The sequence below is a fragment of the Sphingobium sp. genome (assembly GCF_033795625.1).
Classification (GTDB): domain Bacteria; phylum Pseudomonadota; class Alphaproteobacteria; order Sphingomonadales; family Sphingomonadaceae; genus Sphingobium.
The window spans coordinates 1-55,696 of sequence record NZ_JARYGI010000023.1 but is presented as its reverse complement, the minus strand read 5'-3'; the positions used below and the strand labels follow the sequence as shown (position 1 = coordinate 55,696).

Here is a 55,696-nt window from a genome sequence, read left to right as displayed (position 1 = left end):
ACCCATGGACCGATATTTGTAACCGCTCACGGAGCCTTTCATTATCCACAAATGTCTACGCGATCTTTGATGTCCATGAGGTGGCGGGCACGTGATGCTTGGCCTTGAGTCACAGCCGCCATCGCCTATGGGTGGGGCGCCGGTGTCATTTCTATCCGGCGCTGGCAGTTTCGATTTGAAGTTCGACACTTGAGGTGATGCGTGGCGTTCCATCCGGGGTGAGGTAGCCCAACATATGCGAGGCGTCCCATTGGAAAGATCGACACGGACTGGATTTTCCCTGTCCTGCAATTTGCCTGGCTAATCGGCCGGTCGCATTGCGCTGGCCCTTTGGCCTGCACGGGGGCTTCCTCGCATTTAGGGATGACCTCCAGATTCTTGCGGCGCATTTGAGCGGCAGCGGTAATGTCCTGCCTAGCGCAGGGATCTCCCGTTTGCATCAGGAGCGCGCCCGCTTCCCATAGTGTCGGCTCACCGGACAAAGATTGAAGACCTGCCGGTCCGGATCGTCTAACTTTTGCGCGAGTCAAGTGCACGCAAACAGTGAACTTGAGCGGTGATGCCGCTGGGCTGGCCGTCCTTTCGGTGTACCCAAACAACTTTCGGTGCGCTGCAATCCACGGAATCGCAGTCGTGGGGATCCTCGGCGATTCGGCACATATCGTGGTGGGTGAGAGCTAGGCCTGTTCATGTGGGACGGGCGCGATCGGATAAATCAATGATCGCGTGATCAGCGGAAACGCCTAGGTGCGGTTTTCATCGCGAGCGGGCTCAGCAACTTCCGCAAGACGATCGGCACGATGGCCTGATTTCACAGCCGAATGGGAAAGCGCGACCAGCAAAACGGAGGCGGTCGCGGTCCGGCAACCTGAGTGGCATAACTTGCCTGGACGACGATCGGTGAGGTACGCGAGCAGACCGTCGTTCGTTAACCAGCCACACATCCCTTGTACGCAACTCGAACCGGAAGACCCATCATGCCCATATCCGCGTCATATACCGATCGAACGTCGGGGAAAGAGACGATTTTTTGAGCTCACTGCGAGCAGATCCGGGCGATGGGAAGACGCGAATCCCTCAAAATCACCGACGATGCTTCGACCCGAACCTGCGTTGAGACCATTGTGGCGCGCGAGGGCCGGATCGACGTTCTGATGAACAACGCGGGCTATGGCTCCTACGGGCCTGTCGAGGACGTGCCCTCGAAGAGGCGCGGCCAGTTCGAAGTGAATATCTTTGGCCATGCGCGTGTGATCCACTGGTGCTGCGCGAAGGTGCGCGAGAACCGCTACGGCAAGGTCGTCAACATCACCTCGGTCGGCGAAAGGTCTAAGTCCCCTTTGGCGCCCGGTACGACGCCGCCAAACATGCGCTGGAGGGCTGGCCGGACGCGCTGCGGATCGAATCGGCGCCCTTCGACATTGACGTTGTGATTGTCGAGCCGGGTGGGATACGAACGCCGTGGGGCCGAATGCCGTCGATCGTCTTCGCGAGAGCTCGGGCTCTGGCGCGTACGCTGAGGCCGCGACCAAGGCCGCTGATGGCATGGCGAAGGCCTGCACCGGCCAGCAACTTTCGGATCCTTCAGTCATTGCGCAAACCGTCGTCAGGGCAGTGACCGCCGACAAGCCCCAAACTCGCTACGCCGCAGGCTATATGGCCAAGCCTATTCTTTTCCTGCGTTTGCCGCTGCCAGACCGCCTGTTCGATAGAATGATCGCGTCGGGATGAGCATCACCTCGACGACAAGCGGGTCTTGCATAAACTGGGATGCAAGGATCTGAGCATTCGAGGGCGAACCGAAGGTGACCCCGGTGAAACCCGCCGAGAAACCGCCAACCGTGGCGAAGAAACCAGGGGTAGCACCAGCGAAGGCGGCACCAGCGCCGCCCGAAAAATCCGGTCCTGACGCAATGGTTGGCGTCCGACGCCATCAATGCTTGGGCGAAGCTGCGACCGCCGATCAGCGGTCGATCTGCGTCCGTACCTCTTCGTTACGAAGGACAGGAAGGATTACCTCGCGGCCGCCCCGGCGCTGGGTCCGCTCGCCGCGGTCGTCGAACGGCTAATGGGACGTCGCATAGCGGTCTTGGGGATGGATGCCGAGCTGCGCGCGTTGGCGAAACCGGAAGCGTCGCTGGTGTCCGATTTTGTCCGACGTCGGATGCTCGCCGCAGGCGATTTCGTGCGCCCGCCCGCCGGAATCGATGGGGTTACGATCCTGGTTCGCACGCAACCGCATCTGCAGTCCGCGCTCATCGATATCCTGGGCATGCTGCCTGAAACCAGTGGGTCGTGGATCGTCACGGGCTGGACCAAGGTGTTGACCGAGGAGAGCGAGAAGCGCCGCTTCCAGAACCTGATCGAGCGATGGAGCAAGATCAGCGATAACCCGGCGCTTCAAGCGACCGCGACGGCTGCTCGACGGACGGGGGTCAAAGGCTGATAGGCGGCTCGTCATCCTTCGATGGACCGACGAACGATCGGCCACTCGTACCGACCTTCATCGATGATTCCGACCATGGAGACGCGGACGGGCACGACGATGGCGCCGACCAAGTGCGCGAGAAGGAAGCTGGCAACATCATCTACGCACTGGGCTAAGGCGCAATGGAAGACCACTTCACGATCATCGAAATGTACCATGATCAGTCAGCGATCGAAGCGCATCGTATTTCGGACCATTTCAGGGCGCTATTCCCACGCATCCTCGATTTGCTGGTCGAGCCGCCCATGATTGAATATGTGAATGTCTCGAACGGTGGCTTGTCCGCCGCATTCGGCTAAAGACATGAACTCTTCAAACTTGGCGGGTCTACAGTCGCTATCGCTGACATTGCGTCGCTCAGCCGCGCGCATGCCACACAAGACGGCTTTGATCTTTGAAGAACAGCAGTGGACTTTCGCGGAGTTCGATGCGCTGGTCGACGAATTGGCGCAGGGCCTTCTTGACCGCAGCGTTTCGAAGGGCGATCGCGTCGCCATTCTGGCGCGCAACAGCAATGCCTTTCTCGCCATTCGCTATGCAGTGGCACGGATCGCGGCGGTATTCGTGCCTATAAATGTGATGCTGGGCGAGGAAGATGTGGCTTACATCCTCGATCATTCCGGCGCATCCATTTCCATCATGCCCGTGGCGGTGATCGAGGAATTGATCGAGCGGATGCCGCACCTGCGCTTGTGGAACACCTATGGGCAGACCGAAATGTCGCCGTTAGCGACGGTGCTTCAGCCACAGGAGCACGTGGGGCGCCTCGGCTCGGCGGGACGGGCTGCGCTCCACGTCCAGACGCGCATTGTGGACGAGGGCATGAACGTCGTGATGCCCGGCGAAATCGGCGAGATCGTCCATCGCTCCCCCCACCTTCTCAGTGGGTATTGGCGACAGGAAGAAGCAAGTGCGCAGGCTTTTACCGGCGGCTGGTTTCATACCGGCGATCTCGGGACCATGGATGCCGAAGGGTTTCTCACAGTGGTCGATCGCAAGAAAGACATGATCAAGTCAGGCGGTGAGAATATTTCCTCTCGCGAAGTCGAGGAGACGATCTACGCGCATGGAAAGGTTGCGGAAGCGGCCGTCGTCGGACTGCCGCACCCGGTTTGGATCGAGGCAGTAACGGCCTTTATCGTCCTGAAGGATGGCGTCACCGCAACGCAGGCAGACATTCTACTGCACTGCAAAGACCGCCTCTCGGGCTTCAAGCTCCCAAAGGCGGTCATCTTCGTGCCGTCACTTCCCAAAAATGCAAGTGGCAAGATTGTGAAGCGAGATATCCGCGACCAATATACTGCCTCGAAGTAAGCAGACATTGGTTGAAAAGCGATAGCCGGAATGATGCGCGCCGGCAACGACCATGCTGCCTGATCCGGGTAACTTGTTCTCGACATGATCCGCACCGATCACACCGCACGAGCACTAGCGCCAGTGCATCCAACGGCTCCGATTCGAATACCCATAGCCCAGCGCCCGACGGCCGCAGGTCGTACATGTAAGACTTTGTGCTCTGGCCACTTTGGAGCGCGAAACTGCCGAAGCTGCCTTCACAATATTGACGCTGAAGGGCCTGTAACCTCCATGCCCGGCGCGGTGTTCAGGATCAACGGGAGCGAAAGTGATGCGGCTTCAGTCTTTTCCTGGATGACCAATACTTTGCCCGCATATTCAGATGGCTTGATGTTCTATGCCATTGCTCCTTCCGGCAGCTTTGGTCGGGAACGTCACGGCAACTGACACCTTCGCCGTTGATCTCAGCTCGAAATGCATTGGCGTAAAGCCTGAGCCCCATAGCCACCGCCAGTAGACACGTGTCGCGTCGCCTGAATATGCTTGCACCCTTCATGCTTTGGGTCGAAGCACGATGCCCATGGTCTGCCCCAGCAAGTCTCGCACTTAGGCGTAAAGCTGCTATTCGTCCCGACATGAGCGAGAAAGCACCGGTTTTATCTTCCCCAACCCCTTTTGGTGCCAAGATGCGCCTTAGTGAAGATATGAGCCCGCGAAAGATCCAGATCCTTGAGATCGCAGCGCAGCTTTTTGCGCGCAAAGGCTACCGGGGAACGTCAATGCGCGACATTGGGGAAAAAGCCGGCTTGCTCGGCGGCTCCCTATATCACCATATAAAGTCAAAAGATGCCCTGTTCGTCGAATTGCACAACTTCGCGCTCAATGTTGCGTCGGAAAAGATATCAGCGGCAATTGTCAGCGTTAGGGATCCTTGGCTTAAGCTAGAGGCGGCGTGCGTGGCATTGCTGACGATCCAAGTCGACGCAGATTCCCTCACATTTCCCCTGATGAACGATTTTCGAGAGGTTCCTCCTCAAGTCCGCCAGCAATTAGTCGCAAGCCGCGACAGATTCGAGGAGCTTTTCCGAACCCTTGTTAAGGCCTTGCCGCTTCCCGAGGACATCGACCGCTCGATCTACCGAAACTTGTTGCTCTCTCAGTTGAACACCGTTGCGCATTGGTATCGCCCGGGGCGCCTCACCATCGAGCAGTTGGCTCATCAGGTCGTCCGGATTTTCCAGCACTCAGATATCTAGTCTTTAACGTCCGTGCCTTCTGCCAAAAGTTCCCTGTTTGCTATCGTAACAATCGTTTGGTACAGCAGGTCTCTTCCAACAGGCGAGTGAGCAGGTCCCCTATGGAACTCTATGACCCACCGATTGCAGACTACCATTTCCTCTTGGCAGACGTGCTGGATTTCGATGCCCAGATGGCCGAGCTGAAGAAGGAAATAGATACGGATCTTGCATGCGCCGTGCTGAAGGAGGCAGGCAAGTTCTGTGCGCAAACCTTGCAGCCCTGGAATCGCAGCGGAGACGAAGAGGGGAGCAATCTTGTCGATGGCCAGGTAATAACGCCCCCTGGTTTCAAGGAAAGCTACCGCGAATTCACGGCTGGTGGCTGGACCTCTCTTTCTGCCAGTCCCGAATATGGCGGGCAGGGGCTACCCTTCATCCTTCAGCTCTGGCTCGATGAAATGCTTTCAGCCAGCAACATCTCCTTTCAGCTCGTCCCCGGCCTGTCGCGAGGCGCGGCCGAGGCAATAACGACGCACGCCAGCGATGCGCTGAAGGCCATTTATTTGCCCCGCCTGGTGAGTGGCGAATGGACCGGTGCGATGGCGCTGACCGAAAGCGGTGCGGGGACGGACCTGGCGCTCTTGAACACCAAGGCAACGCCAAAGGGTGATGGCAGCTACATGGTTTCCGGTCAGAAGATCTTCATCTCGACGGGCGATCATGATTTTGGTGGAAACGTTATCCATCTGGTACTGGCACGCCTGCCGGATGCACCCGAAGGGGTCAAAGGCATCAGCCTTTTTCTGGTGCCCAAGTTTCTCGTCAATGACGATGGCACCTTGGGCCAGCGCAATAGCATGTCTGTTGGCTCGCTCGAAGAGAAGATGGGCATCCATGCGCAGCCGACATGTGTCATGAACTATGACAACGCTACTGGCTGGCTAGTGGGCGAGCCCAATCGTGGTCTGATGGCGATGTTCACCATGATGAACGCTGAACGGCTGATGGTCGGCATACAGGGGTTGGGCATAGCGGGTGCCGCTTATGGGCAGGCGGTCGGCTATGCGCGGGAGCGGCTGCAGGGTCGCAGCGCTGACGGCACACGCAGTCCGGTAGCGATCATCGAGCATGCCGACGTGCGCCGCATGCTGCTCAACGTCCGCAGCTTCGTGGAGGCCGGGCGCGCGCTCGCTGGCTGGGTGGCCTTGCAAATGGATCGCGCGCACCATCATCCCGACGTCGACGAGAGGGCCAGAGCCGATGGGCTGGTGGCGTTGCTCACTCCGGTGGTCAAGGCAGGCTTCACCGATTTCGGCTTCGAAAGTGCCGTGCAAGCCCAGCAGGTCTTTGGCGGGCATGGCTATATCCGCGAGTGGGGAATGGAGCAGTATGTACGCGACGTACGCATCGCTCAAATTTACGAAGGGACCAACGGCGTTCAGGCCATGGATCTGGTCGGCCGCAAACTATCGCTGGCGGGCGGTGCAGTGGTGGAGGATTTTTTCTCGATGGTGGAAGCAGAGCTTGTGGCGGCTGGAAGCGGACAGGATGCGGCGGGGGTTTCGGCTAAAAGCCTCGAAGCGCTGGCGCTGCTTCGAGCCGCAACAGCGGGCCTTAAAAACGCTGATGTAGATATGCTGGGCGCAGCAGCTGTTGACTATCTGCGCCTGTTTGCGCTGGTGACCTTTGGGTGGATGTGGGCGCGGATGGCCTCGGCGGCAAGCGGGCAAAGTACTCCTTTCCACCTCGCGAAACAGGATGTCGCGCGCTTTTTCGCCAACAGGGTTTTGCCGCAGGTGCACGGCCTTGCCCGACAGATCGAAGCCGGTGCTGAACCCGTAATGGCTCTCGATGTCGGGGCTTTCTGAGCAAGAAAAATAGGGATTATTGACGCAAGGTGGTTCGACGACAATCGAGCACTATCCCGTAGGTATCAGCCGCGATGACATTCTGGCCCAGGCCTACCTGATCGGCATGTGCCTCACCAGCGTGCATGCCGCATGCCGCATGTTTTGGTCAATCCGATGCTCACACTTCTTCGTTGGCCGGAAACCGCGGCAGCATCAGGAAGAACAGTGCGGAGACAATCAACATGGCTGCGGCCGCCACGAGCGCTGGCGTGTAGCTGCCGAAGTATTCGACGGTGGCACCGTATAGGAGCGGCGACGCTGCTGTTCCTCCCAGGAACACGGCGTAGAAGCTGCCGAAGACACGACCAAAATGCGGCTTCGGATAATACCGGCCCGCAAAATACCCGACGAGGTCCGCCTCCGCACCGTAAGCGAGGCCAACGCCGATCGCGCCTGCAACTGCCCAGGAAATCCCACCCCATGCGAGAAGACCAAGCCCAAGACTGCTGGCGATCATGATGACAGCCGCTACGCGCGGAGCGAAATAATGGTCCACGAGAAGCCCGGTAGAGAGACGTGAGGCGATCTGCGCCGCGCCGATCAGGCTGACCATCCAGGCAGCATCCTGCGCCGTGAGCCCGCCTCTTGTGAGCATCGGCGCGAAGTGAATCAGCAGGCCTGGACAGGCCACAGATATAGTGGCGATAGCCAAAGCAAGGGGAAGGAAGGCCGGCGAACGGAAAAGCTGGAGATAGCTGAAACTCGAACCGCGCTGGCTTGCCCGTTCGGTAACGCGCGGTCGCCGACCGATCAACAACATGATAGGGAGAACGGAAATCAGGACTGCAATTCCGAGGCTCGAATATCCCGCGCGCCAGCCATGCGCTCCGATCACGGCCTGCAACAAAGGAGGGACCAAGGTGCTGAACAGCGCGGCCCCGGTGATCGTGATCGCGAACGCGGCGCCCTTGCTCGCATCGAACTCACGATTGATGATGCGCAGATATGCCGGCGACGAGCATCCGGCTCCCAGCAGGGCCATCCCCCCCATGGCCGCCCAGTATGCAGGCAAGGTGTCGACTTGGCTCAACGCACCGAAGGCGGCAGCCTGCACAATTAGGCCCAACAGGATGAAGCCGCGCTCGCCGTAGCGATCGAACGCTTGGCCCATGACCGGAGCCGACAGCGCCATCACCAGCACCAGGAGCGTAGGGCCCATGGAGAGATCCGCCAGGCTCCAGCCCCGATCATGATTGAGCGCATTCATGAAAAGGCCAGCCGTGTAGAACGGCAGCGAATTCACGCCGAATGCGACTCCGAGGATTGCGCCACACAGCGTTCTCCTCCCACGCACAAGCTCTTGCGCCCGACTTGCGAATGACGAATCAACCACCCAAGCATCTCTCCACGTCTCGCCGCGACCCTTATCGGCAACCAACATTTACTTGCTTAAGGCACGTCCAGGCGGGATTGGGCCTTCCCCTGTTAGCTTGAAGTGGAAGTCGACTATTCGCCGACGATGGCCACCGCCCGCGTCCAACCGGCCGACGCGCGCTCGATCTTGACCGGGAAGCAGATAACCTTGAACCCGAACGGTGGGAGCAGTTCGAGGTTATGCAGCTTCTCCATCTGATAATAGGGTCGAATCCTGCCCGCCTTGTGCCCCTCCCAAATAAGGGACGGATCGGCCGTTTCCGAATAACGCCGCGCGGTATGGGAAAATGGGGCGTCCCATGACCAGGCGTCGGTTCCGACTACCTGGATTCCCAGTTCCGTCAGAAAAAGAGTGGCCTCGCCGCCTATCCCACAGCCACTATCAACGTAATTTTCGCCGCCATACGCAGCTGAAGCCGCGGTATTGATCAGAACGACGTCCAAAGGGCGTAGACTGTAGTTGATACGGGTAAGTTCATCCTTGATATCCTTAGCCGTCGCGACATACCCATCCTGAAAATGTCGGAAGTCAAACTTGACGCCCGGTCGAAAGAATAGATCCAGCGGAGCTTCATCGATGGTGGGAGCAGGAGTTCGACCATCATCCGTGGTAGAGTGATAATGCCACGGAGCATCCATATGCGTTCCGCTATGCGTGCTCAACGTAAGCGTCTCAGAGGCCCAGCCCTCTCCGTCGGGCAAGTCACCAGTAGTCAGGCCTGGGAAGAAGGGCAGCATCTGTGCTGCACCTTCCTGATGGGCAGAATATTGGATTGTCGGTTTGATGATTGGAGGGTCGGTAATTATCCGATTTGAAATGGGTATCGAAAGGTCTATCAGACGTGACTGTTCCATGATCGTCCCATCGCGTAAAGCGCGTTTGAGCGGTTGATCTCGTAAGTTGCAGCGAAATTGTGGAAAGGTCTGTCCCCTGTTCTAAGGACACAGTGCGAAAACTTTAAATCGCGTTCGCCACCGTTTTCTGGCCGGGACGCATCGTTATCGGCTTTGCTTCCGCCAATTGCGCTCTGAGTATGCAGGATGCTTTTTCACCGCCCGGCTCCCTCAAAGCCATCAGCCGACGATCAGCAATGGCGTTTCGACCAGCCCGCGAAACGCCGCCATGAACGTAGCGGCGACCGCGCCGTCGATGGCGCGATGGTCGAAGCTGGCGGTTGCGGCCATGACCGTCGCCAGGCCTAGTTGTCCCTCTACCTTCCAAGGCTGCTCCATTCCCGCGCCGACCCCCAAGATCAGCGCCTGGGGCGGGTTGATCACCGGGAACATCTCTTCGATCTCGTACATGCCGAGGTTTGAGAGTGAGGCGGTGCCGCCCAGATACTCTTCCGGTGCGAGCTTGCCCTCGCGCGCCTTTGCCGTGAGCGTCTTGCTCGCCTGGGCGATCGCCGAGAGCGATAACGCGCTCGCATCGCGAATGATCGGTGTGATCAGGCCACCTTCGATCGCCACCGCCATGGCGATGTCGGCCCGTCCGAAACGGTATAGTTCGTCGCCGCCGAACTGGACATTGGCATCGGGCACTTGAATCAGCGACAGCGCCATTGCCTTGATCAGCATGTCGTTGACGCTGAGCTTGATACCGCGGCAAGCAAGGCTGGCGTTCAGCTCGCCGCGCAGCTTGAGCAGAGGATCGAGATTGCAGCGCACCGTCAGATAGAAATGCGGCACCGTCTGCTTGGACTCGGTCAGCCGCCGCGCGATGATCTTGCGCATCGAGGAGAGCTTAACCGTCTCCACCGGCACGCCCGCGGGCGGAGGGGCGAAGGCTGCGGCAGGCGCTTCAGCCGTTTGCCGCGCAGCTACCGCCGGCTCGGCGATCGGTTTGAGGCCGAGATCAGCGCGGACGATGCGGCCATTTGGCCCCGTGCCCCTGATCGCGTCAAGGTCGATCCCCTTTGCTTCCGCGATCCGGAGGGCTAACGGGCTCACCTTGACCTTGTCGGCCGGCGAGGACCGTTGTCGAGCGAGCACCGGTTCTGAGACAGGCACGGGCTCGGCGGCTTCCACCGGCCCGGCCACCGCCGTCACCGCCTCTTCCAGTACCGGCTCGGGATGGCGCTCTGGGACAGCCTCGCCCTCTTCGGCGATGAGCGCAATCACCGTGCCGACCGCGACGTCTTCGGTGCCGGCCGTCAAGACGAGGCTGGCGATGCGGCCCTCATCAATTGCCTCGACCTCCATCGTCGCCTTATCGGTTTCGATTTCGGCGAGCGGGTCGCCCGGCTTCACCCGATCGCCCACCCCCACTAGCCATTTTGCGAGCGTGCCTTTTTCCATAGTCGGCGAGAGCGCCGGCATCTTCAACTCGATGGCCATGTCAGTTCCCCAGGAAAAGTTCGGCGGCGGCCTCGACGATGGCGTCGGCGTCCAGCCGGTAGGTGTGGTACAGATCGGGCAGGTTGCCGGTCTGCCCGAAGCGGTCGATGCCGAGCGGGCTGACGCGCATGCCGCGCACTCCACCCAACCAGGACAGCGCCGAAGGCGAGCCGTCGAGCACCGTCACGAGTCCGGCGCCCGGCGCCAAGCTCGACAGCAGCCGGTCCGCGTGGCAATACTCGGCCGGTCTACCGGACCAGAGTGCCGCCCGCCTTGCCGACCAGCCGCGGTGCAGCAGATCGGGCGACGTGACGTTGAGCAGGCCGATGCCGGGGATGTCCCCGGCCAGCTGCTCCCAGGCAGCCAGCGCCTCGGGCGCGATTACGCCCGTGAATGCGATCGCCGCCTCGGTGCCCTCGGCAGGCTTTCGAAGCCAATAGCCACCCTGCAGCGCATCGGCTTCCCAGGCGTCGTCCTCGCGCGCGACCTGCTCGATCGAACGGGTCGAGAGGCGCAGGTACACCGAGCTGCCGTCGGGCCGCTGCATATGTTCGAACGCCCAAGCCATCATCGCTGTCAGTTCGTCGGCATAGGCCGGCTCGAAATAGGTCAGGTTGGGCTGGCCCATGCCGATCAACGGCGTGTTGATCGACTGGTGTGCGCCGCCCTCCGGTGCCAGGGTTAAGCCCGAGGGTGTGCCAACCAGCAGGAAGCGCGCGTCCTGATAGCAGCCATAGTTGAGCGCATCGAGGCCGCGGGCGATGAATGGATCATAGACCGTACCCACCGGTAGCAGCCGCGTCCCGAAATGGGGCGCAGCAAGACCAAGCGACGTCAGCAGGGTGAAGAAATTGCTCTCGGCAATTCCCAGTTCGATGTGCTGACCGGCAGCATGCTGCGACCATTTCTGTGCGGAGGGAATTTTTGCCTTATGGAAGACGTCCGCGAGTTCCTGCCGACGGAACAAGCCGCGTTGATTCACGAAGGCACCGAGGTTTGTGGTCTGGGTGACGTCGGGCGCCGTGGTGACGATGCGGTCGGCCAGTGGCTCGGTGGACTTGGCGAGATCGAGCAGAATCCGGCCGAAGGCGGCCTGGGTCGACTGTTCCGCGCCCTGCGGCACCGGCAGCCGCGCTGGCACCGGCACGGTTGCCGGTGCGGACCGCTTAAGCTTGCGCGCGACCGGGCTCGCTTCGACGAAGGCCTTCAACTGGGCCGTGGCATTGTCGCCCAGGCCACCCCACGGGTCCCACTCTGTGCCCTCGGAGATGCCCAAGCCGGCGCGGAATTGCTCCATCTGGCCCACATTCATCATGCCCGAATGATTGTCCTTGTGGCCAGCAAGCGGCAGGCCGTAGCCCTTAACCGTGTAGGCGATGAACAGGGTTGGCACGTCATCATTTGCAGTGTCGAAGGCGTCGACCAGCGTCTCAATGCAATGGCCGCCGAGGTTGGTCATGAGCGCCGCCAGCGCTTCGTCGTCATAGCTATCGATCAGCGCCTTGACGTTGGGCTTGTCACCGATGTCTGCCGTCAGCCGCGCCCTCCATGCCGCCCCGCCCTGATAGGTCAGCACCGCGAAGTCGACGTTGGGGCAGCTGTCGATCCACTGCTCGATAGTCTTCCCGCCCGGCCGCTTGAATGCCTCACGCTGCAGCTTGCCATATTTGAGCGTGACGACGCGCCAGCCGCAGGTTTCGAAGATATCGTCAAAGCGGCGAAACATGCGGTCGGCGGTGGTGTGGTCGAGGCTTTGACGGTTGTAGTCGACGATCCACCAGCAGTTGCGCAGGTCGTGCTTATAGCCTTCGATCAGGCACTCGTAGATGTTGCCCTCGTCAAGCTCGGCGTCGCCCATCAGCGCAATCATCCGGCCTGCGTCCTCTTCACGCACCTGTCCGTGCGCGATCAGGTAATCCTGCACGAGGCTGCTGAACGCGGTGACGGCGACGCCTAGACCCACTGAACCAGTTGAGAAATCGACCGGTATCTGGTCTTTCGTGCGGCTAGGATAGCTCTGAACGCCGCCCAGACCGCGAAACCGCTGCATCTGGTCAAGCGATTGTTCGCCCAACAAATAGTGGATCGCGTGCAGCACCGGACCGGCATGCGGCTTCACCGCAACCTTGTCCTGCGGCCGAAGCGCATGGAAGTACAGCGCCGACATGATTGCGGTCATCGATGCGCAACTCGCCTGATGGCCGCCGACCTTCAGCCCGTCAGTTTTAGGCCTGATATGGTTGGCATTGTGCACCATCCATGACGAGAGCCAGCGCAGCCGGGTATCAAGTTGCTCAAGCGAGTTGATCAATGCCCGCCGATCGGTGGAAAGAGTAATAGCCATTGAGATTCCTGACGTGATAATGGCTTGGGTTCAGCCTAAGAATTCTTGCACCAGGTGATGTACTCCATGTAGGACATGGTCAGTTGAAAATCTGATATTTTCCGGCTCATATCCAAAAAATTTTAGAGTTTTTACTTAAAAGCCAACAAAGGTGCGATCATTTGATTAACATTACTTATTCCAAGTCGGGAATAGGCGCGTCTGCGATAAGTTATGATCGTTGATCTACCTATGCCAAGTATCAGGCTTATTCCCTCGGCCGTATATCCCGCCAATGTGAAGCCACAGACGAGACGCTCTCGTTTGGTGAGATTGGGATAGTGGAGCGCCAGTCGCTCGGAGATCCGCTCGGCCATGCGTTCATAGTCGTGCGTCGCCTCATTCGCTTGTTCAGCATCTACTTTTGAGGGGATCATGAGCTTGGCTACTTTCGTGGCGGTACAAACGGCAGCAAGATCGATGACGGAGAGTCGGCTCCGGTGAGGATCGTCGTCTCGCCACCAAAGACATCAGCTGGGCGGTCAGTCGGATCGTCGTGCGTCATTACGGAAACCCCGCGCAACGGCACACCATAGACCTGCGGCCATGGTTCGGGCAGATCGTGTTGATAATCGGCGCCAGAAATGGTCACAGCAAGTCGATAGCCTGCCGGGATGACCACACTGGTTGGCCATATCTCTATATCGAGTTCGTACTCGGCTCCGGGTTGCAACGGCTCGGCACGGTCATGCGTGTGGTAGGGTCGATAAGGGAGCGTCCTCTCCAGGTCGAGCCTACGATGTGACGCGCGCAGCCACCCTAGAGACACAGGGCAGTTCGGATCGGTTGCGCCGTTGAAGAGCACTTCCGAGCCGTCGGGATCGTACAGCCTGACCGCCACGAATATGTCGGCATCGGTTGTCGACGACGACGCGAACAGCTTGGCAGCCATAGGGCCTGTCATCTCGGTCTCCGCCTCGAACGGCTTAGACCAGAAAGTCACCTTGTCGGTCATGGCCGTGAAGTGAGCCTTGCCCGTGTCCGCCGGAACGTCGAGGGTCAGGGAGTGCGTTTCGGCATCAAGGTACCACCTCGTCCATGCCGTTCGTGCGATCGGCCATTCGCTCTCCTCGCGCTCGACGAATTTGTCGACGTGGCGAACCTGCAGCAGAACAGGCGCGCGCCTGGTCCAGCCATTGTCTTCGCCCTTCAGATAGTGATCGAAGAACTGGCGCTGGAGCGCGACGCCGTAGTCGGTGTAGAATTCCGTCCAGTGCTCGCGTCCGTGCAGTTCCAGCCACTTGTGCGAAGAGGCCGCGCCAAGAAATCCTTCGATATTCCCGCGAAGGTGCATCCCCTGACCGCCCCAGTTGCCACAGGACAGAAGAGGGACCTCGATCTCCGCGAGGATGGCCGAGCGAGCCTTTGCGTAACCGTCGTCGAACTGGGCTCCCAAAACGTTCGCATGGATATCCACGCGCCGCTGCTCCAGTTCCTCATCGCTAAGATCGATATCGCCGGCGATCCCCTCGCCGGTCATCCTGCTTTTTCGCGCCCGCGAGCCGAGCCCGTGCTGGCCATTAACCACTTGAACTGGATACCAGCGCTGCAAGAATGTCGACAGAATCCCTCCGTGACGAATGGCTTCGCGGTAGAAGTCAGATGCTCCCTCGAAAGGACAAATGGCTTTGAGATGCGGGGGTTTGCGGGCAGCCACGGTCCATTGGTTCATCGCGTAATAGGACACGCCGGCAAGGCCGATGCTGCCGTTGCTCCACCGCTGCTCCGCTGCCCATTCGATGCAATCGTAGAAATCGTTCGTCTCGTCCTCCGACCAGGGGTCCACGATCCCAGGGGATTGCCCCGCCCCCCGGGAGTCGGCGCGTACGACCACATAGTCATGCGGTACCCACTTCTCGGGATCGACGGATTCCCAGACCGCAAAATCCGTTGTGGTCCCCTCGGCGACCTCCGGATGGTCGCGCAGGAGATTTTCCCACTGGGCGGGATAACCATCCGCAAACGCCAGCCCCTTCGCGTAGGGACCATAGTTGACCAGCGCGGGATATCGGCCTTCCTTGATCGGGCGGAACACGTCCGCGCGCAATACCGTCCCGTCCCGCGCCATGATCGGCACGTTCCACTCGACGCATAGTCCGTTTCGGACCTCACTGCTCTCTTTCACTCATATTCTCCGGGGTGCGAGGCGCAGTGACTTTGCCGCTGCTCTTGCCGATGATGTTCGAAATGTGCCGCCAGGCGGCAAAGGGAGCTTCGAAGCCGGAGATCAGATATGCCCGGGCCACACGGCCTCGAAGGACTGGCGCGCCTTCGCCAGCATCTCCGCCTCGGGGAGCAGAAGAAGCGAGTCTTCGAGCGCCGTGCCCCATATGCCATCGTCCGAGAAGACCTCGAGGTCGTACCAACCTTGAAAGCCGGCTCCTTCCAACCGGGCGAGGATCGCCGGGAAGTCTGCCACGCCCTCTCCGGGAAGGGCGCGATCCATGATACAGCGTGGCACTGCGCGCCAGTCCGCCACCTGCACCGCGAGGATGTTGTCCCTGAATCTATCGATGTCGATCAGGAGTTGCTCGTTCGTCCAGAGGTTCGCGTTGCTGATATCGATCAGCATCCCGAGATTCTCCCTGTTGACCTCGCGGATCAGCTGTACCGCCTCAGCGGGCGTGTGGATGAGCGAGATGAACATGGCGTTCGCAATGGGCTCGACGGTGACGGACATGCCGTGACTTCCAGCATGGTCCGAGATCGTTCGCAGGGCGTTGACGAGGGCAGGGCGGCCATCATCCGGCAAAGATGAATCAGGCGATCCCGTGATGAGGGCAAGCGTTTTGGAACCGAACGGCGCAAGGCGGTCGATCTCCGCGCAGATCAGCTCGATCCGTTCGTCGACAGCGGAGGGGCCTTGATAGAATGGATCGCGAAGCGGACCGGCAAGTCCGGGAGTAACGAGTGCGATATCGACTCCGGATCTTCTCAGGAGATCGGCAAATTCCTCTTCACGGCCGTTGGGCACTTTGGGTCCGAAAAGGCTGAGACCGCCGTAACCCGCTTCCGCGCATGCTGCCACGTCCTCCTCAAACGATGTGTGTGGGACCATCATCTGGCAAAGCGAGAAGCGGTTTAATGGCGCTGGCATTTGGAGTCCTCTGATGTTTGGGCTGGGCAAGGGCCGCGTTGGCAGTTGGGGCGGCCGGTCGCCGTCATGTCGTGATCCGCCGGAGCCGCCGAAATTCTTCAGGCTGGTCTAAGCCATTGCTCCTCGGCCTGTGGCGGGGGTATTATGGCGTCGTAGAATTTTTGCACTTCTTCGTTGCGCAATCCCATGCCGCCCGACGCAGTCATTCCTCCGTCCACAAATAGATTGTGCCCGGTGATGTTCGACGCTTCATCCGACGCCAAGAAGACCGCAGCAGACGCGATGTCATCAGGATAGGATATCCGTCCAAGAAGCATGTGGTCATCGACCAACAATTTTCTTTCCGAAGTTCCGTCTGCACCGAAGAGGGCGACCGCATTAGGAGTGGCAACTGGTCCCGGTGACACGATGTTGACTCGTATCCCGTGCCGGCCGAGGACGTTCGCCAAGACAACTCCCATTCTGATTACGGCGCCCTTTCCCACAGCATATGAGAAGAGATGTCCGGTATTGCCCAGGAAACCCGTGCCGAGACTGCCCGACTGCGAGCCAGCAAGCACCATGGCACCGCCACCGCGGGCGATCATGAATGGGACAGCATGTTTGCTCACGAGAAACGTCATCGTGGCCGTATGTGTGAGAGTGTAACTGAAATTCTCGACGGTTTCGGATTCTAGCTCGCCCACCCTTAAGTCCATCGCGAAGTGAGCAAGGACATCAATGCCACCGTAGGTCTGCTCGGCAAACTTCATCAGCCCGTTCACCGCGGCCTCGTCCATCAGATCGACGCCCAGCGCCACCATCTCTCCGCCGGCCTTCGCGACGAGACGCGCGGTCTCCGCGACCTTTTCCTCGGCAAGATCCGCGCCGACGACCTTGGCACCCTCGGCAGCGAAGCGCAGAGCGGCAGCCCGAGCGATACCGTCGCCGCCAGTGATGACCGCTATCTTTCCTTCAAGACGTCCTGGCATGCTATAATCCTCGTAAGTTCGAAAATCGGTCAGGCCGCCGATGGGAAGTGCTGAGAGATGAAGGGAGCGGGGTCGAGCTGGTTGGAGGCATATTCGACGAGCAGATCCCGATATCCGGCATGCGCGCAGATCAGGAATTCATCCTTGGCCAGTTCCGCCAGAAAGAACCGCGCGACGTCATCCGGCTGCGCTGCAATGGCCAGGATGTCCTCTACGCCTTCCAGTCCGCTGCTTCGAAGGTTGTCGATCGTCCCCGGTGTCGCAGTAAGGCTCGGACAGAAGCAGACCGACCGAAGGCCCGAGCCCTTCAACGCGACCGCAAGCGCCTGCGAAAGGCCGAACAAGGCGTGCTTGATCGCCTTGTAGCGCAGCAACACCGCCGCGGTCGGATCTGGTAGCAGCGCGACAGTCGAAGCCGTCAGCACGATCGTGCCTGAGCCGCGGGCGCGCATTTCGGCCAGGAACTGCTCGACCACTCGAATATAGCCGAAGAAGTTGACCTCGAAGCTCCGGCGCCATTCGTTGACGTCCATGTCGTCAAGGCCGGAGAACGAGCCGGGGTAATCTATGACCGTGACCAGCAGGATGTCCGGCGAGCCGATCGTTCCCTTCGCCCACTCGCCCATCCTCGCGACGGAGGCGTCGTCGCCGATGTCGACCAGCGAGGTATGCGCAATCCCTCCGATGCTCTCTATAGCCGTCTCGGTTTCGCGAAGCGCCGCGGTGGACAGATCTGCGATCGCGATTTCCGCGCCCTGACGTGCAGCCTCAACGCCGATGGCCGCGCCGATTCCCGCACCTCCTCCGACAATAAGCATCTTTTTGCCTTCGACACTCATAAGATAGCTCCTTGGTATTTGTCATCATGGCGGCGTCCCGACGATGCAGGACGCCGTGGCTCGCTAAAACTTGAAGCCGAAGGTTGCCCCGTAGGTACGCGGATCCTCAAGGAAGCCCGTGAGCGGAAATCCGACCACCCCGGAGCTGACGTTCAGGTTCGCCACGACCAGCTTGTTGGTCACGTTCTTCACAAACAGCGATCCAGTCCACCGGTCGTCTCGGGACGCCCAGTTGAGGAAGAGGTTCACTCTCGTGTTGGCGGCTTGGCTGACATATTTGAGGTTGAACGGCGTGAAATAGACACGGTCCTTCCAGGCGACTTCCCCGCGCAATGTGAATTCGCCCACTTCTGACGGCAGCTTGTACTGCGCGCCCGCAAAGGCAGCGAAATCGGGTGACTGGGAAAGTCTGTTGCCGCGAAGGTCGAAGGCGGGAATGCCGCCGTCCACGGTGCGACCGTCGCCGAAGGGTCGAGCCGGATCCGCGCTCACATATTTGTCGAAGCGGGCATGCAGCCACGCGGCGTTCCCGTCGATCTGGAAGGCGTCGGTAAGCCGCACCTGGAATTCCGCTTCCAAGCCGTAGATCGTCGCGCTGGCGGCGTTTTCGAGCTGAAGCACGGCGCCGGTCGATCCGCCTACCACCTTGCCGACCTGCAGGTCCTTGTAGTCGTAATAGAACCCCGCAAGATTGAGCCTGAGGCGGCGGTCGAAGAGCTGCGACTTGATACCACCTTCGAATGCGCTCACAGTTTCGGGATCAACGGGAGGCGTTCCGGCGCCGAGACTATACGTGCCCGACTTGAAGCCGCGCGACCAGGAGGCGTATAGGAGCGTGTCCGGCGTCGCTTGGAAATCGACTGCTACACGCGGCGTGAACGACTTGAAGCGCTTGCTGCGGTTCAGGACCGCTTGCGGATCGGCATACTCTCCGACGTAAGGCGTGGAAATATCGAATGCCAATTCGTCGCGGTTGGTTTTTTTCTCCGTGCTGTAGCGCGCACCAACCGTTATCCGCAGATTATCGATGACCTCGTAAGTTCCCTGCCCGAAAATGGCGGCGGCGTCCGTCTTGAGACGACCCGCAGCGAGGAAGCCCGTAGTCAGTTGGTCCGGCCCGAAGAATATCGTGCGAGCCGGGTTCAAAGGGTCCGACGTGATACCAAGGTTATTTTCGCGAAAGTAGAACAGGCCAAGCAGCCACGACAGACGGTCTGACTTTCCCGACAGCTGAAGCTCCTCGCTAAACTGCTTTGCATCCTCCTCCCGGAATTGCTTTACGAGTGTTAAATTGGTCGTGTCCAAGTCGGTACGCCCAAAATTCCGGGTCGACCGGTAGGCAGTCGTTGAGCTCAACTCGAGATTGTCTGACAGGGAATAGCTGACCTTTCCCTGCAGCCCCCAAAAGGTCAGGTCATTACGCGGGTCATCCTCCGCACTGACATCGCGTAAATTGGTCGGGACGATTCCGCCTTGAGCAACGCCGTAGACGACGATTGGAACGCCGGGCGCTGAAAAGCCGCCTCCACCTGGAGAGTGGAACGCGCCGGCGCTATCGCGCTCGCGAAAATAGTCAGCTTTGATATCAACCGTCAGGCGGTCACTCGGCGTGAAAACAAGCGTGCCGCGAATAGCTCGTGTATTAAGGTCATCGACATCATTGCCGGTGAAAATGTTCCTGCCAAAACCATCACGGTTCTGTGTTTGGAAGGCGAAGCGCGCGGCGAGAACATCAGGTATGATAGCCCCGCTCACTGCCCCTTCGGTGACGATCCGCGAGTAATTGCCGGCGGTCAGGTTGAAATAGCCGGAAAAATCCTGTGTAGGCTGGCGTGTCGTTATATTGATCGAGCCGCCTGTGGCGTTCCGACCATAGAGTGTTCCTTGCGGCCCTCTCAGCACCTCCACCTGCGCGACATCATAGAAGCTCGCGAGCGCATTGACCGGACGCGAGGTAAAGACGCCGTTCACATGTAGAGCGATGCTTCCCTCAGCCGCCGCCGCCTGGTTCTCGAGTCCGATGCCGCGAAGCGTGACCTTGGCCGCTCCGAGGTTCACGCCCAGATTGAGGTTGGGAACGCTGGAAACGATCCCTTGAACGTCACTGATTCCCCGCTCGCCCAGAGTCTCGGCAGTGATCGCGGTCACTGCGATCGGAACCTTCTGTAACGACTCTGAGCGCCTCTGCGCCGTGACGACGATGTCTGCGGCCCCCGCGGAACCTTGCTCCGATTCTGGGATCACGGGAACAGTGGGCGGGCTGACGCCGGTTGGTGTCGTCTGCGAATAGGCCGGCGTATGAAGGCTCATCGCGAGCACGACCGCACCACTTATCTTCACATTCATTACTGCCTCTCCCTCACTCGGCTCGAGCATCTCCGTGCTCGGCCCTGGTTAGTCCGCTATTTCCAGCAGGTGCCCAGTCCGCTTCGTGGCGCGTCTAGCTGGGATCCGCTTCGGACTATGAGAGGTTCTACGGCGCATCTTTCTATATGTCAATTACGACATATGTAGTTTTGTGCATTCCTTATTTTGCTGGTGGTTGCGTTCGGCCGATTGCGAGGCGCGCGCGTTCGATGCCTTCGTCGCACCACAGGATCTGCGCCTCGCGAATGGCGAGCGCGTGCTCATAGATCGACCGGATGCCAACCATACGCGCCTGGTCGGCATGGTCCGACCATGGGGATTGCCACACACCCGGCCAGCGTTCTTCGAGTTGGCGCTTCTCCTCGACGCACTGCAGACGATATTTCGCCATCGCGGCGGCAACCGCCGCATCACCCAACAGATCTAGATTGTAGGCGATGAGCCTTATCTCATCCTGGCTGAGTGTGGTGCGGGCTTCCAAGAGCCATGCTTTTAGGCGTTCCGTACCCGATGGGGTAATGCCGTACGCCTTTTTGTTGGGCCTTGCATTCTGGACAACCCAGTCCCCCAGGATGTCGCCGCGTTCCTCCAGCGTCGCAAGCGCAGGATAGATTTGGCTGTGCTTGACCGGCCACATCAGGGAGATCGGCTCGGCCAGGATCGAAGAGATTTGGTAGCCGGACAGAGTGTCGCCATTCGCTAGAAGCGAAAGCAATAGCATTTCCAAGGTGGCCGACGTGCGTCTACTTGCCATTTTCAAAGCATCCTTATGTTCCAGCTTCGTACTAGGTCGAAACCGACATATGTCCACTGGCTTGGCTGGCTCTGTCCTCCTTTCTGTGGACTGACGTTCCTGGCCCCCCGGCGCTACCTTGCGAGAAAGGATCGAAGGCCAAAGTGACGGCCAACCCCGGAAGCGTGAGGACAAAGCCCATGAAGTTGTTGACGTTCGATGCCGGTCAGGGAGCCAGACTCGGAGTCGTGGCCGCCGATGGCAGCATTGTCGACCTCAGCGCCACGGGCCGGGCCGACTTCGCCACCATGCAGACCCTCATAGAGGGCGGTCCAAAGGAGTGGGACGCGGCGAGGGCCGAGGCGAACCGCTCTGCCGGCCTGGATCCTGCGCAGATCGTTATCCTCGCGCCGCTGCCGCGTCCGGTACAGATGCGCGATTTCCTAGTCTTCGAGGTGCATATGCGAGGCGCCGTGTGGAACGGTGCCAAGCTGCGAGAGCGGCTCGGCGACGGTCCCGCCGCACCCGCCACGCCGCCTCCGATCCCGGACGTCTGGTACCAGCAGCCCATCTACTATAAGTGCAACCGCTTCGCCGTCGCTGGACCCGGCCGAACGGCCCTGTGGCCGGAATGGTCGAAGGTGATCGACTACGAACTCGAACTCGCGTGCATCATTGGCAAGGGCGGTCGTGACATCGCGGTGGCAGACGCTGCCGATCACATCTTCGGCTATACGATCTTCAACGACCTTACCGCGCGCGACGCTCAGTTCAAGGAGATGCAGGGGCCGCTCGGACCCGCCAAGGGGAAGGATTTCGACGGCGCCAACGTCCTCGGTCCGGTGATCGTCACGCCCGACGAGATCGAACCGCAGGCGCTGGCCATGCGCGCCTTCGTGAACGACGAACTCTGGAGCGAGGGCAGCAGCAGCACCATGCATTGGTCGTTCGCCGAAATGATCGCACATGTCAGTCGCAGTGAGACGCTGCACGCCGGAGAGGTTCTCGGGTCCGGAACGGTCGGAAACGGGTGCGGACTGGAACTTGGCAAAATGCTGAAGCATGGCGACCGAGTGACGCTCGAGATTGAAGGCATTGGTCGGCAGGTCACCACGATCCATGCACCACATGTGGCTGAGCGGCTCGTGCTCTAGCCGCCGCGTCGTGAAGGATCGAGGAACCCACGCCGCAGTCGCGCCGTGCGGGAAAGGAACTGCTTCTGCCATGCACGACACGCTTGAGAAAAACGCGGCCAATTACGTACCCCTGTCACCCGTCCCGCTCCTGTCGCGAACGGCGGACGTTCACCCCGATCGCATAGCTGTGCGTTACGGGCGCGAGATCCTGACCTACGCACAATGGTATCGGCGATGCCTGAGCTTGGCCTCAGCGCTGGAGCGTCATGGCATAAAGCGGGGCGACGTGGTCTCGATCCTGGCTCCGAACGTACCGGCGCATCTGGACGCCCATTTCGGCGTGCCGATGGCGGGAGCGGTGCTGCACTCGATCAACATACGCCTCGACGCCAACACCATCGCCTTCATGCTCACTCACGCCGGCTCCAGTTTCCTGCTCGTCGACGCGGAGTTCCTGCCCCTTGCGCTCGACGTTGCGGCCAGGATGGAATCAGGCCTCGATCTCGTGGTCATCGAGGATGACACGATCGAAGCGCAGACCTCGGGCATCAAATCCTACGAAGAGTTCCTCGCCACCGGAAGTTCCGAATTCGTTCCCCTCCAACCCGCGGACGAATGGGACGCAATATCGCTGAACTATACATCCGGCACGACCGGAGACCCGAAAGGGGTCGTGTATCACCATCGCGGCGCTCACCTGAACGCGGTCGGCAACGTCCTTGCCTGGACCTTGGGCGCGCATCCCGTCTACCTCTGGACGCTGCCGATGTTCCATTGCAACGGCTGGTGCTTCCCCTGGACCATCACGGCGCTCGCGGGAACGCACATTTGCCTTCGTCGCGTCGATGCCGGAGCAATCCTGTCGGCGGTAGTAGAGCACGGAGTCACTCACCTCGCGGGCGCCCCGATCATTCTGTCGCGAATGGTGAACGCGCCCGCTGACCTCCTGACGGGCATAAAACCGGGCTTGCGCATGATGGTGGCCGGTGCGCCTCCCAGCGCACACGTCATCGGTGCCGCCGAACGCCTCGGCATTGAGGTCACGCAGACCTACGGGCTTACGGAAGTCTACGGTCCGTGCGTGGTCTGCGAATGGCGCGAGGAATGGGACGATCTCTCGCTCGCCGAACGCGCCCGCCTGAAGGCCCGTCAGGGCGTGCGGTACCATCTGCAGGAGGCCGCCGACATACTCGACCCTGTGTCTATGGAGCCCGTACCCGCGGACGGTACGACGATCGGTGAGATCATGATCCGCGGAAACATCGTCATGAAGGGCTATCTGGGGAATGCCGCCGCGACGGACGCGGCTTTCTCGGGAGATTGGTTTCATTCCGGCGACCTCGCGGTAAAGCACACCGACGGATATGTTGAGATACGGGATCGCGCCAAGGACATCATTATCTCTGGTGGAGAAAACATCAGCTCGGTCGAAGTCGAGTCGGTGCTGCTGGAGCACCCAAGCGTTCTCGAAGCGGCCGTGGTAGCGCGTCGGGACGACAATTGGGGCGAGGTCCCATGCGCGTTCGTTCATCTGAAGGTGGACCCGAATACGAGTGCCGACCAGATCATCGCATTCTGCCGTTCGAGGTTGGCCGCCTTCAAGGTTCCCAAAATGATTGTGTTCTCCGAGATCCCGAAGACAGCAACGGGAAAGGTCCAGAAGAACGTTTTGCGGAAGAGGGCCGACGAAGTGCAATCCGAACCTTCGTCTTAAAACTCGCCTTGTGGGCTTGTTTTGACAACATCGATCAAACCCGCTCACGCTCGGAAGAATCATCCAAGGTGGCGATTGACGGGTTCATCTGAAACCCGACCTTCGCAAGCTCAACCACGAACGACGGTTTCGTCCCAGACCAAGCCACTCAGGTGCACCCATTGATCGATGAACGCAGGGCAAGTTTTGAAGGCTTCAGCTTGAGCCTCGACGGCGGCTCTGTTGGCGGCTTCCGCCGGTGGCTGGCGCTTCGAATCTCGTCAAACCCATGGAGACGAATTCTACAAGGCCAGTGAGAGAAGCACACAATGATATTTCTGCCTCGCTGACCTGTCTGCACTCACCAATCCGGCAGCCAACTTGAGTAACTCCAACGTTCATTGGGCAACCCTATGTGCCCCGAGCATTATGGTGTCACCGAGTAGCACTTAGAGTTGAACTAGGTGCGAAAAATAGAAGTAAAGCGGCACTATAATGCCGCTTTGTTCATTTCGTGCCCATTTGCGCTAATTTACACCGAAGCGGCACTTCATTGCCCCGCCTGTTGTGAGGTGCTTGGGAATTATGCACATTACTTACATGGAAACGAATAGCTGCGAATCAGCATTTGAAAGCGGTGGTCGAACAAGAGGCAATGAAGGTGATTCAGCCCAAGATCAGACTTGAGCTAGCGCAAGCGGCGTCAGTTGCCTTGGTGTTCGGAGAGCGAGCTTGGCCTACAGAGCCAGAGAAGGAGCTGTCGGCATGCGGCGAGGTGGTGGGGATCGCCAGGGTGCCGAGCACCGGACAGGACTCAAACGAAAGTGGTCAGGAAAATCATTTGGTTTCAACCGGATGGCGAAGGTTCGGGACGACGCAAAGGGCGCGATTTGTGGCCGGAACCGGCAAGTATCTGAAAAACATAAGAACTCCCCGGAATAGGGAGGCATGGTGACCCCAACGGGAATCGAACCCGTGTTTCAGCCGTGAAAGGGCCGCGTCCTAACCGCTAGACGATGGGGCCAACGGGCAACCGGAGAGCGGCGCCAGAAGCGAAAGCGGCATTAGGGTTTTCGTTTTTACCGGTCAACCCCAAAACCCGCGATAAAGCGGTTTGTCGTGCTTCACGGCTAATTGGTTGATCCCGCTGCCATCAATCTGACCAGGCGGCGTCCTCCAGATGTAGTTCAGCGGTGGAGCCGCCGTTCCAGTCATCTACCTTGGCCCTGCCGGCAAGCCAGAGCCGCCGGTCACGCGGCGCGCCGAGGATTGCGCGGCCAAGGTCCGTCTCCGCCTGCCGGAAAGCCACGGTCTTGATAGATTTGCCGTCGTCGCCCGCCACCACTGCGCGCACATGATTGGTGCCAACGATGTGAGCCTTGATCACGCGGACCGGGCCAGTTGCGATGCGCGGCGCTGGCCACCCCGTTCCATAGGGGCCTCCCTGATCCACGGCCGCCACGAAGGCGGGGTTTACGGCCGCCGGGCTCAGAACCGCGTCGATCAGGAGGGACTTTGCTCCCATGGCGCGGGCTACGTCTTCGGATAGGCGCGCATCGAGGAAGTCGATCAGAGCGTCGAGCGCGCCTTTTGCCACGGTGAGGCCCGCCGCCATCGCATGCCCGCCGCCCGCCACGAGCAGTCCGCTATCCTTTGCCGCCAGCACTGCCGCACCAAGATCGACCCCGCTGATCGACCGGCCCGATCCTTTGCCGACACCATTTCCGTCGAGCGCAATGACGATAGCAGGACGGCCCAATTTTTCCTTCAGTCGTCCGGCGACGATTCCGATCACGCCCGGATGCCAGCCTTCGCCGGCGATAACGGCAACCGCGCGGTTATGTTGCGCGGCGGACAAGCCTTCGGCCTGCGACTGGACATCGCCTTCTATGGAGCGGCGCTCTTCGTTAAGCCGGTCGAGTTCCGCTGCGATCGCGAATGCTTCCTGGGGGTCCTCGGTGGTCAGCAAGCGCACGCCAAGATCGGACTTTCCGACGCGGCCGCCTGCGTTGATGCGCGGGCCGAGTGCAAAGCCGAGATCGTGACACAGAGGCGCACGGGTCAGCCGACTCGCTTCCATCAGCGCGGAGAGGCCGATGTTGCGCCGCTGCGCCATCACCTTCAGGCCTTGCGCCACGAAGGCGCGATTGAGCCCGCGCAACTGGGCGACATCGGCGACGGTGCCTAAGGCGACGATATCGAGAAGTTCGATCAGCCTGGGTTCCGGCCGCTGTGCGAACCAGCCGCGGACCCGCAAGGTACGGATCAGCGCCGCGCCGAGCAGAAAGGCCATGCCGACCGCGGCAAGATGCCCGAAGGCGGCGCCCTCCGGGCTTTCATCCAGCCGGTTCGGATTGACCAGCGAGTGGGCGAGGGGGAGGGCGCTAGCGCACTTGTGATGATCTACGACGATCACATCCACCCCGGCGTCGCGCGCCATAGCCAGCGCCTCGAAAGCCTGCGCACCGCAGTCCACCGTGACGATCAAGGAGGAACCCTCTGCACCGAGGCGGACCAGCGCCTCGCCGGAAGGGCCATATCCTTCCATCAGCCGGTCCGGAATATAGGCGCGTGCTACAAGGCCGAGGTCCCGCAACAGCCGGATGAGAAGCGCAGCGCTGGTCGCGCCATCCACGTCGTAATCACCGAAGATCGTGACCGTCTCACCCGCCTGCACTGCGTCGGCCAGCCGTCCGGCGGCGCGATCCATGTCCTGGAAAATGCTGGGGTCCGGCATGAACGCGCGGATCGTCGGCGTGCGGTGCATGTCCACATCCTCACGCAAGCACCCGCGAGCGAGGAGCAGTTGCGTTACCAGATCGTCCGGCATGAACCCGGCGTCGCGCCCGTCCGTGCCATTGCCGCGCCAGTGCCAGGGCTGCCCTAGAATGGAACGCGTGATATTGAGGGCAGGGGTGATCATCGCCCCGCTCTAGCCCTTGAGCCGGGGCAGCGAAAGAGCGCAGGCAATCGTGGTCAAAGCGTGTGGCCAGCGGGTTGACCCATTCTGCGCTCTGCCATATAGGGCGCCCCTGTCCAAAGGCCTTCGGTGAGAGATTCGCTTCTCCCGCTGTCATCCTTGGGCGGGAAATACAGAGCTGAACATTGCCGGATGCTCTTGCGGCTCCAGGGGTCTTACGACCGCCGGGGCCATTGTCGTTGGAAACAGCTACAACATGCATGAGGCAGGTCGGCAGAGTAACTTTGAAAAGGTGAAGGGCTTCATGCCAACAATTAACCAGTTGGTCCGCAAGGGCCGCGAACCGCAGAAGGCCAAGTCGAAGGTCCCTGCGATGGATGCGAACCCGCAAAAGCGCGGCGTTTGCACACGCGTTTACACGACGACTCCGAAGAAGCCGAACTCGGCGCTCCGTAAGGTGGCCAAGGTTCGCCTGGTCAACCAGCGCGAAGTCATCACGTACATCCCCGGTGAAGGCCATAACCTTCAGGAGCACAGCGTCGTGCTGATCCGCGGCGGTCGTGTGCGCGATCTTCCCGGCGTGCGTTACCATGTGCTGCGCGGCGTCCTCGATACCCAGGGTGTCAAGGATCGTAAGCAGAGCCGTTCGAAGTACGGCGCGAAGCGTCCTAAGTAAGGGAGACTGAAAACATGTCACGTCGTCGTCGCCCAGAAAAGCGCATCATCCTTCCCGATCCCAAATATGGCGATCAGATCCTCTCCAAGTTCATGAACAGTGTCATGGAAGACGGCAAGAAAGCCGTCGCCGAAGGCATCGTCTATGGCGCGCTGGAAACCGTCGAGGCGAAAGCCAAGAAGGACCCCATCGCAATGTTCCATGACGCATTGAACAATGTGAAGCCCGGCATCGAAGTCCGCAGCCGCCGCGTCGGTGGTGCGACCTACCAGGTTCCCGTCGAAGTGCGTCCCGAGCGTGCTCAGGCGCTGGCGATTCGCTGGCTCATCACAGCCGCGCGCAACCGCAGCGAAACCACGATGGCAGCGCGCCTTTCGGGTGAGCTGCTGGACGCGGCCAACAACCGGGGCAATGCCGTGAAGAAGCGTGAAGACACGCACCGGATGGCCGAAGCCAACCGCGCCTTCTCGCATTATCGCTGGTAAACACTATAAAAGGGGCGAGGCGGACCAGATCTGCCTCGCCCTCTATGATTACCGTTCGCCCTGAGATTGTCGAAGGGCTCGCCTGGGCGGAGCGAAGGCTTCGCTTCGTTCGGGAGAAGGTCTCAACTTCGCTCTCCTGAGCGCGTCGAAGGGCCGGACGGAGCAGAAGTTTCAATTTTGACCCCGCCGCTCATCGGCAACGGAGTAAAGATCATGGCCCGCAGCCATCCGCTCGACAAGTACCGCAACATCGGCATCATGGCGCACATCGACGCCGGCAAGACGACGACGACCGAGCGCATCCTGTATTACACCGGCAAGTCCTACAAGATCGGCGAAGTCCATGACGGCGCCGCCACGATGGACTGGATGGAGCAGGAGCAGGAGCGCGGGATCACGATCACGTCCGCTGCGACGACGTGTTTCTGGAACGATCATCGCATCAACATCATCGACACTCCCGGCCACGTCGACTTTACCATCGAAGTCGAGCGTTCACTGCGCGTGCTCGACGGCGCGGTCGCATGTTTCGACGGCGTTGCAGGTGTCGAGCCGCAGTCCGAAACCGTGTGGCGTCAGGCCGAGAAGTATCACGTGCCCCGCATGTGCTTCGTCAACAAGCTGGACCGTACCGGCGCGAACTTCGAGCGTTGCGTCGAAATGATCAAGGACCGCCTGGGCGCGCGTCCGATGGTCCTGTATCTCCCGATCGGTATCGAAGGCGGTTTCAAGGGCCTGGTCGATCTGGTTCGCGACCGCGCGATCATCTGGCAGGACGAAAGCCTGGGTGCGAAGTTCGACTACACCGACATTCCCGATGACCTTAAGGACGCAGCCGCTGCGGCGCGTTCCGAACTGATCGAAATGGCCGTCGAGCAGGACGATGACGTGATGGAAGCCTATCTGGAAGGCAATGTGCCCGAGCCGGAAGTGCTGACCAAGCTGATTCGCAAGGGTACGCTGAACTTCTCGTTCGTGCCCGTGCTCTGCGGCTCCGCGTTCAAGAACAAGGGCGTTCAGCCGTTGCTCGACGCCGTTGTTGACTATCTGCCCAGCCCGTTGGACATCCCTCCGGTCGAAGGCCTGAAGCTGGATGGCGAAACCAAGGACACGCGTGCGCCTTCCGACGACGCGCCGTTCTCGGCACTGGCGTTCAAGATCATGAACGATCCATTCGTCGGCACTCTGACCTTTGCCCGCATCTATTCCGGCAAGCTGGAAACCGCTTCGTCCGTCACCAACTCGGTGAAGGACAAGAAGGAGAAGGTCGGCCGCATGCTGCTGATGCACGCCAACAGCCGCGAAGACATCCAGGAAGCTTATGCAGGCGACATCGTCGCGCTCGCGGGCCTCAAGGAAACGACCACGGGCGACACGCTCTGCGCATCCAGCGCTCCGATTATTCTTGAGCGCATGGAATTCCCCGAGCCGGTCATCGAACTGTCGGTGGAACCCAAGACCAAGGCCGACCAGGAGAAGATGGGCGTCGCGCTCAATCGCCTGGCTCGCGAAGATCCGTCCTTCCGCGTGTCTTCGGACAATGAAAGCGGCCAGACGATCATCAAGGGCATGGGTGAGCTTCACCTCGAAATTCTAGTCGACCGCATGAAGCGTGAGTTCAAGGTCGAGGCGAACGTCGGTGCGCCGCAGGTGGCCTATCGCGAATATCTCGCGAAGAAGGTGGACGTCGACTACACGCATAAGAAGCAGTCGGGTGGCTCGGGTCAGTTCGGCCGCATCAAGTTCACGGTCGAACCGGGCGAACGCGGTCAGGGCGTGATCTTCAACGACGAGATCAAGGGCGGCAATATTCCCAAGGAATATATCCCCTCTGTCGAGAAGGGCATTCGCGAAATCGCGGCGACGGGTTCGTTGATCGGCTTCCCGATCATCGATTTCACCGCAACCCTGTATGACGGCGCTTATCATGACGTCGACTCTTCGGCGCTGGCGTTCGAAATCTGTGCCCGTGGCGCAATGCGCGAAGCGGCGCAGAAGGCAGGCATAAAGCTGCTTGAGCCCATCATGAAGGTCGAGGTCGTGACGCCGGAAGATTATCTTGGCGACGTCATCGGCGACATCAACAGCCGCCGTGGTCAGATCCAGGGCACCGACAGCCGGGGCAATGCCCAGGTCGTCGAAGCCGTGGTGCCTCTCGCCAACATGTTCGGCTACGTGAACCAGCTTCGTTCCTTCACGCAGGGGCGCGCGCAGTACACGATGCAGTTCTCGCATTACGAAGAAGTGCCGCAGAACGTGGCCGATGAAGTCAAGGCGAAGCTCGCCTGATAAAATTTGCCCCGACGATCCGAAATTCCGGATCGTCGGGGCTGGCAATCTGTAAATATACTGCTATGGACGCGCCTTCGCACAGGGAAGCCGGCGCGCGCCCAAGCGGTCAGACCCAAGCTATTTGGACAAGAAGGTAGAGAGAAATGGCGAAAGCTAAGTTTGAGCGGACGAAGCCGCACTGCAACATCGGCACCATCGGTCACGTTGACCATGGCAAGACCTCGCTGACCGCAGCGATCACGAAGGTGCTGGCCGAAACCGGCGGCGCTACCTTCACCAGCTATGACAACATCGACAAGGCGCCCGAAGAGCGCGAGCGCGGCATCACCATTTCGACCGCGCACGTCGAGTATGAAACCGAAGCGCGCCACTACGCCCACGTCGACTGCCCCGGCCACGCTGACTATGTGAAGAACATGATTACCGGTGCGGCGCAGATGGACGGCGCGATTCTCGTCGTTTCCGCGACCGACGGCCCGATGCCCCAGACTCGCGAGCACATCCTGCTTGCCCGTCAGGTTGGCGTTCCCCAGCTCGTCGTGTTCATGAACAAGGTCGATCTGGTCGACGATGCTGAAATCCTCGAGCTGGTCGAGCTGGAAATCCGCGAACTGCTCAGCAGCTACGATTTCGATGGCGACAACATTCCTATCATTCCTGGTTCGGCCGTCGCTGCCCTGCAGGACAAGACTCCGGAAATCGGCCACGACGCCATCCTGAAGCTGATGACCGCTGTCGACGAGTTCATTCCGCAGCCCGAGCGTCCGGTCGACCGTCCGTTCCTGATGCCAATCGAAGACGTGTTCTCGATCTCGGGTCGTGGTACCGTTGTGACTGGCCGCGTCGAAACCGGCATCGTCAAGGTTGGTGAAGAAGTCGAGATCGTCGGCATCAAGGATACCAAGAAGACCGTCGTCACCGGCGTTGAAATGTTCCGCAAGCTGCTCGACGAAGGTCGTGCAGGCGACAACATCGGCGCGCTGATCCGTGGCGTTGGTCGTGAAGAAGTCGAGCGCGGCCAGGTGCTGTGCAAGCCCGGCACGATCAAGCCGCACACTGACTTTGACGCGGAAGTCTATGTCCTTTCGAAGGAAGAGGGTGGCCGTCATACGCCGTTCTTCGCCAACTATCGTCCGCAGTTCTACTTCCGCACCACGGACGTGACCGGCGAAGTGGTTCTTCCCGAGGGCACCGAAATGGTGATGCCGGGCGACAACGTGAAGCTGGGCGTCAAGCTCATCGCGCCAATTGCGATGGACGCCGGTCTGCGCTTCGCAATTCGTGAAGGCGGTCGTACCGTCGGCGCAGGGGTTGTCGGCACGATCACTAAGTAATATAGGCAGCGAACCGCGCGGGTCTGGTGATTCGCGCGGTTCCTGATTTCATCGCCTCGGACCGGTCCTCGCCGGCGTAACAGCTAGAGGATCAACTGGGGCGATTTTGTTTTTGGCTCTTTCGCATCGGTATAACGGACATGGATACGCAGAATATTCGCATTCGCCTGAAGGCTTTTGATCATCGTGTTTTGGATCAGGCCACTGGCGATATTGCAGATACCGCGCGCCGTACGGGTGCGCTTATCCGCGGTCCCATTCCGTTGCCGACGCGCATCGAGAAGTTTACGGTGAACCGCGGTCCTCACGTCGACAAGAAGTCGCGTGAGCAGTTTGAGGTTCGTACTTACAAGCGGATGCTTGACATTGTGCAGCCGACGCCGCAAACGGTCGACGCGCTGATGAAGCTCGATCTGGCTGCCGGCGTGAACGTCGAGATTAAGCTCGCTTAAGAGCGCTTAAGGGATACCGCGCAGCTTTGCTGCGGTCCTGGTCCCCCGTCGCTCCTGCTTTTGTGGGAGCATCCAACCCGGACGGGGTGATCATTAGTTTCGGGTTGGCCCCACAGGAGAAATCCTGCGGGGTCTTTTCGTTGGATACGCCCGCCATCCCGGCGGGCCTCTATTGGGAGTATGGATCATGCGCACTGGCGTGATCGCGAAAAAAGTGGGGATGACCCGCCTGTTCCAGGATGATGGCCGCCATGTGCCGGTCACTGTCCTGAGCCTCGAAGGCAATCAGGTCATCGCTCGCCGCGAAACAGATCGTGACGGCTACATTGCCGTTCAGCTTGGCGCTGGCGTCGCCAAGGCAAAGAATGTTGCCAAGCCGCAGCGGGGTCACTTCGCGAAGGCGGAAGTCGAGCCCAAGGCGCGCGTGCATGAATTTCGTGTCGCCGAGGATGCGCTCCTCGATGTCGGTTCGGAAATCTCCGCGGACCATTTCATCGCGGGTCAGCTCGTCGATGTCAGTGGCCACACACAGGGCAAGGGCTTTGCCGGTGCGATGAAGCGCTGGGGTTTCGGCGGTATGCGTGCGACTCATGGTGTTTCGATCTCTCACCGTGCCCATGGTTCGACGGGTAATCGTCAGGATCCGGGCCGCGTGTTCAAGAACAAGAAGATGGCTGGCCATATGGGCGACCGCGAGCGCACCCAGCAGAACCTGGAAGTCGTGCGTACGGACGTCGAGCGCGGCCTTCTGTTCGTCAAGGGCAGCGTTCCAGGCGCCAAGGGCACCTGGCTCACGGTCAAGGACGCGGTAAAAGTGCCCCGTCCTGCCGAAGTGCCTTACCCCGCGAGCCTCAAGCAGGCTGCAAACAGCAACGCCATTGAAGACTCAGAGGCTCCCGCGAACACCCCGGCCGAAGACGCAGTGGCGCCGGAAGCTACTGAAGGCCAGGAGGGCTAAACCATGAAGGTCAATGTACAGACCCTCGACGCGGCAGCTGCTGGCGATATCGATCTGAATGACGAAGTGTTCGGTCTTGAGCCGCGCGCCGACATTCTGCATCGCGTCGTCACCTGGCAGCTTGAGAAGCGCCGCGGTACGGCTCGTGGAGCGCGTGAGCGTTCGGACGTGTCGCGCACGGGCAAGAAATTCGGTCGCCAGAAGGGCGGCGGTACTGCTCGCCACGGCGATCGTGCGGCTCCGATCTTTATTGGCGGCGGCAAGGCCCATGGTCCTCGCGTCCGTGACTTCAATCCCTCGCTGAACAAGAAGGTTCGCGCGCTGGGGCTGAAGATGGCGCTGTCGGCCAAGGCGAAAGCCGGAACGCTGACCGTCCTCGACAATCTGGACGTCAAGGATGGCAAGACGCAGGAACTGGTGGGCAAGCTCGCTGGTCTCGGTCTTGGCAAGGCGCTGTTCATCGACGGCGACGCGATTAACGTCAGCTTCGCTCGCGCTTCGTCCAACATCGTCGGCATCAATGTGCTCCCCGCCGTGGGCGCCAATGTTTACGACATTCTTCGTGCCGACTCGCTGGTGCTGACGCGCGCAGCCGTCGAAAAGCTGGAGGCCCGTTTCAATGGCTAAAAAGCCTGAAAAAGTCGTCGACAACCGTCACTATGACGTGGTCGTCGCGCCGCACATCACTGAAAAGGCTACTCTGTTGTCCGAGAACAACGCGGTTGTCTTCAAGGTCGCCAACGACGCCTCCAAGCCGGAGATCAAGGCTGCCATCGAAGCGCTGTTCGGCGTCACGGTGAAGGCCGTGAACACCATCGTCCAAAAGGGCAAGGTGAAGCGCTGGAAGGGCAAGCCCTATAAGCGTTCCGATTTCAAGAAGGCGATCGTCACGCTGGCCGAAGGCCAGTCCATTGACGTCACCACCGGTATTTGAGGCGGGATAGATGGCACTCAAGCATTATAATCCGACCAGCCCCGCACGCCGCGGCCTGATCCTCGTCGATCGGTCTGCGCTGCACAAGGGCAAGCCGGTCAAGGCGCTTACCGAAGGCAAGCACAAGACGGGTGGCCGCAACAACAAGGGTCATGTGACCTCGCGTGGTATCGCGGGCGGTCACAAGCAGCGCTATCGCCTGATCGACTTCAAGCGTCGCAAGTGGGACGTCGAAGGTACCGTCGAGCGTCTGGAATATGACCCCAACCGCACCGCGTTCATTGCGCTGATCAGCTATCCCGATGGCGAGCAGTCGTACATCTTGGCTCCCCAGCGCCTTGCGCCTGGCGACAAGGTGATCGCCGCGAAGAAAACCGACGTGAAGCCTGGCAACGCGATGGAACTCGGCCAGATGCCGGTCGGCACCATCTTCCATAATGTGGAGATGAAACCGGGCAAGGGCGGTCAGCTTGCACGCTCCGCTGGTACGTACGCTCAGCTGGTCGGTCGCGATCGCGGCATGGTGATGGTCCGCCTGAATTCGGGCGAACAGCGCTACATCCGCGCAGAATGCATGGGCACCGTGGGCGCCGTGTCGAACCCCGACAATGCGAACACCAACCTTGCAAAGGCCGGTCGTAACCGCTGGCTCGGCAAGCGTCCGCTGACACGCGGCGTTGCGAAGAACCCGGTCGACCATCCACATGGTGGTGGTGAAGGCCGTACCTCCGGTGGTCGTCATCCCGTGACGCCCTGGGGCAAGCCGACCAAGGGTGCGCGCACTCGTCACAACAAGTCGACCGACAACATGATCATCCGGTCACGTCACGCCAAGAAGAAGAGGTAAGCGATGGCTCGTTCCGTCTGGAAAGGTCCGTTCGTGGACCTCAGCCTTCTGAAGAAGGCAGAAACCGCACAGGAAACCAACGCGCGCGCGCCGATCAAAACTTGGTCGCGCCGTTCCACGATCCTGCCGCAGTTCGTTGGCCTGACGTTCAACGTCTACAATGGCCGCAAGCACGTTCCCGTTTCGGTGAACGAGGAAATGGTCGGTCACAAACTGGGTGAATTCGCGCCGACGCGCTACTTCCCCGGTCACGCTGCCGACAAGAAGGGCAAGCGCTAATGGGCAAGGAAAAGTCCCCTCGTCGGGTTGCCGACAATGAGGCTCTGGCTGTGGGCACCACCATTCGTGGGTCGGCCCAGAAGCTGAACCTCGTTGCCGCGCTGATCCGCGGTCGCAAGGTAGAGGACGCGATGAACGTCCTTGCCTTCTCGACCAAGGCAATGGCCGTCGACGTACGAAAGGTGCTGGCTTCGGCCATCGCGAACGCCGAGAACAATCACAATCTTGACGTCGACGCGCTGGTCGTTGCCGAGGCATCGGTCGGCAAGGCGCTGACGATGAAGCGGTTCCACACCCGCGGTCGTGGCAAGTCCACCCGTATCCTGAAGCCGTTCAGCCGCGTCCGCATCGTGGTGCGCGAACAGGCAGAAGAGGCAGAGGCGTAAGTCATGGGTCACAAGAGCAATCCGATCGGTCTGCGTCTGCAGATCAACCGCACCTGGGACAGCCGCTGGTACGCCGAAGGCGCGGACTATGGCCGTCTCCTGTTGGAAGACATCAAGATCCGCGCATTCATCTTCAAGACGCTGCCCCAGGCTGCGATCTCGAAGGTGGTGATCGAGCGTCCGGCCAAGCTGTGCCGCGTGTCGATTTATGCCGCGCGTCCTGGCGTCATCATCGGCAAGAAGGGCGCGGACATCGAGAAGCTTCGCAAGAAGCTGGGTGAGTTCACGACTTCGGACGTCAGCCTGAACATCGTCGAAATCCGCAAGCCGGAAATCGACAGCCGCCTGGTTGCACAGGGCGTCGCCGATCAGCTTGAGCGTCGTATCGCTTTCCGCCGCGCCATGAAGCGTGCGGTTCAGTCGGCGCTGCGTCTGGGTGCCGAAGGCATCAAGATCACCTGCGGCGGTCGTCTGGGCGGCGCGGAAATCGCGCGCGTCGAATGGTATCGCGAAGGCCGCGTGCCGTTGCATACGCTACGCGGTAACGTCGACTATGCCGAAGCGACGGCACACACCGCCTATGGCGTGTGCGGCGTGAAGGTGTGGATCTTCAAGGGCGAGATCCTTGGCCATGATCCGATGGCGACCGACCGGCTTATGCTGGAGGCTCAGACCTCCGGTGTGCGCCCGGCGCGCTGAATAGGGTAGACGCATCATGCTGCAACCGAAGAAAATGAAGTTTCGCAAGGCTTTCAAGGGCCGGATCAAGGGCGAGGCCAAGGGTGGCACCGACTTGAACTTTGGCTCCTATGGCCTGAAGGCAATGGAGCCGGATCGTCTGACCGCGCGTCAGATCGAAGCCGCCCGTCGTGCGATCACGCGTCACATCCGCCGTCAGGGCCGTTTGTGGATCCGCATATTCCCCGACGTTCCGGTGTCGAAGAAGCCTGCCGAAGTCCGCCAGGGCAAGGGCAAGGGTTCGATTGAATATTGGGCAGCACGGGTGAAGCCGGGCCGCATCCTGTTCGAGCTGGACGGCGTTCCCGGCCCGCTCGCGGCCGAAGCTTTCTCGCGCGCTGCGATGAAGCTGCCCATCAAGACCAAGGTCGTTGCCCGTCTCGGCGACACCTCGCATCTGGGAGCTTAGAGGACATGGCAAACGTAGCTGACCTCAAGACCAAGTCCGACGACGAGCTTTCGACCGAGCTTGGCAACCTGAAGCGCGAGCAGTTCAACCTGCGCTTTCAGGCCGCGACGAACCAGCTGGAAAAGCCCAGTCGGGTGAAGGTCGTTCGTCGCTCGATCGCACAGATCATGACGTTGCAGGGCGAACGCGCCCGTGCAGCGGCCAAGTAAGGAAGGAACGCATCATGCCCAAGCGCGTGCTTACGGGAACGATCGTTTCCGACAAGACCGACAAGACGGTAGTGGTCCGCGTAGAGCGCAAGGTTAAGCACCCGCTCTATGGCAAGATCATCCGCCGCTCGAAGAAGTATCACGCTCATGACGAAGCGAATGCCTATCACGAAGGTGAGACGGTTCGCATCGAGGAGACGGCGCCGATCTCGAAGCTGAAGACCTGGAAGGTCATCGAGCGGGTAGACACGCACAAGTCGCCCGAAGTCGCTTCCTGAGCTGACACGAACACGGAACTCCCGAGGTCCAGTCCCAGACTAATCCAGTCTTTGACGAAGCCCCGGAAAGCCAAGTAAGAAGGAACCGGATCCATGATCCAGATGCAGTCAAATCTTGAGGTTGCCGACAACAGCGGCGCCAAGCGCGTTCAGTGCATCAAGGTGCTTGGCGGCTCGAAGCGGCGCTTCGCGAGCGTGGGCGACATCATCGTCGTCTCCGTGAAGGAAGCCACCCCGCGCGGCCGCGTGAAGAAGGGTGACGTGCATCGTGCCGTCATCGTGCGTACCGCGAAGGACATCCGCCGTGCAGACGGTTCGGTAATCCGCTTCGACGGTAACGCCGCCGTGCTCGTCAACAAGAACGAGGAGCCGATCGGCACGCGTATCTTTGGCCCCGTGGTCCGTGAGCTGCGTGCGCGCAAGCACATGAAGATCATCAGCCTTGCTCCCGAGGTGCTGTAATGAGCGCTGCACGTATCAAGAAGGGCGACAAGGTCGTCGTGCTTGCCGGTAAGGACAAGGGCCGCACCGGCACCGTCCTGCAGATGTTCCCGAAGGACGACAAGGTCCTGGTGGAAGGCATCAACGTGCATGCGCGTCACCGCAAGGCCGACCAGACGAACCCGCAGGGCGGGATCGATCGTAAGCCTGCGCCGCTGCACATTTCCAACGTTGCGATTGCCGGACCGGACAACAAGCCGACCCGCATTCGCTTCGAAACCAAGGACGGCAAGAAGGTCCGCGTGGCCGTGAAGTCCGGGGAGAGCATCGATGGCTGATGAGAAGTACACGCCGCGTATGCGGTCGCTCTATGACGAGACGATCGTCAAGGCGATGACCGAGAAGTTCGGCTACAAGAACCACATGGAAGTTCCGAAGATCGAGAAGATCGTTCTGAACATGGGTGTGGGCGAAGCGACTCAGGACAAGAAGAAGGTCACTGCCGCCGCTGAGGAAATGGAGTTGATCGCCGGTCAGAAGCCGGTCATCACGAAGGCCAAGAAGTCGATCGCCCAGTTCAAGCTGCGCGAAGGCATGCCGATCGGCGCGAAGGTAACGCTTCGCCGTGAGCGCATGTACGAATTCCTGGACCGCATGGTCACGATCGCCATGCCCCGTATCCGCGATTTCCGTGGTCTGAATCCCAAGTCCTTCGATGGCCGTGGCAACTATGCCTTCGGGATCAAGGAACAGATCATTTTCCCGGAAATCAACTATGACCGCATCGAAAAGGTGCGCGGCATGGACATTATCGTCACCACGACCGCGAAGACGGACGACGAGGCGCGCGAGCTGCTGCGCCTGTTCGGTTTCCCGTTCCCGGTTGAAGAGGCAAAGCAGGCCGCGTGAGCGGACCTGCCAGAGAAAGGAAGAGAACTTAAGTCATGGCGAAACTGAGTTCCATCAACAAGAACGAACGGCGCAAGAAGCTGGTGAAGAAGTATGCCGGCAAATATGCCCGGCTGAAGGCAGTTGCTGCCGACACCAGCGCCGATGACGGTGAGCGTCTTATCGCGCGCCTCAAGATGGCCGAGATTCCCCGTAACGGGAATCCGACACGCATTCGCAATCGTTGCGAAGTGACGGGCCGTCCGCGTGCATATTACCGCAAGTTCCGGCTCTGCCGTATTCAGCTGCGCGATCTGGCCAACAAGGGCCTGATCCCCGGCGTCACCAAGTCGAGCTGGTAAGGATATCAACTCATGGCATTGACCGATCCCCTGGGTGATATGCTCACCCGCATCCGCAACGGCCAGCAGGCGAAGAAGGACAGCGTCATGTCCCCGGCGTCGAAGCTGCGTGCGCGCGTCCTCGACGTGCTGCAGCGCGAAGGCTATATCCGCGGTTATTCCGAGGAAGACCTGGGCAAGCATCCCGGCCTGCGCATCGAATTGAAATATTTCGAAGGCCAGCCCGCGATCAAGCATGTCGCCCGCGTTTCCAAGCCCGGCCGCCGCGTCTATTCCGGCTCGAAGGACCTGCCGGTCGTTCGCAACGGCCTGGGCATCACCATCGTTTCGACGCCGCGTGGCGTTCTGTCCGACGCCGAAGCGCGTGAGCAGAATGTCGGTGGCGAAGTGCTGGCGGAGGTATTCTGATGAGCCGCATCGGTAAAAAGCCGGTCGCGATCCCTTCGGGGGTCACTGCGACCATCGAGGGCAAGCAGCTTTCGGTGAAGGGTCCCAAGGGCACCCTCGCCATGCCGCTGCGCGACGAGATCAGCTACACGGTCGAAGGCGACGGCATTTCGGTGCAGCCCGCTAACAAGACCAAGGCCGCTCGGGCATTTTGGGGCATGCAGCGTACGCTGGTGCAGAACCTGGTGACGGGCGTCACCGAGGGCTTCACCAAGACGCTGCTGATCACGGGTGTCGGCTACCGCGCCAACTCTCAGGGCAAGAACCTGAAGTTGCAGCTCGGCTACAGCCACGACGTCGATTTCGCGATCCCCGAGGGGATCACGATCGCGACGCCGGACAACACGACGATCAACATCACCGGCAATGACAAGCAGCAGGTCGGCCAGGTCGCCGCTGAAATCCGCCGTTGGCGCAAGCCGGAGCCTTATAAAGGCAAGGGCATCAAATATGCGGGCGAGTTCATCTTCCGCAAAGAAGGCAAGAAGAAGTAAGCCATGGCGAAACTCTCTCTCTTCGATCGGCGCCGTCAGCGCGTCCGTACCGCCCTCAAGGCACGCTCGGGCCAGAACCCGCGTCCGCGCCTATCCATCCACCGTTCGGGCCAGCACATCTATGCCCAGGTTATCGACGACGCGCAGGGCCACACGGTCGCTGCCGCTTCGACCCTGGAAAAGGATGTCCGGGGCCAGGTCGGCTGCACCAAGGACGCGGCTGCCGAAGTCGGCAAGCGCATCGCAGCGGCCGCAACCAAGGCAGGCGTGACCAAGGTCGTGTTCGACCGTGGAGGCTTCCTGTTTCATGGCCGCGTCAAGGCGCTGGCCGATGCCGCTCGTGAAGGCGGTCTGGAGTTCTGATCATGGCAGACGAAAATAACATCGAAGCCGCAGCACCGGCAGTGGACGCGCCCGGTGCGCCCCCGGCAGACAATCGTGGCCCTCGTCGTGGCCGTGGCGGTCCGGGTGGCGGCAACAATCGTGGCGGCAACGACCGCAACCGTGGTGGCCGTCGCGACGATCGCCGTGGCGGCAACCGCGACGAAGATCAGGGCGAAGAACTGATCGAAAAGCTGGTGCACATCAACCGCGTTTCGAAAACCGTGAAGGGCGGCAAGCGCTTCGGCTTTGCAGCACTCGTCGTCGTCGGCGATGGCAAGGGCCGTGCAGGCTTCGGCCATGGCAAGGCGCGCGAAGTGCCTGAAGCCATCAGCAAGGCGACGGCCGCGGCCAAGAAGGCAATGGTTCGCGTTCCGCTGAAGGAAGGCCGCACGCTGCATCATGATGGCCGTGGCCATTTCGGCGCGGGGAATGTGACCGTCCGTTCGGCTCCGCAGGGTACCGGCATCATCGCCGGTGGTCCGATGCGCGCCGTGTTCGAGAGCCTGGGCGTTGCCGACGTGGTGACCAAGTCCAACGGCACCTCGAACCCCTACAACATGATCCGCGCCACTTTCGAGGCGCTGGGCGAGCAGACCAGCCCCAAGTCGGTTGCGCAGCGCCGTGGCAAGAAGGTCGCTGACCTGCTTCGCCGTGGTGGGGCCAGTGCCGAAGTGGCGCAGGCTGACGCCGAAGCGATTGCGGAGTAAGCAAGTATGGCAACCATCAAGATCAAGCAGATCGGTTCACCGATTCGCCGCCCGGAAAGTCAGAAGAAGATTCTGATTGGCCTGGGGCTTAACAAGATGCACCGCGTGGTGGAGCTTGAGGATAGCGCGGAAATCCGCGGTATGATCAAGAAGCTGCCGCATATGGTGGAGATCGTGGAAGGCTAAGCGCCTTTCCGGTCAGAGAAGAAGCGGCGGGAGAGGGGGAAACCCCTCTTTCGCTTTTTAGAAGGGTGGAGTAGTGCGACACTCCTCCATCCCGCTCCGATTTGTGGGGCAGCGCGACAAAAGCGAAAGCGAGTGCATGACATGACTTTCAAGCTGAACGACATCAAGGATAATGAAGGCGCTCGCAAGGGCCGCATGCGCGTCGGACGCGGCATCGGTTCGGGCAAGGGCAAGACCGCCGGTCGCGGCCAGAAGGGTGCCAAGGCGCGCTCGGGCGTAGCGATCAACGGGTTCGAGGGCGGCCAGATGCCGCTCCACATGCGTATCCCGAAGCGCGGTTTCAACAACATCTTCGCCAAGGATTTCGCGACCGTAAACCTCGGCGCAGTCCAGAAGGCAATTGACGCCGGCAAGCTCGACGCGAAGGCCGTGATCGATCAGGCCGCGCTGCGGGCCGCCAACATTTCGCGCGGCGGCAAGCATGGCGTGCGCCTGCTCGCAAAGGGCGAACTGACCGCGAGCGGCGTCAGCTTCTCGGTCGCGGGTGCTTCGGCATCGGCCATCGCGGCTGTGGAAAAGGCCGGTGGCAAGGTTGAAGTGCTGGAAACCGTCTCGGCTGCTGACAAGGCGAAGGCCAAGAAGGGCACCACGCTCGCTGCTGCAAAGGCTGCAGGCAAGAAGTGATCGCCCGCAAGGGTTGAATGCCTGACCCCGCTGCCCGATAAAGGGTTGGCGGGGTCAGGTGTTTCTGCGTCAGTCGCCATGCCCTGCGCCCAATGCAGGATGGTAGATGACACGCATGCACTCGCCCGCTAAGGGATTTGCGAGTCCGGTGCCGACATCATGGCCCGCCGCACAAGATTTGAAGGTTTGAAAAGCGCATGGCATCGAGAGCCGACCAGCTTGCATCCAGCATCAGCTTCGCCAAGTTCAGTCAGGCGACTGACCTCAAAAAGCGCCTGTGGTTCACCATCGGCGCTCTGATCGTGTTCCGCTTCCTGAGCTTCGTACCCTTGCCGGGCGTCGATCCGACGGTGCTGGCGTCGCTGTACAATCAGACTCGCGGCGGTGTGCTCGACATCTTCAACACCTTCTCGGGCGGAAGCTTGGAGCGTATGAGCCTCATTGCGCTCGGCGTCATGCCTTACATCACGGCGTCGATCGTCGTGCAACTGTCCGCGTCGCTGTCGCCGAAACTTGCGGCGATCAAGAAAGAAGGCGAAAGCGGCCGCAAGAAGCTGAACCAGTATACGCGCTATGGCACTGTCGGCCTGACGGCCATTCAGGGCTATTTCATCGCGGTTGGCCTTGAGAGCTTCGGCGCACAGGCCGGGCAGCAGGCGGTGGTAGACCCCGGCATGCTGTTCCGCGTCGCCGCCGTCATTTCGCTGATCGGCGGCACCATGTTCCTGATGTGGCTGGGCGAGCAGATCACCAGCCGCGGCATCGGCAACGGCACCTCGCTGATCATCATGGCGGGCATCGTCGCGCAGCTTCCGGTGACACTCAGCAATCTGTTCGCTTCGGGGCGCGAAGGCTCGATTTCCGGCCTGCTCATCATGGGCGTCATCGTCCTGTGCCTTGGCCTGATCGCCTTCATCTGCTTCATGGAGCGCGCCCAGCGCCGCGTCCTGATCCAGTATCCCAAGCGCCAGACGCGTCAGGGCATCATGCAGGCGGACCGCAGCCACTTACCGCTGAAGGTCAACACCGCCGGCGTGATCCCGCCGATCTTCGCCTCCTCGCTGCTGCTGATGCCGCTGACCATCTCGCAGTTCGCGGGCCAGACCGTTGCTGGCGAAAGCCGCATGGGCGATTTCGTGTTGTCGCTGAACCAGTATCTGTCGCACGGCAGTCCGCTGTACATGGGCCTTTATGGCCTCGGCATCGTGTTCTTCTGTTTCTTCTACACGGCCGTCGTGTTCAATCCGGAAGAAACTGCCGATAACCTCAAGCGCAATGGCGGCTTCATCCCCGGCATTCGCCCCGGCAAGAACACCGAGAACTACCTCGATTACGTGCTGACGCGTATTACCGTTATCGGCGCGGCCTATCTGGCGATCATCTGCCTTATTCCGGAGTTCCTGATCGCACGGGCTGGAATCCCCTTCTATCTGGGCGGGACTAGCTTGTTGATCGTGGTCAACGTAACGGTGGATACCGTAACCCAGATCCAGAGCCATCTTCTTGCGCATCAATATGGCGATCTTATCAAGAAGGCGAAGCTGAAGGGCCGCATCCGCTAGACTATAGCGGGATTATCGCGCCACATAACAGGGGAGACGCGCGCGCATGAATATCATCCTTCTCGGGCCTCCGGGCGCCGGCAAAGGTACACAGGCGACGCAACTGGTCGACAGCCGCGGCATGGTGCAGCTTTCGACTGGGGATATGCTGCGCGCCGCCGTTAAGGCTGGCACCCCCACGGGGTTGAAGGCCAAGGCCGTCATGGAAGCCGGGCAACTGGTATCGGACGACATCGTCTCCGGCATCATCGGCGAGGCACTGGATGATCTCTCCACTGACACCGGCGTAATCTTCGACGGTTATCCGCGCACCGCTGCACAGGCGGAATCGCTCGATGAGATATTGTCCGCGCGCGGACGCACGCTGCACCATGTGATCGAGCTTGAAGTGAACGAGGATGCGCTGGTCGAGCGGATCACCGGGCGCTTCACCTGCGCCAGTTGCGGCGAGGGCTATCACGACAGCTTCAAGCTGCCCAAGGTCGCAGGCATATGCGACCGCTGCGGCAGCACGGAGTTCAAGCGGCGTCCGGACGACAACGAGGAGACGGTCCGCACCCGCATGGCCGAATATCGCGCCAAGACCGCGCCGATCCTGCCGATCTACGAGGCGCGCGGGATCGTCAGCCGCGTGGACGGCATGGCCGACATGGCTCATGTGTCCTCTGCGATCGCTTCGATACTGGACACTTCGATACTGGACAGGCCGCAGGCTTAGAATATGCTCTCCCTCGGCAACGGGGAGGGTGGTATGCGGTTTTTCCTATCTTTGGCAAGTGCGGCGCTTCTGGCGAGTTCGGCTACGGCAAGCGTGACGTCCGCCAGTGATGCGGGCTTCGATACCGTCTCCACGGTTGAGATCGCGGCGTCTCCTGCCGATGTTTATGCGGTGCTCGTCACGCCGGCGCGCTGGTGGGTCGCGGCGCACAGCTATTCGGGCAAGGCCGCCAATCTATCGATAAATCCACAAGCTGGCGGCTGCTTCTGCGAAAGCCTCCCTGCTACTGCACTGACCGGGGCGGGAAGCGTTGAGCATGCCCGCGTCCTGTACGCGCAGCCCGCCAGCACTTTGCGCCTGTCCGGCGCTCTCGGCCCGTTGCAGGCAGAGGCGGCAGTCGGCACGCTGACCTTCACGCTGGAGCCAGCCGGGCAGGGCACAAAAGTCACGATGAGCTATGTCGTCGGTGGCCATATTCGGGGTGGCGCCGCAGCAGTCGCGCCGATCGTCGATCAGGTGATGGCGCAGCAGCTTCACGGCCTGAAAGCCGCAGCGGAAAAGCGCGCACCCTAAGTGAAACCACGTGCCCGGCCCGAATTTGCTGATACACTCCCGCAACGAATGATTGCTCGACTCGGATCGGGTGACGCGGGTCGCCACTGGATCGTATAAGGGGAGAGCAGAGTGGCCGTTTCAGATCATGTCGACCTGTCCACATTCATAGAAGGCGTCCGGAAGCGCAATCCGGGGCAGGACGAATTCGTTCAGGCCGTGCAGGAAGTTGCCGAAGACATCTACGACTTCATCGCCGACAAAGAGCAATATCACCATTACCAGATCCTGCGCCGCATAGCCGAGCCCGACCGGATCGTATCCTTCCGCGTCACGTGGGAAGACGACAATCACAACATTCGCGTCAACCGCGGGTGGCGCGTGCAGAACAACAACTCGATCGGTCCGTACAAGGGCGGCATTCGCTTCCACCCTTCCGTGACCGAAAGCGTTCTTAAATTCCTGGCCTTCGAGCAGACCTTCAAGAACGCGCTGACCGGCCTCCCCATGGGCGGCGGCAAGGGCGGCGCGAACTTCAATCCGAAGGGCAAGAGCGACCATGAGGTTATGCGTTTCTGCCAGAGCTTCATGACCGAGCTGTATCGCCATGTCGGTGCTGACGTGGACGTCCCGGCAGGCGACATCGGCGTCGGCTCGCGCGAGATCGGCTATATGTTTGGCCAGTACAAGCGGATCACCAATCAGTTCACTGGCGTGCTGACCGGCAAGGGGCTGGAATATGGCGGGTCGCTGATCCGTCCGGAGGCGACCGGCTATGGAGCCGTCTATTTCCTTGCCAACATGCTGAAGACCAAGGGGCAGGACCTTTCCGGCAAGAGGGCGGTCATCTCCGGCTCCGGCAATGTCGCGACCCATGCTGCCGAGAAGATCGTGCAGCTTGGCGGGAAGGTCCTGACGCTGTCCGACAGTCAGGGCTTCATCCACGATCCTGATGGCATTACGCAGGAGAAGATCGACTGGGTGAAGGCGCACAAGACCAAGCGTCGCGGCCGGATCGCCGACTATGTGGCCGAATATCCGGGCGCCACCTACACGGAAGGCAAAGCCCCCTGGGGCGTGCCTTGCGATGTCGCGCTGCCCTGTGCGACCCAGAACGAGCTGCTGGGCGAGGACGCAAGGGAACTGGTCAAGAACGGCTGCATCGCGGTTGCGGAAGGCGCCAACATGCCGACCAACCTTGAGGGCGTGCACGTCTTCAAGGACGCGAAGATCCTGTTCGCGCCGGGCAAGGCAGCGAATGCCGGTGGCGTCGCCGTCTCGGGCCTCGAAATGAGCCAGAACAGCGAACGCCGTTCCTGGAGGGAATCCGAATTGCAGCAATTGTTGCTCGACATCATGGAAGGCATTCACAGCAGCTGCGTCGCTTACGGCGATCAGGGCGGCGGCTATGTCGATTATGTGAAGGGCGCCAATATCGCGGGCTTCAAGAAGGTTGCCGACGCCATGCTTGCCTATGGCGTAGTCTGATCCTGCTCCGGTTCCGCCTCACGGCAAGGCGGAACCGGACAAGGCCACAGCATCGGGCTGTTCAATTCGATTTTCAGCGCTATCCTACCTGTCCAACAACAAGGAGGATGCCATGATCGTGACGTTTATCGGAACGGATCGTTCGGAAACGGCAGTGAATGCAGCGCAAGTGACGTTCGTATCCTCAGTGACCGATGGCACGCGCATCCGTTTCGGCGAAGGGCGTAGCGTGACAGTCACCGAGCCGATTGCGGAGGTCGTGGAGACTCTCAATCGCGGCTTGCGGCCGCACGAATAGGCGGCGGAGTATCCGCGGGCCACGCGCTGCTTGACAGTCCGGCGGCGACTCATTAAGGGCAGCCAATCCCGACACGCTTGGTTGCGGCAGTGCAGATGCGCTGGCCGTCTTTTTTGCGTCCGGGGGTTCACATCGAAGCTTTGAGATGGGGCGCTGCCACACGCCCCGTGGAGCAGGAGAATTAGTTACATGGCACGTATTGCGGGCGTCAACATCCCGACCAACAAGCGCGTTATCATCGCGCTCACCTACATCCACGGCATCGGCCGCAAGACCGCCGTCGACATCGCCGACAAGCTGGGCATCGACCAGAGCCGCCGCGTACAGGATCTGTCCGACGCCGAAGTTCTGCAGATCCGCGAAGCGATCGACGCGAGCTATCAGGTCGAAGGCGATCTGCGCCGCACCACCGCAATGAACATCAAGCGCCTGATGGACCTGGCCTGCTATCGCGGCCTGCGTCATCGCAAGGGGCTGCCGGTTCGCGGTCAGCGCACGCACACCAATGCCCGCACCCGCAAGGGCAAGGCCAAGGCAATCGCCGGCAAGAAGAAGTAAGGCGCTCGCCTGTTTTCACGGGCTTCAAGAGCACTTTCTTTTTTCCAGTTTTGAGTAGGATATAAAATGGCACGGGAACCCCAGCGCATTAAGAAGCGGGAGCGCAAGAACATCTCCTCCGGCGTCGCGCATGTGAACGCCAGCTTCAACAACACCATGATCACGATCACCGATGCCCAGGGCAACGCGATCTCCTGGTCTTCCGCCGGCACGATGGGCTTCAAGGGGTCGCGCAAGTCGACGCCTTATGCCGCTCAGGTTTGCGCGGAAGATGCAGGGCGCAAGGCGGCCGAACATGGCGTGCGCACTCTGGAAGTCGAAGTGAAGGGCCCCGGTTCGGGCCGTGAATCCGCGCTTCGTGCGCTGCAGGCGGTCGGTTTCACGATCACCTCCATCCGGGACGTTACGCCGATCCCGCATAACGGCGTGCGCCCGTCCAAGCGTCGCCGCGTTTAAGGCCAAAGCCGTTCTGGTGTGCGGCGGACGCGTCGCACATCCACTTTTGAATCGGCCGGGGCACTTCCACTGACGCAGCGGAGCGGCCCCCGCCACATTCCCAGGGGAATTACATGACTGTCAACATGAAGAACTGGCAGGAATTGAAGAAGCCCAACGCTCTTGAGATCAAGGCGGGCGGCGACTCCAGGCGCAAGGCGACGTTCGTTGCCGAACCACTGGAGCGCGGTTTCGGTCTGACGCTCGGCAATGCGTTGCGTCGCGTTCTTCTTTCCTCGCTTCAGGGCGCGGCGGTCACTTCGATCAAGATCGAAAACGTGCTGCATGAATTCTCCTCGCTTGCCGGCGTGCGTGAAGACGTCACCGACATCGTGCTGAACGTGAAGCAGGTTGCCCTGCGCATGGAAGGCGACGGTCCCAAGCGGCTGCAGCTTTCCGCGACTGGCCCTGCCGAAGTGACGGCCGGAGATATCGCGGTTTCGGGTGACATCGAAGTGATGAACCCGGACCTCATCATCTGCCATCTCGACGAAGGCGCGACGCTGAACATGGAACTGACGGCGGATGTCGGCAAGGGCTATGTCCCCGCCGTCGCCAACCGTCCCGCCGACGCTCCCATCGGCCTGATCCCTGTGGATGCGCTGTATTCGCCCGTTCGTCAGGTGGCATACAAGGTCGACAACACTCGCGTCGGTCAGGAACTCGACTATGACAAGCTGTCGCTGACGGTCGAGACCGACGGCACCGTGACTCCCGAAGATGCCGTGGCCTTCGCTGCGCGCATTCTCCAGGATCAGTTGCAGCTGTTCGTCCACTTCGAAGACGCGCTACCCACCGCTGCGCCGTCCACGGGTGGCCATGCCGTCGCTACGGCGTCGGAGAGCGAAGGCGATACGAACCAGATCAATCGCTATCTTCTCAAGAAGGTGGACGAGCTGGAGCTGTCGGTGCGTTCGGCAAACTGCCTCAAGAACGACAACATCATCTACATCGGCGATCTGGTCCAGAAGACCGAAGCCGAGATGCTGCGCACGCCGAACTTCGGCCGCAAGTCGCTGAACGAGATCAAGGAAGTGCTCTCGTCCATGGGTCTGCGCCTCGGCATGGATATTCCGGGCTGGCCGCCCGAGAATATCGAGGAAATGGCGAAGAAGCTGGAGCAGGAACTGCTCGGCTAAAACATTCCGGTACCCTGGCCTCCGCTGGGGTGACGAATTGGGCTCTGGGCGGTGGCCCTTATCCGCACCGCCTGGTCCGGGATACCTCGAACGGTCCCTGAACGAACGAAAAGGAAGTTATCATGCGTCATCGCGTAGGCGGCCGTAAGCTGCAACGTACCTCCAGCCATCGCGCGGCCCTGTTCCGCAACATGGCCGCTGCTCTCATCAAGCACGAGCAGATCACCACTACCGTGCCAAAGGCTAAGGAACTGCGTCCTTACGTTGAAAAGCTGGTCACGCTGGCGAAGAAGGGTGGCCTGTCCAACCGTCGTCTCGCGCATTCGCGTCTTCTGGACGATGCGCAGCTGGTCAAGCTGTTCGAGGTCCTCGCCGAGCGCTACAAGGATCGCGCTGGCGGCTACACCCGCGTGATCAAGGCCGGCATCCGCGCCTCGGACGCCGCTCCGATCGCGATCATCGAATTCGTCGACCGCGACGTCAGCGCCAAGGGGCAGGACTCCGGTCCGGTCCAGACGGCGGACGAGGACGAATACGAGGCAGCATGAATCTTTTCGCTGCCGGGGCTTAACCGGCGGCGCATCGCTTCACAAACAGGCCGCAGCTTTATAAGCTTGCGGCCTGAATTGTTTTGGGAGAACAATCATGTCGTCTCTTGGCGTGCTGCGCGCGCTGACCCTTGCGCCCGCGCTGCTTGCGCTAACGCCTGCATTGGCCGAGGGTCCTTTGGACAAGCCCAGCACGGCGACGATCATGAAGGAAGCGATGCTCTCTTATCCGCAATCTCGCCGCCTCGATCTCGTCGAGGATCATTTCGGCACGAAGGTCCTGGACCCCTATCGCTGGCTGGAAGCGGACGTGCGGCAGGATGAGGCCGTGCGGGAGTGGGTGACGGCGCAGAATGCCGTGACGCAGGAGTATCTGAGCACGCTGCCGGGTCGCGATGTTCTCAAGCGCCGGATGGCGAAGCTCTACGACTATGGCCGGTTTTCCACGCCGACCAAGGCGGGCGGCCGCTATTTCTACACCTATAATACGGGCCTTCAGAACCAGTCGCCGCTATTCGTGCGCGAAGGGCTGACCGGCAAGCAGCGGATGCTGCTCGACCCCAACGCGATGTCGAAGGACCATGCCACGGCGCTTGCCGAATGGAAGCCTTCGCCCGATGGCCGCTATCTCCTCTACTCGGTGCAGGACGGCGGCACCGACTGGCGCACCCTGGGCCTGATCGACGCGGGCAACGGCAAGACGCTGGGCGACCGCGTGGAATGGGTCAAGTTCTCGGACCTCAGCTGGGACGCGGAAGGGCAGGGCTTCTTCTATTCGCGCTTCGCCGCGCCCGCGCAGGGGGCGGCGTTCCAGTCGCTGAACGAAAATCAGCAGGTCTATTATCACCGCGTCGGCACGCCGCAGACGGACGACCTCCTGATCTACCAGACGCCGGACCGCCCGAAGCTTGGCCACAGCGCCAAAGTCACCGATGACGGCAAATGGCTCGTCATCACATCGATGTCGGGCACGGATGAAAAGCAGGAAGTGACGCTGGTGTCGCTCCGGCGGCTGGCGCGACGCACCGATTGCCCCGCGCACACTGGTCAAGGGCCTCGACAATGAATGGCGGCTGGTCGGGAGCAGGGGCGACACGCTCTGGTTCATCACTGACAAAGGCGCGCCGCGTATGCGCCTCGTCACGCTCGACGCCGCCGACCCCGCCGCGCCGCCTTTCGAGGTGGTCCGGGAACAGCCCGACACGCTGACCGGCGGATCGCTGATCGGCGAGCGCATCATCCTTGCCTATATGGAAAACGCCAAGACGGTGGCGCAACTGTTCGAACTGGACGGCCGGGCAGTAGGCGACGTGCCGTTGCCGGGCGTGGGAACCGCGGCGGGCTTTTCGGGCAAGGCTGGCGACTCCGAAACCTTCTTCAGCTTCTCCAGCTTCACCATGCCCTCGACCATCTATCGCTATGACACGGCGACCGGCGCGACCAGCATTTTCGCGCAGCCGGAACTGGGCTTCGACCCACAGAATTTTGTTACCGAGCAGCTGTTCTACCCATCAAAGGACGGCACGAAGATCCCGATGTTCCTGATCCGTCGGAAGGACATCGCACTCGCATCGAAACCTGCCCCGACGCTGCTCTATGGTTACGGCGGGTTCAACATCTCGATCACGCCCGGCTTCTCGGCCACGCGGCTCGCCTGGCTGGAGCAGGGCGGGGCGCTCGCCATCGCCAATCTCCGCGGTGGCGGTGAATTTGGAAAGGCGTGGCACGATGCCGGGCGCGGCCAGAACAAGCAGAACGTGTTCGACGATTTCATAGCCGCGGGCGAGTTCCTGAAAGCCAATGGCTATACCGGCCAGGACCAGCTCGCGATCGAGGGCCGCTCAAATGGCGGCCTGCTGGTCGGCGCGGTCGTCAACCAGCGCCCGGACCTGTTCGCCGCAGCGCTCCCCGGCGTCGGCGTCATGGACATGCTGCGTTTCGACCGTTTCACGGCGGGGCGGTACTGGGTAGACGATTATGGCTACCCTTCCAAGCGCCGCGACTTCCGGCTGCTCTACAGCTATTCCCCCTATCACAACATCATGGCGGGCAAGGATTATCCCGCGATCATGGTCACGACCGCCGACACTGACGATCGCGTAGTGCCCGGCCACAGCTTCAAATATGCCGCCGCGCTGCAGGCCGCCAGGATCGGCGCCAAACCGCACCTGATCCGCATCGAAACACGCGCCGGCCATGGCTCGGGCAAGCCGACGGACAAGATCATCGAGGAATTTTCCGACATGTACGCCTTCATCGCGAACTGGACTGGCCTAGCCATCACCGATCCCGTCAAATAGGGCACGCTACTGGACAGGTCGGCCCGCCATCTTTATCGGGCAGCCATGACAGACCAGCACCCCGACTCCATCCTCATCGTCGATTTCGGCAGCCAGGTTACGCAGCTCATCGCCCGCCGCGTGCGAGAGGCGGGGGTGTATAGCGAGATCGCTCCCTTCAACAGCGCCGCGGAAGCCTTTGAGCGCATGCAGCCCAAGGGCATCATCCTGTCGGGCGGCCCATCCTCGGTCATGTGGGAGGACAGCCCCCGCGCTCCGCAGGCTGTCTTCGATGCAGGCGTGCCGGTCCTCGGCATCTGCTACGGGCAGCAGACGATGATGCAGCAACTCGGCGGCAATGTCGAAGGCGGCGAGAGCGGCGAATTCGGCCGCGCCTTCATCGAAGTCCACAAGCCTTGCGCGCTGTTCGATGGCCTGTGGCATCCGGGCGAGCGGCATCAGGTATGGATGAGCCACGGCGACAAGGTCACGCGCCTCGCCCAAGGCTTCGAGGTCGTCGCCACCAGCGAAGGCGCGCCCTATGCCATCGTCGCCAACGAAGCCAAGCGCTTCTACGCGATGCAATTTCACCCCGAAGTCGTCCACACGCCCGACGGCGGCAAGCTGATCGCCAACTTCGCCCGCCACGTCTGCGGCCTTGCGGGCGACTGGACGATGGCGGAGTTCCGCGCGACCAAGATCGCCGAGATCCGCGCGCAAGTTGGCTCCGGCCGTGTCATCTGCGGCCTGTCGGGCGGCGTCGACTCCGCCGTGGCCGCCGTGCTGATCCACGAAGCCATAGGCGACCAGCTCACCTGCGTCTTCGTCGACCACGGCCTGATGCGGCTCGGCGAGGCGGAGCAGGTGGTCTCGCTCTTCCGCGAACATTACGGCATAAAGCTCGTACATGTGAACGCCGAAGCGCAGTTCCTCGGCGGTCTCGCGGGCCTCACAGACCCCGAAAAGAAGCGCAAGTTCATCGGCGGCGCCTTCATCGAACTGTTCGAGGAGCAGGCCCGCGCAGTCGGCGGCGCGGACTTCCTGGCGCAGGGCACGCTCTATCCCGATGTCATCGAGAGCGTCTCCTTCACCGGCGGCCCCAGCGTCACCATCAAGAGCCACCACAATGTCGGCGGCCTGCCGGAACGCATGAACATGAAGCTGGTCGAGCCGCTGCGCGAATTGTTCAAGGACGAAGTGCGCGTGCTGGGCAAGGAACTGGGCCTCCCCGACATCTTCGTCGGCCGCCATCCGTTCCCCGGACCGGGCCTTGCCATCCGCATCCCCGGCGAAGTCACCAAGGAACGCTGCGACATCCTGCGCAAGGCCGACGCGATCTACCTCGAGGAAATCCGTGCGGCGGGCCTGTACAATGCCATCTGGCAGGCGTTCGCGGTGCTTCTGCCGGTCCGCACGGTCGGCGTAATGGGCGACCTGCGCACATATGACAGCGTCTGCGCCCTGCGCGCCGTCACCAGCACCGACGGCATGACCGCCGACATCTACCCCTTCGACGCCGCTTTCCTGAGCCGCGTCGCCACGCGCATCATCAATGAAGTAAAGGGCATCAACCGCGTGGTGTATGATTACACGTCGAAGCCGCCCGGCACGATCGAGTGGGAATGATTCAGGGGCCATTTTTGGCTATCGCGATCAATCGGCAAAGCTCCGCCAAAGCATTGAAATAAAAAGATTATCTCACGTTATCTATCGAGGTCAATCGCGGAGCAGCGATTGGCCCTGGCGTCATGCGTGACGGTATCCGGCAAACTTGCACTTGGCCCAATTCAGCGATACCGTCAGAGGTATTGAAGCCAGTGACGGTATTTCGTCCGCACTAAGCCATTGTAAATCAAGCGATAATGTCGGCGAAAATGGCCGAAAATCGCCTGACGGTATTTTGCGTAGAGGAGGTCGGTATGCTCACCGATGTTGCCCTTAAGAACCTGAAACCACGCGAAAAAGCATACAAGGTCACGGACCGTGACGGCCTTTATGTTCAGGTCTCAACCTCCGGGACGCTGACGTTTCGGCTGGACTACCGGCTGCATGGGCGACGCGAGACGCTGACGCTCGGGAAGTACGGTCCCTCCGGTCTGTCCCTTGCTCGAGCCCGTGAAGCGACGATCGACGCTAAACGTGCAGTCTTCGAAGGCATGTCCCCTGCCCAGGAAAAGCAGCGCGACAAACGCCGGATCAAGGAGGCCAAGAGCTTCGGTGAGTTTGGTGAGCGCTGGTTGGTGAAGGCGCCGATGGCGGACAGCACCCGCGCAATGCGGCGTTCGATCTTCGAACGAGAGCTTCTGCCAGTCTGGAAGAATCGGCTGCTGACAGAAATCACGCCGGATGATCTGCGCGCCCACTGCGGCAAGATCGTCGATCGCGGCGCTCCGGCGACTGCGATCCATGTCCGCGACATCCTCAAGCAGATCTACGGATTTGCGATCTTGCACGGCGAGAAGGTCGCCAATCCAGCCGACGATGTCGGCCCCGCCTCGATCGCGACGTTCGTTCCAAAGGACCGGTCGCTGTCGCCGACGGAAATTCGCGTGATGCTCAAGCAGCTCGACCATGTGGCGACGCTGCCAACGATCCGACTCGGGATGCGCCTCTTCCTGCTGACGATGGTGCGTAAGAGCGAGCTGCAGGATGCGGTCTGGGACGAGGTCGACTTCGAGAACGCCGTGTGGACGATCCCCAAGGAGCGCATGAAGCGATCCAAGGCGCATAACGTCTATCTCTCGCAGCAATGCCTCGACATCATGATCGCGTTGAAGACCTGCGCGGGCAACTCGCGCTACCTTCTGCCGTCTCGGTATGATGCGGATGCGCCAATGTCCCGGGCGACCTTCAACCGCGTCACCTATGCTGTCGTGGAGCGCGCGCAGAAGGAAGGCTTACCGCTGGAGCCGTTCACGGTACATGACTTGCGCCGGACCGGATCGACCCTGCTCAACGAACTGGGGTTCAACAGCGACTGGATCGAAAAGTGCCTGGCTCATGAAGATGGGCGGTCCTCGCGCGGCGTCTACAACAAGGCGGAGTACGAGCATCAGCGCCGGCATATGATGCAGGAATGGTCTGATATCATCGATGCTTGGGTGGCGGGGCAGAAGCGCGTGCCGGTCCTGATTCCGCCCTCGATGCCTATGCTCGCGCCTGATCCGGCGCTTTGACGGGGCGCGCCTTGCGCTTGCGCACATCGGGATGCGGCGCGCGGTCGATTGGCGATCGCCGGGCTGTCGCCAGGCGCTCGGTCAGCCAGGCTTCGACCTCGGCCAGATCCCACACCACACAGCGCGGAGTGAGCGCGAAGCGACGAGGGAATTCGCCGCGCTGTTCCATCTCATAGATAGTGGTGTCGGCCAGCGGTACGATCTGCCGAAGCTCATGGCGGCGGATCATCCGCTTTTTGAGGGCCTCAGATTTCGTCGACATAACTCTACTCCAACGAGATTAGCGTCTGATGCCGATTGGAGCCGATAGACCCGACATGAAAAGAGCGAACGCACCGGCGTAGGGCTCGCGGCGGCAATGGCGTACAAATCGGCGGGGTCGTTCTTGTCGTCCCGTAGCCCTTAGTCAGGCGCGAGGGGCAGTCCGTCGATCGCCGCGACGGCGTCAACAAGCTGTCGTCGCAGGCTCGCCAGACCGATCGCCAAAACCAAGTCTTGCCGATCCGCCAAGCTGAGCATCGTGCGGAGGACGAGATCAGAGTGACGCATCAGGATTACCAGGTTCTCCCCGCTGGGGCTGTTTTTGCCCTCGAACCAGTTCCGAACCGCGCGCTCGTTTGAGCGCGTGAGCTGCGCCACTGTCTTGTGGGCAGAGGGCGTGTTGCCAAATTCCGCCTTCAGCGCAGCGGCGATTGCGGCGGCAAGGGGCTCGTTAGGTTGGGGCGACGGAAAAGAATTTCCAGTTTTCGACTGAAGTTTTCGGTCTTTCTCGGAGAACGACATTCGTTCTGACTCCCAATAGATTTGGTGGGAAGTCGAACCTGTCCGCTCGGAGCCTAAACGAAAGCAGCCGGTGTGATGAACCTATCGGAGTCGGTCACTGCTGAAGCATCGCCGCGACCTCCGGTGCGCGCTGCGCAGTATGTCCGCATGTCGACGGAGCATCAGAAATATTCGACCGAGAACCAGGCCGAAATCATCGCCCAATACGCCGCTCGGCGTGGCTTCGAGATCGTGAAGACCTACGAGGACTCGGGCAAGAGCGGCCTTCGGCTCGATGGTCGGCTATCGCTTCAGCAGCTCATCGCCGACGTGCGAGGCGGTCAGACCGACTTCAAAGCGATCCTTGTCTATGACGTGAGCCGCTGGGGCCGGTGGACTTGTAACGGTTTTGCGCCGGTCACCTGAGCGATTAGAGCTCGCAACAGGAGACCGACGAGATGATCAAGCA

Annotated in this window: 61 protein-coding genes, 1 tRNA gene and 1 pseudogene; 47 read left to right on the top strand and 16 right to left on the bottom strand. The window is 60.7% G+C overall.

From position 1 onward, the window contains the following. Window positions 1-125 precede the first annotated feature (125 nt). Window positions 126-536, bottom strand: a complete 411-nt coding sequence (locus tag QHC67_RS19220) for a DUF6118 family protein (protein ID WP_413818537.1) — start codon at window positions 534-536, stop codon at window positions 126-128. A 522-nt stretch (window positions 537-1,058) separates the two neighbouring features. Here QHC67_RS19220 and QHC67_RS12440 point away from each other — a divergent pair. The 7 genes from QHC67_RS12440 to QHC67_RS12410 all read left to right on the top strand — a co-directional run bounded on the left by QHC67_RS12440 (window position 1,059) and on the right by QHC67_RS12410 (window position 6,890). After that, window positions 1,059-1,433, top strand: a complete 375-nt coding sequence (locus tag QHC67_RS12440; RefSeq protein WP_319294777.1) for an SDR family NAD(P)-dependent oxidoreductase — start codon at window positions 1,059-1,061, stop codon at window positions 1,431-1,433. Window positions 1,434-1,461: 28 nt separating this feature from the next. Continuing rightward, complete coding sequence (locus tag QHC67_RS12435) at window positions 1,462-1,731, top strand: hypothetical protein (RefSeq protein WP_319294775.1); 270 nt, start codon at window positions 1,462-1,464, stop codon at window positions 1,729-1,731. 205 nt (window positions 1,732-1,936) lie between these two features. Beyond that, window positions 1,937-2,446 (top strand): hypothetical protein, encoded by a 510-nt coding sequence (locus QHC67_RS12430; RefSeq protein ID WP_319294773.1) that lies wholly within the window; start codon window positions 1,937-1,939, stop codon window positions 2,444-2,446. A gap of 164 nt (window positions 2,447-2,610) precedes the next feature. Next, window positions 2,611-2,787 (top strand): putative quinol monooxygenase, encoded by a 177-nt coding sequence (locus QHC67_RS12425; RefSeq protein ID WP_319294771.1) that lies wholly within the window; start codon window positions 2,611-2,613, stop codon window positions 2,785-2,787. Continuing rightward, entirely contained in the window at window positions 2,750-3,802 is a 1,053-nt protein-coding gene (locus QHC67_RS12420) for an AMP-binding protein (RefSeq protein ID WP_413818535.1), read from the top strand. Before QHC67_RS12425 ends, QHC67_RS12420 begins: the two co-directional genes overlap by 38 nt. Window positions 3,803-4,470: 668 nt before the next feature. Next, the gene (locus tag QHC67_RS12415) at window positions 4,471-5,040 is read left to right on the top strand and encodes a TetR/AcrR family transcriptional regulator (RefSeq protein WP_319294795.1); all 570 of its coding nucleotides are present in this window, start codon (window positions 4,471-4,473) and stop codon (window positions 5,038-5,040) included. Window positions 5,041-5,141: 101 nt separating this feature from the next. Beyond that, a complete protein-coding gene (locus QHC67_RS12410; protein WP_319294793.1) occupies window positions 5,142-6,890 on the top strand; it encodes an acyl-CoA dehydrogenase C-terminal domain-containing protein in 1,749 nt (582 codons plus the stop codon). A gap of 160 nt (window positions 6,891-7,050) precedes the next feature. Here QHC67_RS12410 and QHC67_RS12405 read toward each other — a convergent pair whose 3' ends face one another. From QHC67_RS12405 to QHC67_RS12360, 11 genes are all read right to left on the bottom strand, one after another. Then, window positions 7,051-8,175 (bottom strand): MFS transporter, encoded by a 1,125-nt coding sequence (locus QHC67_RS12405; RefSeq protein WP_319294767.1) that lies wholly within the window; start codon window positions 8,173-8,175, stop codon window positions 7,051-7,053. A 203-nt stretch (window positions 8,176-8,378) separates the two neighbouring features. Continuing rightward, a complete protein-coding gene (locus QHC67_RS12400; RefSeq protein WP_319294765.1) occupies window positions 8,379-9,161 on the bottom strand; it encodes a cyclase family protein in 783 nt (260 codons plus the stop codon). 219 nt (window positions 9,162-9,380) lie between these two features. Further along, entirely contained in the window at window positions 9,381-10,643 is a 1,263-nt protein-coding gene (locus QHC67_RS12395; protein WP_319294763.1) for a dihydrolipoamide acetyltransferase family protein, read from the bottom strand. Window position 10,644: 1 nt separating this feature from the next. Then, window positions 10,645-12,987 (bottom strand): transketolase, encoded by a 2,343-nt coding sequence (locus QHC67_RS12390; protein WP_319294761.1) that lies wholly within the window; start codon window positions 12,985-12,987, stop codon window positions 10,645-10,647. 131 nt (window positions 12,988-13,118) lie between these two features. Then, complete coding sequence (locus tag QHC67_RS19215) at window positions 13,119-13,343, bottom strand: helix-turn-helix domain-containing protein (protein WP_413818536.1); 225 nt, start codon at window positions 13,341-13,343, stop codon at window positions 13,119-13,121. Between the two features lie 68 nt (window positions 13,344-13,411). Beyond that, complete coding sequence (locus tag QHC67_RS12385; protein ID WP_319294791.1) at window positions 13,412-15,094, bottom strand: CocE/NonD family hydrolase; 1,683 nt, start codon at window positions 15,092-15,094, stop codon at window positions 13,412-13,414. 159 nt (window positions 15,095-15,253) lie between these two features. Beyond that, entirely contained in the window at window positions 15,254-16,054 is an 801-nt protein-coding gene (locus tag QHC67_RS12380) for a sugar phosphate isomerase/epimerase family protein (RefSeq protein ID WP_319294759.1), read from the bottom strand. Between the two features lie 167 nt (window positions 16,055-16,221). Further along, window positions 16,222-17,094 carry an SDR family NAD(P)-dependent oxidoreductase gene (locus QHC67_RS12375; protein WP_319294757.1) on the bottom strand — a complete coding sequence of 291 codons (873 nt, stop codon included), beginning with the start codon at window positions 17,092-17,094 and terminating at the stop codon, window positions 16,222-16,224. A gap of 29 nt (window positions 17,095-17,123) precedes the next feature. Then, complete coding sequence (locus QHC67_RS12370; RefSeq protein ID WP_319294755.1) at window positions 17,124-17,933, bottom strand: SDR family oxidoreductase; 810 nt, start codon at window positions 17,931-17,933, stop codon at window positions 17,124-17,126. 63 nt (window positions 17,934-17,996) lie between these two features. Further along, complete coding sequence (locus tag QHC67_RS12365; RefSeq protein WP_319294753.1) at window positions 17,997-20,279, bottom strand: TonB-dependent receptor; 2,283 nt, start codon at window positions 20,277-20,279, stop codon at window positions 17,997-17,999. Between the two features lie 181 nt (window positions 20,280-20,460). Beyond that, complete coding sequence (locus QHC67_RS12360; protein WP_319294751.1) at window positions 20,461-21,054, bottom strand: PadR family transcriptional regulator; 594 nt, start codon at window positions 21,052-21,054, stop codon at window positions 20,461-20,463. 179 nt (window positions 21,055-21,233) lie between these two features. Here QHC67_RS12360 and QHC67_RS12355 point away from each other — a divergent pair, with 179 nt between their 5' ends. Both QHC67_RS12355 and QHC67_RS12350 read left to right on the top strand, forming a co-directional pair. Beyond that, window positions 21,234-22,187, top strand: a complete 954-nt coding sequence (locus QHC67_RS12355; RefSeq protein WP_319294749.1) for a fumarylacetoacetate hydrolase family protein — start codon at window positions 21,234-21,236, stop codon at window positions 22,185-22,187. A gap of 70 nt (window positions 22,188-22,257) precedes the next feature. Continuing rightward, on the top strand, window positions 22,258-23,883 hold the full coding sequence (locus QHC67_RS12350) for an AMP-binding protein (RefSeq protein WP_319294747.1): 1,626 nt from the start codon (window positions 22,258-22,260) through the stop codon (window positions 23,881-23,883). A 928-nt stretch (window positions 23,884-24,811) separates the two neighbouring features. On the opposite strand, the gene QHC67_RS12345 is transcribed toward QHC67_RS12350, so the two are convergent. Both QHC67_RS12345 and recJ read right to left on the bottom strand, forming a co-directional pair. Then, a tRNA-Glu gene (locus QHC67_RS12345) sits at window positions 24,812-24,886 on the bottom strand. Window positions 24,887-25,015: 129 nt separating this feature from the next. Continuing rightward, entirely contained in the window at window positions 25,016-26,782 is a 1,767-nt protein-coding gene (gene recJ / locus QHC67_RS12340; RefSeq protein ID WP_319294789.1) for a single-stranded-DNA-specific exonuclease RecJ, read from the bottom strand. 304 nt (window positions 26,783-27,086) lie between these two features. On the opposite strand from recJ, the gene rpsL reads away from it, so the two are divergent. The 37 genes and pseudogenes from rpsL (at window position 27,087) to QHC67_RS12155 (ending at window position 54,465) form a co-directional block, all read left to right on the top strand. Next, on the top strand, window positions 27,087-27,458 hold the full coding sequence (gene rpsL, locus QHC67_RS12335) for a 30S ribosomal protein S12 (protein ID WP_026002556.1): 372 nt from the start codon (window positions 27,087-27,089) through the stop codon (window positions 27,456-27,458). A gap of 14 nt (window positions 27,459-27,472) precedes the next feature. After that, on the top strand, window positions 27,473-27,943 hold the full coding sequence (gene rpsG / locus QHC67_RS12330; RefSeq protein WP_127691108.1) for a 30S ribosomal protein S7: 471 nt from the start codon (window positions 27,473-27,475) through the stop codon (window positions 27,941-27,943). A gap of 213 nt (window positions 27,944-28,156) precedes the next feature. Then, on the top strand, window positions 28,157-30,232 hold the full coding sequence (fusA, locus tag QHC67_RS12325; RefSeq protein WP_319294744.1) for an elongation factor G: 2,076 nt from the start codon (window positions 28,157-28,159) through the stop codon (window positions 30,230-30,232). 146 nt (window positions 30,233-30,378) lie between these two features. Next, a complete protein-coding gene (tuf, locus tag QHC67_RS12320; protein ID WP_319294742.1) occupies window positions 30,379-31,569 on the top strand; it encodes an elongation factor Tu in 1,191 nt (396 codons plus the stop codon). Between the two features lie 140 nt (window positions 31,570-31,709). Further along, window positions 31,710-32,021 (top strand): 30S ribosomal protein S10, encoded by a 312-nt coding sequence (rpsJ, locus tag QHC67_RS12315; protein ID WP_104953163.1) that lies wholly within the window; start codon window positions 31,710-31,712, stop codon window positions 32,019-32,021. A gap of 187 nt (window positions 32,022-32,208) precedes the next feature. Further along, entirely contained in the window at window positions 32,209-32,979 is a 771-nt protein-coding gene (gene rplC / locus QHC67_RS12310; RefSeq protein ID WP_319294740.1) for a 50S ribosomal protein L3, read from the top strand. Between the two features lie 3 nt (window positions 32,980-32,982). Then, window positions 32,983-33,606 carry a 50S ribosomal protein L4 gene (gene rplD / locus QHC67_RS12305; protein WP_319294738.1) on the top strand — a complete coding sequence of 208 codons (624 nt, stop codon included), beginning with the start codon at window positions 32,983-32,985 and terminating at the stop codon, window positions 33,604-33,606. Then, entirely contained in the window at window positions 33,599-33,913 is a 315-nt protein-coding gene (locus tag QHC67_RS12300) for a 50S ribosomal protein L23 (RefSeq protein WP_319294736.1), read from the top strand. The genes rplD and QHC67_RS12300 overlap by 8 nt, the downstream gene beginning before the upstream one ends. A gap of 10 nt (window positions 33,914-33,923) precedes the next feature. Next, window positions 33,924-34,760 (top strand): 50S ribosomal protein L2, encoded by an 837-nt coding sequence (rplB, locus tag QHC67_RS12295; RefSeq protein WP_319294734.1) that lies wholly within the window; start codon window positions 33,924-33,926, stop codon window positions 34,758-34,760. Window positions 34,761-34,763: 3 nt separating this feature from the next. Further along, a complete protein-coding gene (gene rpsS / locus QHC67_RS12290; protein ID WP_104953168.1) occupies window positions 34,764-35,039 on the top strand; it encodes a 30S ribosomal protein S19 in 276 nt (91 codons plus the stop codon). Then, window positions 35,039-35,425 carry a 50S ribosomal protein L22 gene (gene rplV / locus QHC67_RS12285; protein WP_127691101.1) on the top strand — a complete coding sequence of 129 codons (387 nt, stop codon included), beginning with the start codon at window positions 35,039-35,041 and terminating at the stop codon, window positions 35,423-35,425. The genes rpsS and rplV overlap by 1 nt, the downstream gene beginning before the upstream one ends. 3 nt (window positions 35,426-35,428) lie before the next feature. Next, window positions 35,429-36,124, top strand: coding sequence for a 30S ribosomal protein S3 (rpsC, locus tag QHC67_RS12280; RefSeq protein ID WP_319294731.1), 696 nt, complete (start codon window positions 35,429-35,431; stop codon window positions 36,122-36,124). 16 nt (window positions 36,125-36,140) lie between these two features. Continuing rightward, on the top strand, window positions 36,141-36,572 hold the full coding sequence (gene rplP, locus QHC67_RS12275; RefSeq protein WP_127691099.1) for a 50S ribosomal protein L16: 432 nt from the start codon (window positions 36,141-36,143) through the stop codon (window positions 36,570-36,572). A 5-nt stretch (window positions 36,573-36,577) separates the two neighbouring features. Continuing rightward, window positions 36,578-36,781 carry a 50S ribosomal protein L29 gene (rpmC, locus tag QHC67_RS12270; RefSeq protein WP_319294728.1) on the top strand — a complete coding sequence of 68 codons (204 nt, stop codon included), beginning with the start codon at window positions 36,578-36,580 and terminating at the stop codon, window positions 36,779-36,781. Between the two features lie 14 nt (window positions 36,782-36,795). Continuing rightward, window positions 36,796-37,059, top strand: coding sequence for a 30S ribosomal protein S17 (gene rpsQ, locus QHC67_RS12265; protein ID WP_104953173.1), 264 nt, complete (start codon window positions 36,796-36,798; stop codon window positions 37,057-37,059). A gap of 93 nt (window positions 37,060-37,152) precedes the next feature. Beyond that, on the top strand, window positions 37,153-37,521 hold the full coding sequence (gene rplN, locus QHC67_RS12260) for a 50S ribosomal protein L14 (RefSeq protein ID WP_104953174.1): 369 nt from the start codon (window positions 37,153-37,155) through the stop codon (window positions 37,519-37,521). After that, entirely contained in the window at window positions 37,521-37,838 is a 318-nt protein-coding gene (gene rplX / locus QHC67_RS12255; RefSeq protein ID WP_319294725.1) for a 50S ribosomal protein L24, read from the top strand. The genes rplN and rplX overlap by 1 nt, the downstream gene beginning before the upstream one ends. Further along, window positions 37,831-38,409: a 50S ribosomal protein L5 gene (gene rplE, locus QHC67_RS12250; RefSeq protein WP_319294723.1), complete on the top strand. Its 579-nt coding sequence runs from the start codon at window positions 37,831-37,833 to the stop codon at window positions 38,407-38,409. Before rplX ends, rplE begins: the two co-directional genes overlap by 8 nt. A gap of 35 nt (window positions 38,410-38,444) precedes the next feature. Beyond that, entirely contained in the window at window positions 38,445-38,750 is a 306-nt protein-coding gene (rpsN, locus tag QHC67_RS12245) for a 30S ribosomal protein S14 (protein ID WP_104953177.1), read from the top strand. A 12-nt stretch (window positions 38,751-38,762) separates the two neighbouring features. Further along, window positions 38,763-39,158: a 30S ribosomal protein S8 gene (rpsH, locus tag QHC67_RS12240; RefSeq protein WP_230189087.1), complete on the top strand. Its 396-nt coding sequence runs from the start codon at window positions 38,763-38,765 to the stop codon at window positions 39,156-39,158. After that, window positions 39,158-39,691 carry a 50S ribosomal protein L6 gene (rplF, locus tag QHC67_RS12235; RefSeq protein ID WP_319294718.1) on the top strand — a complete coding sequence of 178 codons (534 nt, stop codon included), beginning with the start codon at window positions 39,158-39,160 and terminating at the stop codon, window positions 39,689-39,691. Before rpsH ends, rplF begins: the two co-directional genes overlap by 1 nt. Before the next feature lie 3 nt (window positions 39,692-39,694). Continuing rightward, the gene (gene rplR / locus QHC67_RS12230; RefSeq protein ID WP_319294716.1) at window positions 39,695-40,054 is read left to right on the top strand and encodes a 50S ribosomal protein L18; all 360 of its coding nucleotides are present in this window, start codon (window positions 39,695-39,697) and stop codon (window positions 40,052-40,054) included. A 2-nt stretch (window positions 40,055-40,056) separates the two neighbouring features. Further along, window positions 40,057-40,782 carry a 30S ribosomal protein S5 gene (gene rpsE, locus QHC67_RS12225; RefSeq protein WP_319294714.1) on the top strand — a complete coding sequence of 242 codons (726 nt, stop codon included), beginning with the start codon at window positions 40,057-40,059 and terminating at the stop codon, window positions 40,780-40,782. A gap of 6 nt (window positions 40,783-40,788) precedes the next feature. Continuing rightward, on the top strand, window positions 40,789-40,968 hold the full coding sequence (gene rpmD, locus QHC67_RS12220) for a 50S ribosomal protein L30 (RefSeq protein WP_319294712.1): 180 nt from the start codon (window positions 40,789-40,791) through the stop codon (window positions 40,966-40,968). 141 nt (window positions 40,969-41,109) lie between these two features. Next, window positions 41,110-41,652, top strand: a complete 543-nt coding sequence (rplO, locus tag QHC67_RS12215; protein WP_319294710.1) for a 50S ribosomal protein L15 — start codon at window positions 41,110-41,112, stop codon at window positions 41,650-41,652. Window positions 41,653-41,849: 197 nt separating this feature from the next. Next, complete coding sequence (gene secY / locus QHC67_RS12210; protein ID WP_319294708.1) at window positions 41,850-43,214, top strand: preprotein translocase subunit SecY; 1,365 nt, start codon at window positions 41,850-41,852, stop codon at window positions 43,212-43,214. A gap of 46 nt (window positions 43,215-43,260) precedes the next feature. Next, on the top strand, window positions 43,261-43,932 hold the full coding sequence (locus QHC67_RS12205) for an adenylate kinase (protein WP_319294706.1): 672 nt from the start codon (window positions 43,261-43,263) through the stop codon (window positions 43,930-43,932). A 33-nt stretch (window positions 43,933-43,965) separates the two neighbouring features. After that, entirely contained in the window at window positions 43,966-44,505 is a 540-nt protein-coding gene (locus tag QHC67_RS12200) for an SRPBCC domain-containing protein (RefSeq protein ID WP_319294705.1), read from the top strand. 111 nt (window positions 44,506-44,616) lie between these two features. Continuing rightward, entirely contained in the window at window positions 44,617-45,972 is a 1,356-nt protein-coding gene (gene gdhA / locus QHC67_RS12195) for an NADP-specific glutamate dehydrogenase (protein ID WP_319294703.1), read from the top strand. Window positions 45,973-46,084: 112 nt separating this feature from the next. After that, window positions 46,085-46,270 carry a hypothetical protein gene (locus tag QHC67_RS12190; RefSeq protein WP_319294701.1) on the top strand — a complete coding sequence of 62 codons (186 nt, stop codon included), beginning with the start codon at window positions 46,085-46,087 and terminating at the stop codon, window positions 46,268-46,270. Window positions 46,271-46,459: 189 nt separating this feature from the next. Further along, the gene (gene rpsM / locus QHC67_RS12185) at window positions 46,460-46,828 is read left to right on the top strand and encodes a 30S ribosomal protein S13 (protein WP_319294699.1); all 369 of its coding nucleotides are present in this window, start codon (window positions 46,460-46,462) and stop codon (window positions 46,826-46,828) included. A gap of 66 nt (window positions 46,829-46,894) precedes the next feature. Further along, window positions 46,895-47,284, top strand: coding sequence for a 30S ribosomal protein S11 (gene rpsK / locus QHC67_RS12180; protein ID WP_104953188.1), 390 nt, complete (start codon window positions 46,895-46,897; stop codon window positions 47,282-47,284). Between the two features lie 113 nt (window positions 47,285-47,397). Then, a complete protein-coding gene (locus QHC67_RS12175; RefSeq protein WP_319294697.1) occupies window positions 47,398-48,462 on the top strand; it encodes a DNA-directed RNA polymerase subunit alpha in 1,065 nt (354 codons plus the stop codon). 122 nt (window positions 48,463-48,584) lie between these two features. Further along, window positions 48,585-49,010, top strand: coding sequence for a 50S ribosomal protein L17 (gene rplQ / locus QHC67_RS12170; protein WP_319294695.1), 426 nt, complete (start codon window positions 48,585-48,587; stop codon window positions 49,008-49,010). A gap of 97 nt (window positions 49,011-49,107) precedes the next feature. Then, window positions 49,108-51,310, top strand: a pseudogene (locus QHC67_RS12165) (prolyl oligopeptidase family serine peptidase). A gap of 45 nt (window positions 51,311-51,355) precedes the next feature. Continuing rightward, complete coding sequence (guaA, locus tag QHC67_RS12160; protein WP_319294693.1) at window positions 51,356-52,915, top strand: glutamine-hydrolyzing GMP synthase; 1,560 nt, start codon at window positions 51,356-51,358, stop codon at window positions 52,913-52,915. 293 nt (window positions 52,916-53,208) lie between these two features. Further along, window positions 53,209-54,465, top strand: a complete 1,257-nt coding sequence (locus tag QHC67_RS12155; RefSeq protein ID WP_319294691.1) for a tyrosine-type recombinase/integrase — start codon at window positions 53,209-53,211, stop codon at window positions 54,463-54,465. On the opposite strand, the gene QHC67_RS12150 is transcribed toward QHC67_RS12155, so the two are convergent. Together QHC67_RS12150 and QHC67_RS12145 are read right to left on the bottom strand one after the other, a co-directional pair. Continuing rightward, the gene (locus QHC67_RS12150; protein WP_091738346.1) at window positions 54,437-54,727 is read right to left on the bottom strand and encodes a helix-turn-helix transcriptional regulator; all 291 of its coding nucleotides are present in this window, start codon (window positions 54,725-54,727) and stop codon (window positions 54,437-54,439) included. The genes QHC67_RS12155 and QHC67_RS12150 overlap by 29 nt on opposite strands. Window positions 54,728-54,867: 140 nt before the next feature. Next, a complete protein-coding gene (locus QHC67_RS12145) occupies window positions 54,868-55,248 on the bottom strand; it encodes a hypothetical protein (RefSeq protein ID WP_009820572.1) in 381 nt (126 codons plus the stop codon). A 75-nt stretch (window positions 55,249-55,323) separates the two neighbouring features. Here QHC67_RS12145 and QHC67_RS12140 point away from each other — a divergent pair, with 75 nt between their 5' ends. Next, complete coding sequence (locus QHC67_RS12140; RefSeq protein ID WP_319294673.1) at window positions 55,324-55,653, top strand: recombinase family protein; 330 nt, start codon at window positions 55,324-55,326, stop codon at window positions 55,651-55,653. The last annotated feature ends 43 nt before the right edge of the window (window positions 55,654-55,696 follow it).

Coding starts and splice junctions, on each gene's coding strand:
- QHC67_RS12440 (WP_319294777.1), top strand. CDS start 1,059: ATGGGAAGACGCGAATCCCTCAAAATCACCGACGATGCTTCGACCCGA.
- QHC67_RS12430 (WP_319294773.1), top strand. CDS start 1,937: ATGCTTGGGCGAAGCTGCGACCGCCGATCAGCGGTCGATCTGCGTCCG.
- QHC67_RS12425 (WP_319294771.1), top strand. CDS start 2,611: ATGGAAGACCACTTCACGATCATCGAAATGTACCATGATCAGTCAGCG.
- QHC67_RS12420 (WP_413818535.1), top strand. CDS start 2,750: ATGTCTCGAACGGTGGCTTGTCCGCCGCATTCGGCTAAAGACATGAAC.
- QHC67_RS12415 (WP_319294795.1), top strand. CDS start 4,471: ATGCGCCTTAGTGAAGATATGAGCCCGCGAAAGATCCAGATCCTTGAG.
- QHC67_RS12410 (WP_319294793.1), top strand. CDS start 5,142: ATGGAACTCTATGACCCACCGATTGCAGACTACCATTTCCTCTTGGCA.
- QHC67_RS12400 (WP_319294765.1), bottom strand. CDS start 9,161: ATGGAACAGTCACGTCTGATAGACCTTTCGATACCCATTTCAAATCGG.
- QHC67_RS12395 (WP_319294763.1), bottom strand. CDS start 10,643: ATGGCCATCGAGTTGAAGATGCCGGCGCTCTCGCCGACTATGGAAAAA.
- QHC67_RS12390 (WP_319294761.1), bottom strand. CDS start 12,987: ATGGCTATTACTCTTTCCACCGATCGGCGGGCATTGATCAACTCGCTT.
- QHC67_RS19215 (WP_413818536.1), bottom strand. CDS start 13,343: ATGGCCGAGCGGATCTCCGAGCGACTGGCGCTCCACTATCCCAATCTC.
- QHC67_RS12385 (WP_319294791.1), bottom strand. CDS start 15,094: ATGGCGCGGGACGGGACGGTATTGCGCGCGGACGTGTTCCGCCCGATC.
- QHC67_RS12375 (WP_319294757.1), bottom strand. CDS start 17,094: ATGCCAGGACGTCTTGAAGGAAAGATAGCGGTCATCACTGGCGGCGAC.
- QHC67_RS12370 (WP_319294755.1), bottom strand. CDS start 17,933: ATGAGTGTCGAAGGCAAAAAGATGCTTATTGTCGGAGGAGGTGCGGGA.
- QHC67_RS12365 (WP_319294753.1), bottom strand. CDS start 20,279: ATGAATGTGAAGATAAGTGGTGCGGTCGTGCTCGCGATGAGCCTTCAT.
- QHC67_RS12360 (WP_319294751.1), bottom strand. CDS start 21,054: ATGGCAAGTAGACGCACGTCGGCCACCTTGGAAATGCTATTGCTTTCG.
- QHC67_RS12355 (WP_319294749.1), top strand. CDS start 21,234: ATGAAGTTGTTGACGTTCGATGCCGGTCAGGGAGCCAGACTCGGAGTC.
- QHC67_RS12350 (WP_319294747.1), top strand. CDS start 22,258: ATGCACGACACGCTTGAGAAAAACGCGGCCAATTACGTACCCCTGTCA.
- rpsL (WP_026002556.1), top strand. CDS start 27,087: ATGCCAACAATTAACCAGTTGGTCCGCAAGGGCCGCGAACCGCAGAAG.
- rpsG (WP_127691108.1), top strand. CDS start 27,473: ATGTCACGTCGTCGTCGCCCAGAAAAGCGCATCATCCTTCCCGATCCC.
- fusA (WP_319294744.1), top strand. CDS start 28,157: ATGGCCCGCAGCCATCCGCTCGACAAGTACCGCAACATCGGCATCATG.
- tuf (WP_319294742.1), top strand. CDS start 30,379: ATGGCGAAAGCTAAGTTTGAGCGGACGAAGCCGCACTGCAACATCGGC.
- rpsJ (WP_104953163.1), top strand. CDS start 31,710: ATGGATACGCAGAATATTCGCATTCGCCTGAAGGCTTTTGATCATCGT.
- rplC (WP_319294740.1), top strand. CDS start 32,209: ATGCGCACTGGCGTGATCGCGAAAAAAGTGGGGATGACCCGCCTGTTC.
- rplD (WP_319294738.1), top strand. CDS start 32,983: ATGAAGGTCAATGTACAGACCCTCGACGCGGCAGCTGCTGGCGATATC.
- QHC67_RS12300 (WP_319294736.1), top strand. CDS start 33,599: ATGGCTAAAAAGCCTGAAAAAGTCGTCGACAACCGTCACTATGACGTG.
- rplB (WP_319294734.1), top strand. CDS start 33,924: ATGGCACTCAAGCATTATAATCCGACCAGCCCCGCACGCCGCGGCCTG.
- rpsS (WP_104953168.1), top strand. CDS start 34,764: ATGGCTCGTTCCGTCTGGAAAGGTCCGTTCGTGGACCTCAGCCTTCTG.
- rplV (WP_127691101.1), top strand. CDS start 35,039: ATGGGCAAGGAAAAGTCCCCTCGTCGGGTTGCCGACAATGAGGCTCTG.
- rpsC (WP_319294731.1), top strand. CDS start 35,429: ATGGGTCACAAGAGCAATCCGATCGGTCTGCGTCTGCAGATCAACCGC.
- rplP (WP_127691099.1), top strand. CDS start 36,141: ATGCTGCAACCGAAGAAAATGAAGTTTCGCAAGGCTTTCAAGGGCCGG.
- rpmC (WP_319294728.1), top strand. CDS start 36,578: ATGGCAAACGTAGCTGACCTCAAGACCAAGTCCGACGACGAGCTTTCG.
- rpsQ (WP_104953173.1), top strand. CDS start 36,796: ATGCCCAAGCGCGTGCTTACGGGAACGATCGTTTCCGACAAGACCGAC.
- rplN (WP_104953174.1), top strand. CDS start 37,153: ATGATCCAGATGCAGTCAAATCTTGAGGTTGCCGACAACAGCGGCGCC.
- rplX (WP_319294725.1), top strand. CDS start 37,521: ATGAGCGCTGCACGTATCAAGAAGGGCGACAAGGTCGTCGTGCTTGCC.
- rplE (WP_319294723.1), top strand. CDS start 37,831: ATGGCTGATGAGAAGTACACGCCGCGTATGCGGTCGCTCTATGACGAG.
- rpsN (WP_104953177.1), top strand. CDS start 38,445: ATGGCGAAACTGAGTTCCATCAACAAGAACGAACGGCGCAAGAAGCTG.
- rpsH (WP_230189087.1), top strand. CDS start 38,763: ATGGCATTGACCGATCCCCTGGGTGATATGCTCACCCGCATCCGCAAC.
- rplF (WP_319294718.1), top strand. CDS start 39,158: ATGAGCCGCATCGGTAAAAAGCCGGTCGCGATCCCTTCGGGGGTCACT.
- rplR (WP_319294716.1), top strand. CDS start 39,695: ATGGCGAAACTCTCTCTCTTCGATCGGCGCCGTCAGCGCGTCCGTACC.
- rpsE (WP_319294714.1), top strand. CDS start 40,057: ATGGCAGACGAAAATAACATCGAAGCCGCAGCACCGGCAGTGGACGCG.
- rpmD (WP_319294712.1), top strand. CDS start 40,789: ATGGCAACCATCAAGATCAAGCAGATCGGTTCACCGATTCGCCGCCCG.
- rplO (WP_319294710.1), top strand. CDS start 41,110: ATGACTTTCAAGCTGAACGACATCAAGGATAATGAAGGCGCTCGCAAG.
- secY (WP_319294708.1), top strand. CDS start 41,850: ATGGCATCGAGAGCCGACCAGCTTGCATCCAGCATCAGCTTCGCCAAG.
- QHC67_RS12205 (WP_319294706.1), top strand. CDS start 43,261: ATGAATATCATCCTTCTCGGGCCTCCGGGCGCCGGCAAAGGTACACAG.
- QHC67_RS12200 (WP_319294705.1), top strand. CDS start 43,966: ATGCGGTTTTTCCTATCTTTGGCAAGTGCGGCGCTTCTGGCGAGTTCG.
- QHC67_RS12190 (WP_319294701.1), top strand. CDS start 46,085: ATGATCGTGACGTTTATCGGAACGGATCGTTCGGAAACGGCAGTGAAT.
- rpsM (WP_319294699.1), top strand. CDS start 46,460: ATGGCACGTATTGCGGGCGTCAACATCCCGACCAACAAGCGCGTTATC.
- rpsK (WP_104953188.1), top strand. CDS start 46,895: ATGGCACGGGAACCCCAGCGCATTAAGAAGCGGGAGCGCAAGAACATC.
- QHC67_RS12175 (WP_319294697.1), top strand. CDS start 47,398: ATGACTGTCAACATGAAGAACTGGCAGGAATTGAAGAAGCCCAACGCT.
- rplQ (WP_319294695.1), top strand. CDS start 48,585: ATGCGTCATCGCGTAGGCGGCCGTAAGCTGCAACGTACCTCCAGCCAT.
- guaA (WP_319294693.1), top strand. CDS start 51,356: ATGACAGACCAGCACCCCGACTCCATCCTCATCGTCGATTTCGGCAGC.
- QHC67_RS12155 (WP_319294691.1), top strand. CDS start 53,209: ATGCTCACCGATGTTGCCCTTAAGAACCTGAAACCACGCGAAAAAGCA.
- QHC67_RS12150 (WP_091738346.1), bottom strand. CDS start 54,727: ATGTCGACGAAATCTGAGGCCCTCAAAAAGCGGATGATCCGCCGCCAT.
- QHC67_RS12145 (WP_009820572.1), bottom strand. CDS start 55,248: ATGTCGTTCTCCGAGAAAGACCGAAAACTTCAGTCGAAAACTGGAAAT.
- QHC67_RS12140 (WP_319294673.1), top strand. CDS start 55,324: ATGAACCTATCGGAGTCGGTCACTGCTGAAGCATCGCCGCGACCTCCG.